This window comes from Leclercia sp. Marseille-Q4284 (assembly GCF_916618945.1).
Classification (GTDB): Bacteria; Pseudomonadota; Gammaproteobacteria; order Enterobacterales; family Enterobacteriaceae; genus Enterobacter; species Enterobacter tamurae.
The window spans coordinates 633,078-690,748 of record NZ_CAKAKG010000001.1; the positions used below are offsets into that span (position 1 = coordinate 633,078).

The 57,671-nt window shown below is 56.1% G+C and carries 49 protein-coding genes (2 of these 49 cut by a window edge); 32 read left to right on the forward strand and 17 right to left on the reverse strand.

The window, feature by feature from the left end:
• From pbpC to LG383_RS02995, 12 genes are all read left to right on the forward strand, one after another.
• Positions 1-1,911: the 3' portion of a peptidoglycan glycosyltransferase PbpC gene (pbpC, locus tag LG383_RS02940; protein ID WP_106994603.1), read on the forward strand. The gene continues 414 nt to the left of window position 1, outside the view; 1,911 of the gene's 2,325 nt are visible here — the last part of the coding sequence; the start codon falls outside the window, past its left edge; its stop codon occupies positions 1,909-1,911.
• A gap of 155 nt (positions 1,912-2,066) precedes the next feature.
• Complete coding sequence (gene ndk / locus LG383_RS02945) at positions 2,067-2,498, forward strand: nucleoside-diphosphate kinase (protein WP_106994604.1); 432 nt, start codon at positions 2,067-2,069, stop codon at positions 2,496-2,498.
• A 169-nt stretch (positions 2,499-2,667) separates the two neighbouring features.
• Entirely contained in the window at positions 2,668-3,834 is a 1,167-nt protein-coding gene (locus LG383_RS02950) for a bifunctional tRNA (adenosine(37)-C2)-methyltransferase TrmG/ribosomal RNA large subunit methyltransferase RlmN (protein WP_106994605.1), read from the forward strand.
• Between the two features lie 292 nt (positions 3,835-4,126).
• Positions 4,127-5,125, forward strand: coding sequence for a cytoskeleton protein RodZ (gene rodZ, locus LG383_RS02955; RefSeq protein WP_225758290.1), 999 nt, complete (start codon positions 4,127-4,129; stop codon positions 5,123-5,125).
• 30 nt (positions 5,126-5,155) lie between these two features.
• Entirely contained in the window at positions 5,156-6,274 is a 1,119-nt protein-coding gene (gene ispG, locus LG383_RS02960; protein ID WP_225758291.1) for a flavodoxin-dependent (E)-4-hydroxy-3-methylbut-2-enyl-diphosphate synthase, read from the forward strand.
• Between the two features lie 91 nt (positions 6,275-6,365).
• Positions 6,366-7,640 carry a histidine--tRNA ligase gene (hisS, locus tag LG383_RS02965; protein WP_225758292.1) on the forward strand — a complete coding sequence of 425 codons (1,275 nt, stop codon included), beginning with the start codon at positions 6,366-6,368 and terminating at the stop codon, positions 7,638-7,640.
• A gap of 13 nt (positions 7,641-7,653) precedes the next feature.
• Positions 7,654-8,274 (forward strand): YfgM family protein, encoded by a 621-nt coding sequence (locus LG383_RS02970; protein ID WP_225758293.1) that lies wholly within the window; start codon positions 7,654-7,656, stop codon positions 8,272-8,274.
• A gap of 10 nt (positions 8,275-8,284) precedes the next feature.
• The gene (bamB, locus tag LG383_RS02975; protein ID WP_225758294.1) at positions 8,285-9,463 is read left to right on the forward strand and encodes an outer membrane protein assembly factor BamB; all 1,179 of its coding nucleotides are present in this window, start codon (positions 8,285-8,287) and stop codon (positions 9,461-9,463) included.
• A 110-nt stretch (positions 9,464-9,573) separates the two neighbouring features.
• Entirely contained in the window at positions 9,574-11,046 is a 1,473-nt protein-coding gene (gene der, locus LG383_RS02980; RefSeq protein ID WP_166183342.1) for a ribosome biogenesis GTPase Der, read from the forward strand.
• Positions 11,047-11,346: 300 nt separating this feature from the next.
• Entirely contained in the window at positions 11,347-12,900 is a 1,554-nt protein-coding gene (locus LG383_RS02985) for a peptide MFS transporter (protein WP_106994612.1), read from the forward strand.
• Between the two features lie 62 nt (positions 12,901-12,962).
• Entirely contained in the window at positions 12,963-13,997 is a 1,035-nt protein-coding gene (locus tag LG383_RS02990) for a Gfo/Idh/MocA family oxidoreductase (RefSeq protein ID WP_225758295.1), read from the forward strand.
• 52 nt (positions 13,998-14,049) lie between these two features.
• Positions 14,050-14,271: a zinc ribbon domain-containing protein gene (locus tag LG383_RS02995; RefSeq protein ID WP_106994614.1), complete on the forward strand. Its 222-nt coding sequence runs from the start codon at positions 14,050-14,052 to the stop codon at positions 14,269-14,271.
• Here LG383_RS02995 and LG383_RS03000 read toward each other — a convergent pair.
• From LG383_RS03000 to xseA, 3 genes are all read right to left on the reverse strand, one after another.
• Positions 14,268-14,618 carry a protealysin inhibitor emfourin gene (locus LG383_RS03000; RefSeq protein WP_142486688.1) on the reverse strand — a complete coding sequence of 117 codons (351 nt, stop codon included), beginning with the start codon at positions 14,616-14,618 and terminating at the stop codon, positions 14,268-14,270. The two genes, LG383_RS02995 and LG383_RS03000, sit on opposite strands and share 4 nt — an antisense overlap.
• Entirely contained in the window at positions 14,619-15,638 is a 1,020-nt protein-coding gene (locus tag LG383_RS03005; protein ID WP_225758296.1) for a M4 family metallopeptidase, read from the reverse strand.
• A gap of 134 nt (positions 15,639-15,772) precedes the next feature.
• Positions 15,773-17,146 (reverse strand): exodeoxyribonuclease VII large subunit, encoded by a 1,374-nt coding sequence (gene xseA / locus LG383_RS03010; protein ID WP_106994616.1) that lies wholly within the window; start codon positions 17,144-17,146, stop codon positions 15,773-15,775.
• Positions 17,147-17,305: 159 nt separating this feature from the next.
• Here xseA and guaB point away from each other — a divergent pair, with 159 nt between their 5' ends.
• From guaB to LG383_RS03045, 7 genes are all read left to right on the forward strand, one after another.
• Complete coding sequence (gene guaB, locus LG383_RS03015; RefSeq protein ID WP_106994617.1) at positions 17,306-18,772, forward strand: IMP dehydrogenase; 1,467 nt, start codon at positions 17,306-17,308, stop codon at positions 18,770-18,772.
• Positions 18,773-18,835: 63 nt separating this feature from the next.
• Positions 18,836-20,413, forward strand: coding sequence for a glutamine-hydrolyzing GMP synthase (guaA, locus tag LG383_RS03020; protein WP_106994618.1), 1,578 nt, complete (start codon positions 18,836-18,838; stop codon positions 20,411-20,413).
• 684 nt (positions 20,414-21,097) lie between these two features.
• Complete coding sequence (locus LG383_RS03025; protein WP_370635156.1) at positions 21,098-21,655, forward strand: fimbrial protein; 558 nt, start codon at positions 21,098-21,100, stop codon at positions 21,653-21,655.
• 76 nt (positions 21,656-21,731) lie between these two features.
• Positions 21,732-22,442, forward strand: a complete 711-nt coding sequence (locus LG383_RS03030; protein ID WP_106994620.1) for a molecular chaperone — start codon at positions 21,732-21,734, stop codon at positions 22,440-22,442.
• A 59-nt stretch (positions 22,443-22,501) separates the two neighbouring features.
• Positions 22,502-25,021 carry a fimbria/pilus outer membrane usher protein gene (locus LG383_RS03035; RefSeq protein ID WP_225759498.1) on the forward strand — a complete coding sequence of 840 codons (2,520 nt, stop codon included), beginning with the start codon at positions 22,502-22,504 and terminating at the stop codon, positions 25,019-25,021.
• A gap of 15 nt (positions 25,022-25,036) precedes the next feature.
• Positions 25,037-26,356 carry a fimbrial protein gene (locus tag LG383_RS03040; protein WP_225758297.1) on the forward strand — a complete coding sequence of 440 codons (1,320 nt, stop codon included), beginning with the start codon at positions 25,037-25,039 and terminating at the stop codon, positions 26,354-26,356.
• 59 nt (positions 26,357-26,415) lie between these two features.
• Positions 26,416-27,078, forward strand: coding sequence for a molecular chaperone (locus LG383_RS03045; RefSeq protein ID WP_225759499.1), 663 nt, complete (start codon positions 26,416-26,418; stop codon positions 27,076-27,078).
• Between the two features lie 65 nt (positions 27,079-27,143).
• Here LG383_RS03045 and LG383_RS03050 read toward each other — a convergent pair whose 3' ends face one another.
• Complete coding sequence (locus LG383_RS03050) at positions 27,144-27,332, reverse strand: YfgG family protein (protein WP_106994624.1); 189 nt, start codon at positions 27,330-27,332, stop codon at positions 27,144-27,146.
• A gap of 346 nt (positions 27,333-27,678) precedes the next feature.
• Here LG383_RS03050 and LG383_RS03055 point away from each other — a divergent pair, with 346 nt between their 5' ends.
• Complete coding sequence (locus tag LG383_RS03055) at positions 27,679-29,919, forward strand: EAL domain-containing protein (RefSeq protein WP_225759500.1); 2,241 nt, start codon at positions 27,679-27,681, stop codon at positions 29,917-29,919.
• A 7-nt stretch (positions 29,920-29,926) separates the two neighbouring features.
• Here LG383_RS03055 and ppx read toward each other — a convergent pair whose 3' ends face one another.
• The 4 genes from ppx to purM form a co-directional block, all read right to left on the reverse strand.
• On the reverse strand, positions 29,927-31,468 hold the full coding sequence (gene ppx, locus LG383_RS03060) for an exopolyphosphatase (RefSeq protein WP_166183319.1): 1,542 nt from the start codon (positions 31,466-31,468) through the stop codon (positions 29,927-29,929).
• A 3-nt stretch (positions 31,469-31,471) separates the two neighbouring features.
• Positions 31,472-33,532, reverse strand: coding sequence for a polyphosphate kinase 1 (gene ppk1, locus LG383_RS03065; protein ID WP_106994627.1), 2,061 nt, complete (start codon positions 33,530-33,532; stop codon positions 31,472-31,474).
• 201 nt (positions 33,533-33,733) lie between these two features.
• Positions 33,734-34,375 carry a phosphoribosylglycinamide formyltransferase gene (gene purN, locus LG383_RS03070; RefSeq protein ID WP_225758298.1) on the reverse strand — a complete coding sequence of 214 codons (642 nt, stop codon included), beginning with the start codon at positions 34,373-34,375 and terminating at the stop codon, positions 33,734-33,736.
• Positions 34,372-35,409, reverse strand: a complete 1,038-nt coding sequence (gene purM, locus LG383_RS03075; RefSeq protein WP_106994629.1) for a phosphoribosylformylglycinamidine cyclo-ligase — start codon at positions 35,407-35,409, stop codon at positions 34,372-34,374. Before purM ends, purN begins: the two co-directional genes overlap by 4 nt.
• A gap of 279 nt (positions 35,410-35,688) precedes the next feature.
• Between purM and LG383_RS03080 the strand changes: the two genes are divergently transcribed.
• From LG383_RS03080 to LG383_RS03095, 4 genes are all read left to right on the forward strand, one after another.
• Positions 35,689-37,119, forward strand: a complete 1,431-nt coding sequence (locus LG383_RS03080) for a 6-phospho-beta-glucosidase (protein WP_225758299.1) — start codon at positions 35,689-35,691, stop codon at positions 37,117-37,119.
• Between the two features lie 247 nt (positions 37,120-37,366).
• Positions 37,367-37,993, forward strand: coding sequence for a uracil phosphoribosyltransferase (upp, locus tag LG383_RS03085; protein WP_106994631.1), 627 nt, complete (start codon positions 37,367-37,369; stop codon positions 37,991-37,993).
• Between the two features lie 94 nt (positions 37,994-38,087).
• A complete protein-coding gene (gene uraA / locus LG383_RS03090) occupies positions 38,088-39,377 on the forward strand; it encodes a uracil permease (protein WP_106994632.1) in 1,290 nt (429 codons plus the stop codon).
• A 95-nt stretch (positions 39,378-39,472) separates the two neighbouring features.
• Complete coding sequence (locus LG383_RS03095; protein ID WP_207630125.1) at positions 39,473-40,174, forward strand: DnaA inactivator Hda; 702 nt, start codon at positions 39,473-39,475, stop codon at positions 40,172-40,174.
• A gap of 33 nt (positions 40,175-40,207) precedes the next feature.
• Here the strand turns inward: LG383_RS03095 and arsC are convergent, their stop codons facing one another.
• Positions 40,208-40,567, reverse strand: a complete 360-nt coding sequence (arsC, locus tag LG383_RS03100; protein WP_106994634.1) for an arsenate reductase (glutaredoxin) — start codon at positions 40,565-40,567, stop codon at positions 40,208-40,210.
• 10 nt (positions 40,568-40,577) lie between these two features.
• Positions 40,578-42,041, reverse strand: a complete 1,464-nt coding sequence (gene bepA / locus LG383_RS03105; RefSeq protein WP_225758300.1) for a beta-barrel assembly-enhancing protease — start codon at positions 42,039-42,041, stop codon at positions 40,578-40,580.
• Positions 42,042-42,262: 221 nt separating this feature from the next.
• Between bepA and LG383_RS03110 the strand changes: the two genes are divergently transcribed.
• Positions 42,263-43,324 (forward strand): AI-2E family transporter, encoded by a 1,062-nt coding sequence (locus tag LG383_RS03110; protein ID WP_106994636.1) that lies wholly within the window; start codon positions 42,263-42,265, stop codon positions 43,322-43,324.
• A 138-nt stretch (positions 43,325-43,462) separates the two neighbouring features.
• Here LG383_RS03110 and bcp read toward each other — a convergent pair whose 3' ends face one another.
• Positions 43,463-43,933: a thioredoxin-dependent thiol peroxidase gene (gene bcp / locus LG383_RS03115; RefSeq protein ID WP_166183306.1), complete on the reverse strand. Its 471-nt coding sequence runs from the start codon at positions 43,931-43,933 to the stop codon at positions 43,463-43,465.
• Entirely contained in the window at positions 43,933-44,502 is a 570-nt protein-coding gene (locus LG383_RS03120; protein ID WP_207630081.1) for a glycine cleavage system transcriptional repressor, read from the reverse strand. The genes bcp and LG383_RS03120 overlap by 1 nt, the downstream gene beginning before the upstream one ends.
• 145 nt (positions 44,503-44,647) lie before the next feature.
• Here LG383_RS03120 and dapA point away from each other — a divergent pair, with 145 nt between their 5' ends.
• The 6 genes from dapA (at position 44,648) to ypfH (ending at position 51,171) form a co-directional block, all read left to right on the forward strand.
• The gene (gene dapA, locus LG383_RS03125) at positions 44,648-45,526 is read left to right on the forward strand and encodes a 4-hydroxy-tetrahydrodipicolinate synthase (protein ID WP_166183304.1); all 879 of its coding nucleotides are present in this window, start codon (positions 44,648-44,650) and stop codon (positions 45,524-45,526) included.
• Positions 45,527-45,542: 16 nt separating this feature from the next.
• The gene (gene bamC, locus LG383_RS03130) at positions 45,543-46,577 is read left to right on the forward strand and encodes an outer membrane protein assembly factor BamC (RefSeq protein ID WP_106994640.1); all 1,035 of its coding nucleotides are present in this window, start codon (positions 45,543-45,545) and stop codon (positions 46,575-46,577) included.
• A 109-nt stretch (positions 46,578-46,686) separates the two neighbouring features.
• A complete protein-coding gene (purC, locus tag LG383_RS03135) occupies positions 46,687-47,400 on the forward strand; it encodes a phosphoribosylaminoimidazolesuccinocarboxamide synthase (RefSeq protein ID WP_032613044.1) in 714 nt (237 codons plus the stop codon).
• 122 nt (positions 47,401-47,522) lie between these two features.
• Positions 47,523-48,386, forward strand: a complete 864-nt coding sequence (locus tag LG383_RS03140) for a neutral zinc metallopeptidase (protein ID WP_106994641.1) — start codon at positions 47,523-47,525, stop codon at positions 48,384-48,386.
• A 15-nt stretch (positions 48,387-48,401) separates the two neighbouring features.
• Complete coding sequence (locus LG383_RS03145; RefSeq protein ID WP_370635157.1) at positions 48,402-50,402, forward strand: tRNA(Met) cytidine acetyltransferase TmcA; 2,001 nt, start codon at positions 48,402-48,404, stop codon at positions 50,400-50,402.
• Between the two features lie 73 nt (positions 50,403-50,475).
• Positions 50,476-51,171, forward strand: coding sequence for an esterase (gene ypfH, locus LG383_RS03150; protein ID WP_225758302.1), 696 nt, complete (start codon positions 50,476-50,478; stop codon positions 51,169-51,171).
• A gap of 37 nt (positions 51,172-51,208) precedes the next feature.
• Here ypfH and LG383_RS03155 read toward each other — a convergent pair whose 3' ends face one another.
• From LG383_RS03155 to LG383_RS03165, 3 genes are read right to left on the reverse strand one after another with little or no spacing between them, the layout of a single operon-like run.
• Positions 51,209-51,406, reverse strand: coding sequence for a YpfN family protein (locus tag LG383_RS03155; RefSeq protein WP_095453344.1), 198 nt, complete (start codon positions 51,404-51,406; stop codon positions 51,209-51,211).
• Between the two features lie 26 nt (positions 51,407-51,432).
• Positions 51,433-52,560: a succinyl-diaminopimelate desuccinylase gene (dapE, locus tag LG383_RS03160; protein WP_106994644.1), complete on the reverse strand. Its 1,128-nt coding sequence runs from the start codon at positions 52,558-52,560 to the stop codon at positions 51,433-51,435.
• 3 nt (positions 52,561-52,563) lie between these two features.
• Positions 52,564-52,920, reverse strand: coding sequence for an ArsC family reductase (locus LG383_RS03165; protein WP_106994645.1), 357 nt, complete (start codon positions 52,918-52,920; stop codon positions 52,564-52,566).
• Between the two features lie 388 nt (positions 52,921-53,308).
• Between LG383_RS03165 and ypfM the strand changes: the two genes are divergently transcribed.
• The gene (gene ypfM / locus LG383_RS03170) at positions 53,309-53,368 is read left to right on the forward strand and encodes a protein YpfM (RefSeq protein ID WP_015572204.1); all 60 of its coding nucleotides are present in this window, start codon (positions 53,309-53,311) and stop codon (positions 53,366-53,368) included.
• Between the two features lie 107 nt (positions 53,369-53,475).
• On the opposite strand, the gene acrD is transcribed toward ypfM, so the two are convergent.
• Both acrD and narQ read right to left on the reverse strand, forming a co-directional pair.
• Positions 53,476-56,589 carry a multidrug efflux RND transporter permease AcrD gene (acrD, locus tag LG383_RS03175; protein ID WP_225758303.1) on the reverse strand — a complete coding sequence of 1,038 codons (3,114 nt, stop codon included), beginning with the start codon at positions 56,587-56,589 and terminating at the stop codon, positions 53,476-53,478.
• Positions 56,590-56,785: 196 nt separating this feature from the next.
• Positions 56,786-57,671: the 3' portion of a nitrate/nitrite two-component system sensor histidine kinase NarQ gene (narQ, locus tag LG383_RS03180; RefSeq protein ID WP_225758304.1), read on the reverse strand. The gene runs 809 nt beyond the window's last position; only the last 886 of its 1,695 coding nucleotides appear in the window; its start codon lies beyond the right edge, outside the window; its stop codon occupies positions 56,786-56,788.

The following is a 57,671-nucleotide window of genomic DNA, read 5'->3' on the forward strand; positions in this document are numbered from 1 at the left end:
CGTCAACTCTGGCGCGCGCTCCAGCTCGAGTGGCATCTCTCTAAACGTGAGATCCTGACCCTCTATCTGAACCGTGCCCCCTTTGGCGGCACGCTGCAGGGGGTGGGGGCCGCCAGCTGGGCTTACCTGGGGAAAGCCCCTGCGCAGTTGAGCTACTCCGAAGCTGCGCTGCTTGCCGTCCTGCCGCAGGCCCCGAGCCGTTTGCGTCCGGACCGCTGGCCGGAGCGTGCTGAGGCGGCACGCAATAAAGTTCTCAGGCGCATGGCCTCTCAGGGCGTCTGGCCCCCGCGTCAGGTGAGCGAATCGCAGGAGGAGCCAGTATGGCTGGCCCCCCGGCAGATGCCGCAGCTGGCACCCTTGTTCTCGCGCATGATGCTCAGCAAAAGCCGTGATACCAAAGTGGTGACAACCCTCGATGCCACACTCCAGCGCCAGCTGGAGGAGCTGGCGCTGAACTGGAAATCCCGGCTGCCGCCCCGCAGTTCACTGGCGATGATCGTGGTCGATCATACCGATATGAAGGTGCGCGGCTGGGTCGGATCGGTGGACATCAACGACGACAGTCGTTTCAGCCATGTGGATATGATCCAGGCGATCCGATCCCCGGGATCGGTGCTCAAGCCCTTTGTCTATGGCCTGGCGATGGATGACGGGCTGATCCACCCGGCCTCGCTGCTGCAGGATGTCCCGCGCCGCACCGGCGATTACCGTCCGGGGAATTTTGACAGCGGTTTTCATGGCCCAATCAGCATGAGCGAGGCGCTGGTGCGATCCCTGAACCTGCCCGCCGTGCAGGTGCTGGAAGCTTACGGCCCGAAAAAGTTTGCCGGGATGCTGCGTAACGCCGGACTGCCGCTGTTGCTGCCCGCAGGCGCTCAGCCGAACCTCTCCCTGATCCTCGGCGGTGCCGGGGCGCGTCTGGAAGATATCGCTGCGGCTTACAGTGCTTTTGCCCGTCAGGGTCGGGCAGGGAAGCTGCGCCTGCAGCCGGACGACCCTCTGCTCGAGCGGCCACTGCTCTCGCCCGGGGCGGCGTGGATCGTCCGCCGCATTCTGGCCAACGAGGCGCAGCCGCTGCCGGACAGCGCCCTTGCTCAGGTAGTACCCCTGGCGATAAAAACCGGTACCAGCTATGGCTACCGTGACGCCTGGGCGATAGGGCTGAATGCACGCTACGTGATCGGAATCTGGACCGGCAGACCGGATGGTACGCCGGTGGCAGGGCAATTTGGTTTTGCCAGCGCGGTGCCGGTGTTAAATCAGGTCAACAACCTGCTGCAGTCGCGTTCGGCGCTGGATGAGGCGCGCCTGCCGCGCGACCCGCGTCCGGCCTCGGTGAGCCGGGGCGTGATCTGCTGGCCGGGTGGACAGTCTCTGCCTGAAGGGGATAGCAACTGTCGTCGTCGCCTCGCGACCTGGCTGCTTGAGGGAAGCCAGCCGCCGACGCTGCTACTGCCGGAGCAGGAGGGCATCCGTGGGATTCGTTTCCCTGTCTGGCTGGATAACAGCGGCAAACGCGTGGCGGCGGACTGCCCGCAGGCCCAGGAACACAGCGTCGACGTCTGGCCTCTGCCGCTGGAGCCCTGGCTACCGCAGGCGGAACGACGGGCTGTGCGCATCCCGCCTGCATCTGCAACCTGCCCGCCGCTCGGCCAGGCTTTCCCGGCGCCGCTGCTCCTCTCCGGTATTCGCCAGGGAGCGGTGATTAAGCGCCTGCCGGGTGAGGCGCGCGTGTCATTGCCTCTGCTGGCCAGCGGCAGTAACGGTGCCCGCTGGTGGTTTCTTAATGGCGAACCGCTAAATGCGCAGGGGCGGGCGTATACGTTGCATCTTGAAAATGCCGGAGAGTATCAACTGTTGGTGATGGATGAGGCGGGGCAGGTGGCGACCGCTGATTTTACGTTGCAATAGATAAAACAGGTTTTAGCCCCGATCTGTTGTTAAAACTCGTCTTATTTTAAAAAAATGTTACATCCATCCATAGGCAATGGCGTGAATGCTCATTATAATCCGCGCCATATATTTCGCATGAATGCAAAACAACAGAACAAATCACAGAGGTAATCATGGCTATTGAACGTACTTTTTCCATCATCAAACCAAACGCGGTGGCAAAAAACGTTATTGGCAGCATCTTTGCTCGCTTTGAAGCGGCAGGGTTCAAAATCGTTGGCACCAAAATGCTGCATCTGACCGTTGAGCAGGCTCGCGGTTTCTATGCTGAGCACGAAGGTCGCCCATTCTTCGACGGTCTGGTTGAGTTCATGACCTCTGGCCCAATCGTGGTTTCCGTGCTGGAAGGCGAAAATGCCGTTCAGCGTCACCGCGATCTGCTGGGTGCAACCAACCCGGACAACGCGCTGGCCGGTACCCTGCGCGCAGATTACGCTGACAGCTTCACCGAGAACGGCACCCACGGTTCCGACTCCGTAGAATCTGCTGCACGCGAAATCGCTTTCTTCTTTGCAGAAGGCGAAGTGTGCTCACGTACCCGTTAATTTAACGGTTTCGTTTATACATTATTTTCGTAAATGCCGCGTGCAAACGTGGCATCCCTGCGTCAGACTTTGTACAATGCAACGCCCCGGATGAGCAGACTGCTTTCCGGGGCGTTTCTTTTCAACCCTCCACGGGCCATAACGTGTAACAACGAGGCCGGAATATATTATGTCTGAATTAGTTAATACCTCCGAAGTCGCCATTCCTGCGGTTCCAAATAAAAATGGAAAAATCAACCTGCTGGACCTGAACCGTCAGCAGATGCGCGAGTTCTTCAAAGAGATGGGCGAGAAGCCGTTTCGTGCCGACCAGGTCATGAAGTGGATGTATCACTATTGCAGCGACGACTTTGATGACATGACTGACATCAACAAAGTGCTGCGCAACAAGCTGAAAGAGGTCGCGGAAATCCGCGCCCCGGAAGTGGTGGAAGAGCAGCGTTCAGCTGACGGCACCATCAAATGGGCGATAGCCGTAGGCGATCAGCGCGTTGAAACGGTCTATATCCCGGAAGAAGATCGCGCCACGCTGTGTGTCTCTTCCCAGGTCGGTTGTGCGCTGGAGTGTAAGTTCTGCTCCACGGCGCAGCAGGGCTTTAACCGCAACCTGCGTGTGTCGGAAATCATCGGCCAGGTCTGGCGTGCGGCGAAGATCGTCGGCGCGGCAAAAGTAACCGGCACCCGTCCGATCACCAACGTGGTGATGATGGGGATGGGCGAGCCGCTGCTGAACCTGACTAACGTGGTTCCGGCCATGGAAATCATGCTCGATGACTTCGGTTTTGGCCTGTCCAAACGTCGCGTGACGCTCTCTACATCAGGTGTTGTGCCTGCGCTGGATAAGCTCGGCGATATGATTGACGTTGCGCTGGCGATTTCGCTGCATGCGCCGAACGATACCATCCGTGATGAGATCGTCCCCATCAACAAAAAGTACAATATCGAGACCTTCCTGAACTCGGTGCGGGGCTACATTTCGAAGTCCAACGCTAACCAGGGACGCGTCACCATTGAGTACGTCATGCTGGATCACATCAACGACGGCACCGAGCATGCGCACGAGCTGGCCGCGCTGCTGAAAGATACGCCGTGCAAGATTAACCTGATCCCATGGAACCCGTTCCCGGGCGCGCCGTATGGCCGTAGCTCGAACAGCCGTATCGACCGTTTCTCCAAAGTGCTGATGGAGTATGGTTTTACCACTATCGTGCGTAAAACCCGCGGCGATGATATTGATGCCGCCTGTGGTCAGCTGGCCGGTGAAGTTATCGACCGCACCAAGCGTACGCTGCGTAAACGTATGCAGGGCGAAGCGATCGACATCAAGGCCGTGTAATTATTATGCAGTCACGGCGCATTATCTGCGCCGTGGCAGCGTAAGATGCGAATAAACAGTCATTGCACCGGTGTATTGATAATAATTACGGTGCGTTTTATATGACTTTAAGGCAGTATGTAACGACGCAACAACAGTTTAGCCTCACTGACAAGCCGCTTCTGTCAACGAAAACCTGACAGTGTTGTGCTGTCTTACTAAGGTTAACTGACCAGAAGTTTCGCGGTGCGGGTGGCATTGTGACTCACCGGCGCCAGAATCCTCAATTTTCACGTACCAGTAGTTGTAGCGAATGAATACTGAAGCCACTCACGACCAAAATGCAGCACTTTCCACTGGCGTTCGTCTTCGCAACGCCCGTGAACAACTCGGACTAAGCCAGCAAGCCGTTGCGGAACGCTTATGCCTGAAGGTTTCCACGGTCCGCGATATTGAAGAAGATAAGGCACCTGCCGAACTTGCTTCAACGTTTCTGCGTGGTTATATCCGCTCTTATGCGAAACTGGTGCATATTCCAGAAGAAGAACTGCTGCCGATGATGGAAAAACAGGCACCGGTCAGAGCGGCGAAAGTCGCGCCGATGCAGAGTTTTTCGCTGGGCAAACGTCGTAAAAAGCGTGATGGCTGGCTGATGAGCTTTACCTGGCTGGTACTGTTTGTGGTTATCGGCCTGACGGGCGCCTGGTGGTGGCAGAACCACAAAGCGCAGCAGGAAGAGATCACCACCATGGCCGACCAATCCTCCGCCGAGCTTAACGGCTCGGCAGGTGAGGGCGCGCAGAGCATCCCCCTGAATACCGACGCCTCAGCAACCGCCAGCGAACCGCAGGCGGTTACTGCCGGTACGGCGAATACGGCAACGGCGCAGACTGCTGCGCCAGTCGTTGATCAAACTGCCCAGGCTCCGGCTGACAACGCCGTGGTTTCGCCTTCACAGGCAGACGTCGGGACGGCACCGGCAGCCACCGCGGATAACGCGGTTCAGCCTCTGCCATCCGATCCGGCGGGCGTGACCGCTGCAGCGGCCGACCCGAACGCGCTGGTCATGAACTTCAGCGCCGATTGCTGGCTGGAAGTGACCGACGCGACCGGCAAAAAGCTGTTCAGCGGTCTGCAGCGTAAGGACGGAACGTTAAATCTGGCAGGCCAGGCGCCTTATAAGCTCAAGATTGGTGCTCCGGCAGCGGTCCAGATCCAGTTCCAGGGTAAACCTGTCGATCTGAGCCGTTTTATCAGAACTAACCAGGTTGCGCGTCTGACCCTCAATGCCGAACAATCAGCAGCACAGTAAGTAACAGACAGGCAACGCGGGAGATTTTCCATGCATAACCAGGCTCCTATTCCACGTAGAAAATCGAAACGTATTTACGTCGGGAATGTGCCAATTGGCGATGGTGCTCCCATCGCCGTTCAGTCGATGACCAATACTCGCACCACTGACGTGGCAGCGACGGTCAATCAGATCAAAGCGTTAGAACGTGTAGGCGCAGACATAGTCCGCGTTTCCGTACCGACAATGGATGCGGCAGAAGCGTTCAAACTTATCAAACAGCAGGTCTCCGTTCCGCTGGTTGCCGATATTCACTTCGATTACCGTATCGCGCTGAAAGTCGCGGAATACGGCGTTGATTGCCTGCGTATCAACCCTGGCAACATCGGCAGCGAAGAGCGTATCCGCGCGGTGGTCGATTGCGCCCGCGACAAAAACATTCCCATCCGTATCGGCGTAAACGCCGGTTCGCTGGAGAAAGATCTGCAGGAAAAGTATGGCGAACCGACTCCGCAGGCGCTGCTCGAATCGGCCATGCGTCATGTGGATCATCTCGATCGTCTGAACTTCGACCAGTTCAAAGTCAGCGTTAAAGCGTCGGACGTTTTCCTTGCCGTTGAATCCTATCGTCTGCTGGCGAAGCAGATCGATCAGCCCCTGCACCTCGGGATCACCGAAGCAGGCGGCGCGCGCAGCGGTGCGGTGAAATCAGCGATTGGCCTCGGCCTGCTGCTGAATGAAGGCATCGGCGACACGCTGCGTGTCTCACTGGCCGCCGATCCGGTGGAAGAGATCAAAGTCGGTTTCGATATCCTGAAATCGCTGCGTATTCGCTCCCGTGGCATCAACTTTATCGCCTGCCCGACCTGTTCACGTCAGGAGTTCGACGTCATCGGTACGGTTAATGCGCTGGAGCAGCGTCTGGAAGACATCATCACCCCGATGGACGTTTCGATTATCGGCTGTGTGGTGAACGGTCCGGGTGAGGCCCTGGTGTCGACCCTGGGCGTTACGGGTGGCAATAAGAAAAGTGGTCTCTATGAAGATGGCGTCCGCAAAGATCGTCTGGATAATAACGACATGATCGATCAGCTTGAAGCCCGCATTCGCGCCAAAGCCACCATGCTGGATGAAGCGCAGCGCATCAGCGTGCTACATGTAGAAAAATAACGTGATGGGAAGCGGTTCGCTTCCTGTGTATGATTGAACCCTTCGGTTATGAACCCCAGGGTTCATTTTTGTCTATAGAAAGAGAACAAACGTGGCAAAGAACATTCAAGCCATTCGCGGCATGAACGATTATCTGCCTGCCGAGACCGCCATCTGGCAGCGCATTGAAGGCACCCTCAAGCAGGTGCTCGGCAGCTACGGTTACAGCGAAATCCGTTTGCCGATTGTAGAGCAGACCCCGTTATTCAAACGCGCTATCGGTGAAGTCACCGACGTGGTTGAAAAAGAGATGTATACCTTTGAGGATCGTAATGGCGACAGCCTGACCTTACGTCCGGAAGGTACGGCGGGATGTGTACGCGCCGGCATCGAGCATGGTCTCCTGTACAATCAGGAGCAGCGCCTGTGGTATATCGGCCCAATGTTCCGTCACGAACGCCCTCAGAAAGGCCGCTACCGCCAGTTTAACCAGTTGGGTGTCGAAGCCTTCGGTCTGCAAGGCCCGGATATTGACGCAGAGCTGATTATGCTGACCGCCCGCTGGTGGCGCGCGCTGGGTATCGCTGACCACGTCTCCCTGGAGCTTAACTCCATTGGTTCTCTTGAAGCGCGTGCAAATTATCGTGATGCGCTGGTGGCCTTCCTCGAGCAGCATAAAGAGAAGCTGGACGAAGACTGCAAGCGTCGTATGTACAGCAACCCGCTGCGCGTGCTGGATTCCAAGAACCCGGACGTGCAGGCCCTGTTGAACGACGCGCCTTCCCTGGGCGATTATCTGGATGAAGATTCCCGCGAACACTTTGCTGGTCTGTGCAAACTGCTGGAAGCTGCGGGTATTGCTTATACCGTCAATCAGCGCCTGGTACGTGGTCTGGACTACTACAACCGCACCGTGTTTGAGTGGGTGACCACCAGCCTCGGCTCACAGGGAACAGTCTGCGCGGGTGGTCGTTATGACGGCCTGGTAGAGCAGTTAGGCGGCCGCGCGGCACCGGCAGTCGGTTTCGCTATGGGCCTCGAGCGACTTGTTTTGTTAGTTCAGGCAGTTAATCCGGAATTTAAAGCCGATCCTGTTGTCGATATATACCTGGTGGCCTCAGGCGCGGAAACGCAGTCTGCGGCAATGCAGCTTGCCGAACGTATGCGCGATGCGCTGCCAGCAGCTAAGCTGATGACCAACCACGGCGGCGGCAACTTTAAGAAACAGTTCGCCCGTGCCGACAAGTGGGGCGCGCGTATCGCACTGGTGCTTGGCGAGTCAGAAGTGGCGAGCGGTGAAGTAGTAGTGAAGGATCTGCGCTCTGGTGAGCAAACAACGGTAACGCAGGACGGCGTTGCGGCGCACTTGCGCACTCTACTGGGCTAAGGAGAAGGACTGCGTGGAAATGTACGAGAACGAAAACGACCAGGTTGATGCGATTAAACGCTTCTTTGCTGAAAACGGCAAAGCACTGGCTGTTGGGGTCATTTTAGGTGTTGGCGCCCTGGTGGGCTGGCGTTACTGGAACAGTCATCAGGTCGATTCCGCGCGTGGCTCCTCCTTACAGTATGAAAATACCGTGAGCGCCATTAAGGCCGATCAGCCCCAAACCCTGGCGGCGGCAGAGAAATTTGCCGCAGACAACAAAAACACCTATGGTGCCCTGACATCGCTGGAAGTGGCTCAGCAGTTCGTTGATAAAGGCGAGCTGGATAAAGCGGCAGCCCAGCTGCAGCAGGGTCTGGCAGCCGCAGGCAACGACAACCTGAAAGCGCTCATCAATCTGCGTCTTGCCCGTATTCAGGTGCAGCAGAAGAAACCAGACGAAGCGTTGAAAACCCTGGACTCTGTCAAAGGTGAAGGCTTTGCCTCAATCGTTGCCGACCTGCGTGGCGAAGCACTGCTGAGCAAGGGTGACAAACAAGGCGCGCGCAGCGCATGGGAAGCGGGTGTTAAAAGCAACGCCTCACCCGCGCTGAGCGAAATGATGCAGATGAAAATAAATAATTTGTCCGTCTGAGAGGGACCCGATGCAATTGCGTAAATTACTTCTGCCAGGACTGCTTTCCGTTACGTTATTGAGCGGCTGTTCACTGTTCAGCGGCGAAGAAGATGTTGTCACCATGTCTCCACTGCCGACGGTTGAAAACCAGTTTGCACCGTCTACTGCCTGGAGCACCTCCGTTGGTGACGGCATTGGCGACTTCTACTCCAACCTGCATCCGGCTTCTGCGGACGGCGTGGTCTATGCGGCTGACCGCAAAGGCACGGTAAAAGCCGTAAACGCGGATGACGGCAAAGAGGTGTGGTCGATTAATCTGGCTGAAAAAAGCGGCTGGCTGTCACGCACCCCGGCTCTGCTTTCAGGTGGGGTAACGGTAGCTGGTGGCCATGTCTATATCGGCAGCGAGAAGGCACAGGTCTATGCCCTTAACGCCAGCGACGGTTCCATTGCCTGGCAAACCCGCGTTGCCGGCGAAGCACTCTCCCGTCCGGTCGTCAGCGATGGCATGGTGCTGGTGCATACCGCTAACGGTCAGCTGCAGGCGTTGAATGAAACTGACGGTGCGGTGAAGTGGACCGTTAACCTGGATATGCCTGCGCTCTCCCTGCGCGGTGAATCTGCTCCAGCCACTGCCTTTGGTGCAGCCATTGTTGGCGGCGATAACGGTCGCGTTAACGCCGTATTGATGCAGCAGGGTCAGCTGATCTGGCAGCAGCGTATCTCTCAGGCAACCGGTCCGACCGAAATCGACCGTCTGAGCGATGTGGATACCACCCCGGTTATCGTCAATGGCGTTGTCTACGCGCTGGCTTATAACGGCAATCTGACCGCGATGGATCTGCGTAGCGGCCAGGTGATGTGGAAACGCGAGCTGGGCTCGGTGAACGATTTTGTGGTGGACGGCAGCCGCATCTATCTGGTGGATCAGAACGATCGCCTGCTGGCGCTGAGCACCGATGGCGGCGTGACGCTGTGGACGCAGAGCGATCTGCTGCACCGTCTGCTGACCGCACCGGCGCTGTATAACGGCAGCCTGGTGGTAGGTGATAGCGAAGGTTACATGCACTGGATTGACCCGAGCAACGGCCGTTTTGTCGCTCAGGAGAAAGTCGACGGTTCCGGTTTCCTGACCGAGCCGGTAGTGGCTGATGGCAAACTGCTGATCCAGGCAAAAGACGGTACGCTGTACGCGATCACGCGTTAATCACCGCGGTTGTAGTATACTCAACGGCTCCTGTTGCTTCAGGGGCCGTTTTGATTTTTTAAAAAACGCCGCAAACGCGACGTGATATCGAATTTTATGAGGCTTTAAACATGGTACCTGTGGTCGCGCTTGTCGGGCGCCCGAATGTTGGAAAATCCACTCTTTTTAACCGTTTAACACGCACCCGTGATGCGCTGGTTGCGGATTTCCCGGGGCTCACGCGTGACCGTAAGTACGGTCGTGCAGAAGTGGAAGGTCGTGAGTTTATCTGTATCGATACCGGCGGTATCGACGGGACAGAAGACGGCGTTGAAACCCGCATGGCGGAACAATCCCTGCTGGCGATCGAAGAAGCGGATATCGTGCTGTTTATGGTAGATGCGCGCGCGGGCCTGATGCCTGCCGACGTTGCCATCGCCAAGCACCTGCGCTCACGTGAAAAATCCACCTTCCTGGTGGCGAACAAAACGGACGGTATCGATCCCGATCAGGCGATGGCCGATTTCTGGTCGTTAGGCCTGGGCGATATCTACCCAATCGCCGCCTCTCACGGTCGTGGCGTTACCAGCCTGCTTGAAACCGCGCTGCTGCCGTACGTTGACGAGATCAACCCGCCGGAAGAGGTCGACGAAGACGCCGAATACTGGGCGCAGTTCGAAGAAGGCGAAGAGGGTGAAGAGGAGCCGGAAGACGACTTCAACCCGCAGGATCTGCCGATCAAGCTGGCCATCGTCGGTCGTCCAAACGTCGGTAAGTCAACGCTTACTAACCGTATTCTCGGTGAAGACCGCGTGGTGGTATACGACATGCCGGGCACCACACGCGACAGCATCTACATCCCGATGCAGCGTGACGAGCGTGAATACGTACTGATCGACACCGCGGGCGTGCGTAAGCGCGGTAAAATTACCGATGTGGTTGAGAAATTCTCGGTAATCAAAACCCTGCAGGCGATTGAAGACGCCAACGTGGTGATGCTGGTTATCGATGCCCGTGAAGGTATCTCCGATCAGGATCTCTCCCTGCTCGGCTTTATCCTCAATAGTGGGCGCTCACTGGTTATCGTCGTCAACAAGTGGGACGGCCTGAGCAACGAAGTGCGTGAGCAGGTCAAAGAGATGCTGGACTTCCGTCTGGGCTTTATCGACTTTGCCCGCGTTCACTTCATCTCTGCCCTGCACGGCAGCGGCGTGGGTAATCTGTTTGAGTCCGTACGCGAAGCCTACGACTGTTCAACGCGTCGTGTCGGTACCGCGATGCTGACCCGTATCATGACCATGGCGGCAGAAGACCATCAGCCACCGCTGGTGCGTGGTCGTCGCGTGAAGCTGAAATATGCCCACGCCGGCGGTTATAACCCGCCTATCGTGGTGATCCACGGTAATCAGGTGAAGGATCTGCCAGATTCTTACAAACGCTATCTGATGAACTACTTCCGTAAATCGCTGGAAGTGATGGGTACACCGATCCGTATCCAGTTCAAAGAAGGGGATAACCCGTTTGCTAACAAACGTAACACCCTGACGCCGAACCAGATGCGTAAGCGTAAGCGTTTGATTAAACACATTAAGAAAAGCAAATAATCGTTGCTGTTCTGCTGAAAAACCCGCGCCCGTCGCGGGTTTTTTTATGCCCGAAAGGAACGAATAATTATTGATGTGATGTCAATCACTATTCATGTTTATCCAACATAAAATCTAAGAAATAAGACGATTGTCGAACTTTCGTCTTTTGAGGGTGCTCCGGGGGCTGGACAAAAGTTGCCTTAGGTTATCAAATGGTTAAATAACATTTCGCCGGATGTAAAAAAGCTACCTAATCGCTAACCGGGTGGCTGGCTTCCGGTGTTAACAAGCAACACGACACATCGTCTCAGGAGAATTATGCAATCCTCTGTTAATAAAAACGAAAGCCGAACTTTCTTCGGCCATCCTTATCCGCTCGGCGCGCTGTTCTTCACGGAGATGTGGGAGCGCTTCTCGTTTTACGGTATTCGTCCGCTACTGATCCTGTTTATGGCGGCAACCGTCTATGACGGCGGCATGGGGCTGGCGCGTGAAAATGCCTCTGCTATTGTCGGCATCTTCGCCGGGACCATGTATCTGGCCGCGCTGCCGGGCGGCTGGCTGGCGGATAACTGGCTCGGCCAGCAGAAAGCGGTCTGGTACGGCTCAATTCTGATTGCCCTCGGCCACCTGTCGATTGCGCTCTCTGCGGTGATGGGAAACAACCTGTTCTTTATCGGCCTGATGTTTATCGTTCTCGGCTCGGGCCTGTTCAAAACCTGTATCTCGGTGATGGTGGGCACGCTGTATAAGAAAGGCGATGCGCGTCGTGACGGCGGCTTCTCACTGTTCTACATGGGCATCAACATGGGGTCATTTATCGCGCCGCTGATCTCCGGCTGGCTGATTAAATCCCACGGCTGGCACTGGGGCTTTGGTATCGGTGGCATCGGGATGCTGGTGGCGCTGGTTATCTTCCGCCTCTTTGCCGTGCCGTCGATGAAGCGCTACGACAGCGAAGTAGGGCTGGATTCTACCTGGAACAGCCCGGTGGCGAAGAAAAAAGGCGTTGGCGGCTGGTTACTGGCCCTGGCGGCGGGTATTGCGTTTATCGTGACCCTGATTGCCCAGGGTGTGATTGTCATTAACCCGGTTGCCGTGGCCAGCGTGCTGGTGTACGTCATTGCCGCCTCGGTGGCGCTCTACTTTATCTGGCTGTTCATGTTTGCCGGTCTGAACCGTAAAGAGCGCGCCAGGCTGCTGGTCTGCTTTATCCTGCTGGTGTCGGCGGCCTTCTTCTGGTCTGCGTTTGAACAAAAGCCGACCTCGTTTAACCTTTTCGCCAACGACTACACCAACCGCATGATCGGTGATTTTGAAATTCCCGCGGTGTGGTTCCAGTCGATTAATGCCCTGTTTATTATCCTGCTGGCGCCAGTCTTTAGCTGGGCCTGGCCGAAGCTGGCGAGCAACAACATTCGCCCGAGCAGCATCACCAAATTTGTGATCGGCATTCTGTGTGCGGCAGGGGGCTTTGGCCTGATGATGCTGGCGGCGCAGAACGTTCTCAGTAACGGTGGGGCGGGCGTATCGCCGTTCTGGCTGGTGGGCAGTATCCTGATGCTGACCCTCGGTGAACTGTGCCTGAGCCCGATTGGTCTGGCGACCATGACCCTGCTGGCCCCGGAGAGAATGCGCGGCCAGATGATGGGCCTGTGGTTCTGTGCCAGCGCCCTGGGCAACCTGGCGGCGGGCCTGATTGGCGGTCATGTGAAGGCCGATCAGCTGGATATGCTGCCGGATCTCTTCGCGCGCTGCTCCATCGCACTGCTGATTTGTGCCGCTGTCCTGATGGTGCTCATTGTTCCGGTGCGTCGTATGCTGGAAAATACGCAGACGAAAAACGAGCCGAAGCCCGTAACTAACGCCTGATATCTGCCCGACCTGGCCGGGGCGTGCGTTACGCTCCGGCCTTGCCAAAACAGAGGTGATACATGCAGATAGGGTTTGTTGGACTTGGCGCGGTGGTTGAAACCGCCTACTTACCCGCACTACAAAACACCTTTGGTACCTCCCTCCGCTGTCTGGGGTTTGATATCCAGACAGACAGGACCCTTGATGGCGTCACCCGCTGTCCTTCGCTTGCCGACCTGCTTGCTCGTCCTCTCGATACGCTGTTTATCACTACCGCATCGCTGCAGCACCTTGAGGTGCTTGAGCAGGCCCTGGCGTCCTCCATCCCGCGCATTGTGGTCGAAAAGCCGATTGTCGCCACCCTTGCTCAAATCGACAGAGTGAAAACGCTGTTGGCGAGACCGGAAGCGGCCTCCAGGGTGCTGGCCCTCGATCACTGGATGGCGCGCATTAACCTGGTGCAGCTGGGATTGGTCAGGGACTTGTCGGACATCGCCAAAATCGACGGTTTTTTACAGGAGCCGAGCGGGTTTAACGCGGCGGGGGAACCCATCGCGCTCAACTTTGCCACCGGGGAACCGGACACCCGCACGCTGCGCCATCCTGACGGGGTGATTCTGGATATTGGTACGCACGTGCTGGCGATGATACGGGAAACGGTGCGTTACCTCGGCGGCGACGGCGATATCGCCCTGCAGGTTGTCACCGCCAGAGATCGTCTGGGATGCGATATCGCCAGAGGCGATCTAACCACCGCGGAAGGCGAGGCGCATCTTCAGGGGCAGGTCAGCGGCGTGCCGGTGGAGATCTGGCTCAATAAATATGCCGGGCCGTCCGGAGGACAAAAAGGGCTGCGGCTGCATCTGCGGGATGGACGCGTGATGAGCCACGACCGGCGCGGGGCAGAAGATGTGCTTGAGCTGATCGAGGGCGACAAGGTTCAGTCCTGGCGTTTTGGTGGCACGATCTATGAGCGCTGTCTGGCGGAGCATATTCTGGGGGAGCACAGTCTGTTTGCACGCGCCCCGGCCGAAGTAAGCCGCACGACGCAGCGCAGACTGGAAGAGGTGGAGCTGCTGCTGACATTACAGCAGCAGCTGCGTGGCCCTCAGTGAACGCATCGTGTTAACATCAGTGCAGAACTGAATGTCCTTCAAAGGAGTCATCATGTCGATTACCTGCCCGGATTGTCATGCAGAGCTGGAGCCGCAAAACGGCGTGGCGCACTGCGAGCGTTGCAACAAAGATATCGCCCTGGAAGCGCGCTGCCCGGAGTGCCATCAGCCACTCCAGGTATTAAAAGCCTGTGGTGCGGTGGATTATTTCTGCCAGAACGGCCACGGTCTGATCTCGAAAAAGCGCGTGGAGTTCGTCAGGGCTGACGCTTAATCGCAGACGCAGCCTTCGCCTTTCTGCCAGAGTTCGACCAGCGACTCTGGCGCTTCCTGCTCGGGAACCAGCACAATGATGTCGGTGTATTGCGCCTGATTGTGCCGGGTCCAGATGATCTGAATGCGAAAATAGCGCTGGTCGCCGCCGCCGGGTGACGACCGCTGGCCAGGCGGCTCTCCCCGTGGAATAGCCTGCTCCAGTATGTTTACCACGCGCTGGCGCTGCGCGCTGTTAAGCGTCGAGAGCGCGATGCGCCGCAACCCGCTGAGATGGGGGATATAGGCCACACCACCTTCACGCGCCAGCTCGACCACCGCGTCATCCGTCAGTTCCGGAACCTGCATTTACAACACTCCCACCTGTTTCCAGGCTTGCTCAATGGCTGCGGCGACGTCACCACCCGATCGCTTTTCACCGTGTGCCACCGTTAGTTTCGCAAAGGCGTCAAAATCTGCATCTTGCGCCAGCTGTCGATCGCAAACCGTGTCATACCAGGCATAACCGGCTTTCTCCCAGGCATGGCCGCCAATGGCCGTCGCGGCAAGATAAAACGCGCGATTAGGAATGCCTGAATTAAGATGCACGCCGCCGTTATCTTCGCGCGTTTTGATAAAGTCTTTCATATGCGCGGGCTGCGGATCTTTGCCGAGCAGGGGATCGTCATAGGCGGTTCCAGGTTCTGACATCGATCGCAGCCCTTTGCCATTAATCCCCTCGGCCAGCAGGCCTTCGCCAATCAGCCAGTCTGCCTCATTGGCGGTTTGCTTAAGGTGATATTGCTTCACCAGCGCGCCGAACACGTCTGATAACGACTCGTTCAGCGCGCCGGACTGTTCAAAGTAGATAAGCCCGGCTTCCGTCTCTGTAACGCCGTGGCTTAGCTCATGGGCAACTATGTCTATGGCGATGGTAAAGCGGTTAAAAATATCGCCGTCCCCGTCGCCAAATACCATCTGCTGCCCGTTCCAGAAGGCGTTCTGGTACTCCCGGCCATAATGCACGGTCCCGGTGAGGATCAGCCCTTTGTTATCGAGGGAGTCGCGCTGATAGTTTTTCCAGAAAAAATCATGGGTGATGCCCAGATAATCGTAGGCTTCGTCCACCGCCACGTCGCCGTTAGAGCGCTGCCCCTCATAGCGTACCTGGGTGCCCGGCAGCTCCTGGGTCTGCCTGGCGTCGTAAATGTCCCGCTCCCGCTGTCCGGCCTTATTAACGTGCGGCGCAGCGGGTTTTCCCGGCATGTGGGCCATCAACGTCTGGACATGGGTCAGGGTCTGGCGGGCGCAGCGCTGCTGCGGCTCAGAGCCACTCTCAATAATACGGCGAAGAATATAGGGCGGGATCACGCTAAAGGTTCGGGTCATGCGTCTCTCCTGTTATGGCAATGCCGAAAAAAGCAACAGCTTAAGTGTATGCCATAGTGGCGAAACGGCAGGCAAGTCGGACAAATCGCGGGATGAAAGTGCGCAGGATTTAAGTTATAACGACCTGACGCGTGTCAGGCCTTTTTGCGCGCGCGGGTTTTCTTCACCGGCGTCACGCCTTTCACTTCGCTTTCCACCCAGCCGTCAGACAGCCGGGTGGTGAGCAGATCCCCGGCTTTGACCTGTTTGGTTTGCTTCAGCACGTTGCCGTCGGTCACGGTAGTCACGCTGTAACCGCGCGCCAGCGTCGAGAGCGGGCTGACGGCCTCCAGATGGGTGACCGCATTACCAAAACGCTCGCGGGTACTGCTCAGGCGCGCGCGCAGGTTATCCGCGAGGCGGTACTCCAGCTGTTGAATACGCGTTTGCGCCCGATAAATGCGCGGCTGCGGGTTTTGCTGATTCAGGCGTTGAGTGGTGCGCTGCTGGCGCTGGACCGCCCGTTTAAGCTGATTATCCACTGCGAGGTTCATCCGCTGGCGCAGACGTTCCAGCACGGTTTGCTGACGTGCCAGACGCAGCTGCGGATGCTGCTGCTGCAGGCGGTGATGAAGCTGGGTAAAGCGACGGGTGCGGTTGGCGAGGAAATAGTCCATCGCCATCTCCAGCCGCTGCTGGCCGTTCTGCATCTGGCGCAGCAGTTCGAGCTGATTACGGCTCACCATTTCAGCTGCGGCAGAGGGCGTGGGTGCCCGCAGGTCGGCAACAAAATCGGCGATAGTGACGTCAGTTTCATGCCCGACGGCGCTGACCACCGGGATCTGGCTGGCAAAAATCGCCCGTGCCACGCGTTCGTCGTTAAAGCTCCAGAGATCTTCCAGCGAACCACCCCCGCGCCCGACGATTAGCACATCACACTCCTGACGGGCGTTGGCAAGCTGAATGGCGCGGACAATCTGCCCGGGCGCATCGTCACCCTGCACGGCGGTCGGGTAGATGATCACCGGCAGGGAAGGGTCGCGGCGTTTCAGGACGTGCAGAATGTCATGCAGCGCGGCGCCGGTTTTCGAGGTGATCACCCCTACGCAGTGGGCAGGGGAGGGGAGCGGCTTTTTGTACTGCTGATCGAACAGCCCTTCTGCCGACAGGGCGGCTTTCAGCTGCTCATATTTTTGCTGCAGAAGACCTTCACCCGCTGGCTGCATGCTCTCAACGATAATCTGATAATCACCGCGCGGTTCGTACAGGGTGATACTGGCGCGAACCAGAACCTGTTGCCCGTGCTGCGGCCTGAACGTCACCCGACGGTTGCTGTTGCGGAACATCGCGCAGCGCACCTGAGCGGTGTTGTCTTTCAGGGTGAAGTACCAGTGACCGGATGCCGGCTGGGTGAAATTAGAAATTTCTCCGCTGATCCACACCTGGCCGATTTCCTGCTCAAGCAGCAAACGGACCGTCTGGTTAAGGCGGCTGACGGTATAAATTGAGGGGGATTGAGAGGATAACATGTGAGCGGGATCAAATTCTAAATCAGCAAGTTATTCAGTCGATAGTAACCTGATAAGAGGCAATCGCAAGCATTTTTTATAAAAAAGTGTAGATGCAATCGGTTACGCTCTGTATAATGCCACGGCAATATTTAACCACCCAGGTCAGAGATATTGCCCATGCTACGTATTGCTAAAGAAGCACTGACGTTTGACGACGTCCTCCTCGTTCCCGCTCACTCCACCGTTCTGCCGAATACTGCCGACCTCAGCACGCAGTTGACTAAAACCATTCGCCTGAACATTCCTATGCTCTCCGCGGCAATGGACACCGTGACTGAAGCGCGCCTGGCTATTGCCCTGGCTCAGGAAGGCGGCATTGGCTTTATTCATAAAAACATGTCTATCGAGCGCCAGGCAGAAGAAGTTCGCCGCGTGAAGAAACATGAATCTGGCATCGTTACCGACCCACAGACCGTTCTGCCAACCACTACTCTGCACGAAGTGAAAGCCCTGACCGAGCGTAACGGCTTTGCAGGCTATCCGATTGTGACTGCTGATAACGAGCTGGTGGGCATTATCACTGGCCGTGACGTGCGTTTCGTCACCGACCTGAACCAGCCGGTCAGCGTCTACATGACCCCGAAAGAGCGTCTGGTCACCGTGCGTGAAGGCGAATCCCGCGACGTGGTGCTGGCAAAAATGCACGAAAAACGCGTTGAGAAAGCGCTGGTTGTGGATGACAGCTTCCACCTGCGCGGCATGATCACCGTTAAAGACTTCCAGAAAGCAGAACGTAAACCGAACGCCTGTAAAGACGAGCATGGCCGTCTGCGCGTGGGCGCTGCGGTTGGCGCTGGCGCAGGCAACGAAGAGCGCGTTGATGCGCTGGTTGCTGCGGGCGTTGACGTCCTGCTGATTGACTCCTCTCACGGCCACTCCGAAGGCGTGCTGCAGCGTATTCGTGAGACCCGTGCAAAATACCCTGATCTGCAGATCATCGGCGGTAACGTGGCAACTGGCGCAGGCGCTCGCGCCCTGGCTGAAGCGGGTTGCAGCGCGGTGAAAGTGGGTATCGGTCCTGGCTCCATCTGTACTACCCGTATCGTGACCGGCGTGGGCGTTCCGCAGATCACTGCGGTATCCGATGCGGTAGAAGCGCTGGAAGGCACCGGTATTCCGGTTATTGCTGACGGCGGGATCCGTTTCTCTGGCGACATCGCCAAAGCCATCGCGGCCGGTGCCGCAGCGGTAATGGTCGGTTCCATGCTGGCCGGTACCGAAGAGTCCCCGGGCGAGATCGAACTGTTCCAGGGCCGTTCTTATAAGTCGTACCGTGGGATGGGTTCTCTGGGCGCGATGTCCAAAGGCTCTTCTGACCGTTACTTCCAGACCGACAACGCTGCCGACAAACTGGTGCCGGAAGGTATCGAAGGCCGCGTGGCCTATAAAGGCTACCTGAAAGAGATCATTCACCAGCAGATGGGCGGCCTGCGCTCCTGTATGGGTCTGACCGGCTGTGGTACCATCGACCTGCTGCGGACTAAAGCGGAATTCGTGCGTATCAGCGGCGCGGGTATTCAGGAAAGTCACGTTCACGACGTGACCATCACCAAAGAGTCCCCGAACTACCGTATGGGCTCCTGATAAGTTTCCACGCCCGGCTATATGCCGGGCGATTTTGTTTCACTTGCCTCGGAATTAGCGTCAATGACGGAAAATATTCATAAACATCGCATTCTCATTCTGGATTTCGGTTCGCAATACACTCAGCTGGTCGCTCGTCGCGTCCGTGAGCTGGGCGTTTACTGTGAGCTGTGGGCGTGGGATGTCACGGAAGCACAGATTCGCGAATTCAATCCAAGCGGTATCATCCTCTCCGGCGGCCCGGAAAGCACCACCGAAGATAACAGCCCGCGCGCGCCACAGTATGTATTCGAAGCTGGCGTGCCGGTGTTCGGCGTCTGCTACGGCATGCAGACTATGGCGATGCAGTTGGGTGGCCACGTTGAAGGGTCTAACGAACGTGAGTTCGGCTACGCGCAGGTTGAAGTTCAGACTGAGAGTGCCCTGATCCGCGGTATCGAAGACTCCCTGACCGCCGACGGCAAAGCGCTGCTGGACGTGTGGATGAGCCACGGCGACAAAGTCACCGCCATCCCGTCTGACTTCGTGACCGTCGCCAGCACCGAAAGCTGCCCGTTCGCCATCATGGCTAACGAAGAGAAACGCTTCTACGGCGTGCAGTTCCACCCGGAAGTGACTCATACCCGTCAGGGTCTACGCATGCTGGAGCGTTTTGTCATCGACATTTGCCAGTGTGAAGCCCTGTGGACGCCAGCAAAAATCATCGACGATGCGGTTGAGCGTATTCGCCAGCAGGTCGGTGACGACAAAGTGATCCTCGGCCTCTCCGGCGGGGTTGACTCCTCCGTGACCGCGATGCTGCTGCACCGCGCCATCGGTAAAAACCTGACCTGCGTGTTCGTGGACAACGGTCTGCTGCGCCTGAACGAAGCTCAGCAGGTGATGGACATGTTTGGCGACCACTTCGGCCTGAACATCGTTCACGTTGAAGGCGAAGAGCGTTTCCTGACCGCGCTGGCGGGTGAAAACGATCCGGAAGCGAAACGTAAAATCATCGGTCGCGTGTTCGTGGAAGTGTTCGACGAACAGGCCTTGCGTCTGGAAGACGTGAAGTGGCTGGCCCAGGGCACCATCTACCCTGACGTGATCGAATCTGCGGCATCCGCAACCGGTAAAGCACACGTCATCAAATCTCACCACAACGTGGGCGGCCTGCCGAAAGAGATGAAGATGGGTCTGGTTGAGCCGCTGCGCGAGCTGTTCAAAGACGAAGTGCGTAAGATTGGTCTGGAGCTGGGTCTGCCGTACGACATGCTCTACCGTCACCCGTTCCCGGGCCCGGGTCTGGGCGTACGCGTGCTGGGCGAAGTGAAGAAAGAGTACTGCGACCTGCTGCGTCGTGCGGACGCGATCTTCATTGAAGAGCTGCACAAAGCTGACCTGTACAACAAAGTCAGCCAGGCGTTCACCGTATTCCTGCCGGTTCGTTCTGTGGGTGTAATGGGCGATGGCCGCAAGTACGACTGGGTTGTCTCCCTGCGTGCGGTTGAGACCATCGACTTTATGACTGCCCACTGGGCGCACCTGCCGTATGACTTCTTAGGCCGCGTCTCTAACCGCATCATCAACGAAGTAAATGGCATTTCGCGGGTAGTGTATGACATCAGCGGGAAGCCACCTGCGACGATTGAGTGGGAATAATCTGCTAATCGTGCCGGGTTGTTTATAACCTGAAGAACGCATAAAAGCCCTCTAATACAGAGGGCTTTTTTATTTTTTGTGAACATTTTCTGCACAATGCGTTCTGTTAATGGCAAAAATATTATGAAGTAAATAAATATAGAGAACTTAATTACTCTAAAAAACGCTTTAATTTAATATCATTATGTGGGTTTTTGATTTCAAATTATTTAATTTGTGAATAAGCCAATCATTTATATATCTATTATCCATTGATGGTTTTTTTCTTTATAAATAGTTTAAATAACTGATGGGTGTAAGTAGATTGGTTGTTTATCCTGTCCGCCAGATGGTTTTGTAGGGCTTATGCTTTGGCTTTAATAAGCAACGACTAAAATGACTTTTATTATTCTGGCGATATTTTTAACGTTGTGTTTTTTAACTTGATGAAATGGAACGTATTATATGTTCGTGATTGTTTTTTGAACGGATTAGGTGGGTTGTTTTAAATTTTGGAATTTATTAAGCTTATTACTCCAGCAGCTAATAACACTGCATCTGCATTCGTATTGCTTTCACTACGTGTGCATATAGTTAGTGTTAATAATGGTGGGAAAAATGGCGTTAGATTTATTTAAAATTGCTTTCTGAATAATTACATCTCCATTGGAATGAAGATGTGTTTGCCTACTTAAATAAGGATATATTATGACTGGTTTAAAAAAAATTGCCTTAGCATTTACCGTAGTTGCTCTTCCATATTCTGCACTGGCTGCGCCGACGGTAACATTTGAAGGTGAAGTAACCGATCAAACCTGTTCCGTAAATATTAACGGACAAACCAGCTCTGTGGTCATGCTGCCAACAGTAGCTGCAACGGAATTTGGTGAAACTCTGACTAACGGTCAAACTGCAGGCCTGACGCCGTTCACCATCTCCCTGAGTGGTTGTAAGTCTTCGACCTCAAGCACCAATATCACCACCAAATTCCTGGGTTACGATGTTGATAGCACCACCGGAACGCTGGGTAACCGCGCCACTACGGATGCGGCTACAGGCTATGGTATTCAGTTGACCACCTCCGGTACAGGCGGCACCGCAGTACAACTGTCTGGTGTAACCAGCGTACCAGGTCTGGTGCTGGCGGCTAATGCCACCACAGCAAGCTACGAGTTTGGTGCTCAATACTATGTTGTTGATGCGGCTACTGCTGCTCCAGGTAAAATCAGCGCTGTTGCGGAATACACAGTAAGCTACCTGTAATTAGGTACATTCTGGCCTGGCGGAGATCGCCGGGCCAGAATGTATATTCAGCTGTAAAAGGCGTGGAGTTCGAGGGATGTACAAGTTTTTCATTTTTCTGATTATTTTTATTGTATCAGGCATAAACACCGCGTCTGCCAGTGTCGTAATGACAGGGACCCGCGTCATTTTCCCTGAGCAAGCAAAAGAAAAAACAGTTCAATTAAGAAATCCTGATAACAAAGCTTATCTTCTTCAGATGCAGATTGACGATCATGAGGAAATTAAAGAAAAAGCTGACAGCTCATCATCGTTTATAGTTACGCCACAAATATTTCGTATGGAGCCCAATTCGGGGCAATCAATCAGAATAAAGTATATTGGCGATAACTTACCACAGGACCGCGAGACTATTTTTTATTTCAGCTTTAGCCAGCTGCCTTTACTGAAAAAAAACGAACAGGCCGCGAATCAACTGGTTCTTGCTGTGACTTCACGAGTGAAAATTTTCTATCGTCCTAAAGGTATTGCTGGTGCTCCTGCCGATGCTGTGAAGGCTTTACGCTTTAGCCTGGATGGCAAGCGTATTAAGGTAAGCAATCCAACGGGGTATCATGTCGTTGTAAGAAAAGCGAGTTTATTGGTTAATGGTAGAGAAATTACCCTGGCCGATTCGACCCTGGTTGCACCGAAAAAAGAGACCGAATGGACGCCTTCTGCATCCGTATCCCGCCTGGCAGGAAGCCAGTTACGTTTAGTGGTCGTCAATGATTACGGCGTTGATAACGTGAATACCATTAACCTCTAAAGAGAATTTTATTCAATTCTTTGCTGTATGTTAAATCATTTGGGATGGATACCAAATCAATGAAATATCCTGCAATGCTATGCTTGATATTGGCATCGGTTTCTGCCGCGCAAGCTGCCTCTGAAAACGAGCACGTAAGTACAAATAATTCGACATCGGACAATGATTACGTGTTTGATAAGGATTTATTCCGCGGGGGGCGATTTAGCGAGGAATTATTAGGGCGTTTAACCAGGCCAAACAGTATTCTGGCTGGCCAATATAAAATGGATGTTTATATTAATAGCCAGTTTTCTGAGCAATATAATATCGATTTTATTGAACAACCCGATGGTTCAGTGAAACCCTGCCTAACGCCTGAGATGCTGACAGCAATAGGCCTGAAGAATGTGGAGAATGCCGAGGGTACCTGCAAACTGATCGAGCAGGTTGCCAAAGGGAGCAGCACCTATGTTGATGCTTCCCGTTTTCGGCTGGATTTTACTATCCCTCAGATGCTGTTGAATAAAGTGCCGCGTGGCTATGTCAATCCGCGGGAACTGGATACCGGCAGTTCGCTGGGGTTTGCCAACTATATTGCTAACTATTATCACGTCTCCTATTCAGATAATGAAATGAGGGACAGAGATTCCGTGTGGGCATCGCTGAACGGTGGGCTTAATCTCGGAAGCTGGCAGTATCGTCAATTATCCAACATCAACTGGGATAAAGAGGGCGGGAGTAAATGGAATAATATCCGCAGCTATGTGCAGCGGCCCTTACCCCTTATCCAGAGCCAGCTGATGATGGGAGAATTGATCACCAACGGGCGCTTTTTTTCCGGCCTGGATTATAACGGCGTGAGCCTGTCGAGCGATGAAAGGATGCTCCCGGATTCAATGCGGGGTTATGCCCCGACGATCCGCGGCGTGGCGACGTCGAATGCGAAAGTTTCCGTGACGCAAAACGGTACGGAAATTTATCAGACCACCGTCGTTCCCGGTGCCTTTGAAATTAACGATCTGTATCCCACCAGCTATAGCGGGGATCTTATCGTGACCATTACCGAGGCCGACGGTTCTGTCAGCCATTTTAGCGTGCCGTTTTCGGCTGTTCCTGAATCCATGCGCCCGGGCATCTCGCGCTACAGTGTTGAAATAGGTAAAACGCGGGATAGCGGGGAAGAGGCAGCGTTCAGCGATCTGATTTGGCAGCGCGGGATAACCAATAGCATCACGGCGAATACGGGGCTGCGTATTTCTGATGGCTATCAGTCAGCGTTAATAGGCGGGGTGTACGGCAGTTATCTGGGGTCGTTTGGCGTGGATGCCACCTACTCCCGGGCTGATTTACCCGACGAGGGCTACACCGAGGGCTGGATGGCACACCTTGCATGGAGCAAAACGTTCCAGCCAACAAGCACAACGGTTTCCCTTGCAGGTTATCGCTATTCCACTGATGGCTATCGCGATTTCAGCGATGTACTCGGTTTACGTGAGGCATGGAAGCACGGCGAGGCGGATGACTGGCAGTCCAGCACCTATCGTCAGCTTGCGCGCTTTGATGTGTCAGTCAGTCAGAGTCTGCAGAGCTACGGCAATATTTTCCTGACCGGTTCGGCGCAAAGCTACCGCGGCGATCGGAATAAGGATATGCAGCTGCAGTTTGGCTACAGCAACACTTTCGCGTATGGCATCGCCATGAACCTGTCCGTGGGTCGACAGCGGACGGGAAGTTATAACGATGATGAAGGAAGTATGCAGACCATGACGTCCTTATCATTTTCGATTCCGTTTGGTTCAGGTCCGCGTGCGGCAGATCTGACAAACTCCTGGACCCACTCTTCTGACGGCGGCGATCAGTATCAGACCGCTGTTTCGGGGATGGTGGATGAAGCCATGACCACAAACTACAACCTGAACGTGACCCGCGATCAGGAAAACAAACAGACCACCGTCGGTGGCAACCTGCAGAAACGAACGACGTTTGCCACGCTGGGCGTCAATGCCTCGCAGGGGAAAGGGTACTGGCAGGCATCGGGTAATGCGCAGGGGGCATTTGTTGCCCATTCCGGCGGCCTGACGATGGGGCCGTATCTGGGCGATACCTTTGCGCTGGTCGAGGCGAAGGGCGCCACAGGGGCAAAAATCTTTAGCTCGCAGCAGGTGGTGATCGACAGCAATGGGTATGCGTTGGTTCCGGCAGTGACGCCTTATCGCTACAACCGAATTTCCCTGGACCCTCAGGGGATGGAAGGCGATGCGGAACTGGTGGACAGTGAGAAGCAGATCGCCCCGGTGGCAGGTGCTGGCGTCAAAGTGGTGTTCCGTACCCGTACCGGTACCGCGCTGCTGATCCGTACCCGCTTTAAGGATGGTCAACCGGTGCCGTTGGGGGCGGATGTGCTGGACGAAAAGGGCGATATCGTCGGGATGGCGGGTCAGGGCGGACAAATCTATGTGCGGGCTGAAAAGACCGAGGGCGAGTTAGTGGTTCGCTGGGGTGATGACGCTGAAGATAAGTGTCGTATGCCCTATAAATTTCCTGCGGCTAAACAGGGAAATGCCTTACTTAAGCTCGACGCTGTATGTGTCAATTGATTGCATGGAGGACAAATGAACAAAAGGAATACGCTGCTAGTGAAGTTATGTGCAGCACTGTTGCTGCTCGGGGTGGCACTGCCATCATGGGCGACATGTAATAAAAAGAGTACTTCCTTGCAGGCAGATAGCGGGTACAGCGCGATTATCCCCTTTGGAAAAATCAATCTGCCGGACCCCTATTTTGTTCCGGTAGGAAGCCTGCTCGCGAGCACCGTTGTACCCTCGACAAACTATACAACCCTTGGCGCGACAGGGAGTACCGTCTTTTGGGAATGTGACCAGGCCGATCTACCGAACATTTATTACCTGATCGCCACCAACGGTGACGATCGGGTTGGCGGCAATGTCGATATCGGCGCGCAAGACGGTCTTGATGGTGTCTACGCAACCTGGTTTGCCTATGTGGGCTTACGCCAAACTATGTCTGGTGTCGTGGTCTCTCGCTACTGGAAAAAAGTGCCTATTACCACATACGGTACCGAGGGCGGAAAGATCCAAATTCGCTTGCAGGATATTCCCCCGTTGCAGGCAGAGCTGTACCGGGTGAGTACGCTTCCCCCTGCCGGGGTCGCCTCTTTTTGTGCGGGGATCACCTATGCCAGCTCAGCAGGAAAAATGTATACCTGTACCGAGCCTAACGCCTACATTCAGCTGTCAGGCGATGACAACGTCTCTTTCAGTTTTGGCCATGACAAACCCGGCGATGACTGTGCAACGAAATATGCCTTTTGGGGATCTGATAATGGCTTTGGCTATGGTATGCGTACCGCCAATAAACTCTATTCCAACCCCACTTGTGTGGCACGTAACGTGACGCCGTTTGTCCTGTTTCCAACGATTACGGCCAATGCACTGGAAGAAGGGCAGGAGGTAACCGGGAATTTCTCTGTCCGGGTGGAGTGCAGTGACGCAGTGACGTCGGGGATTAATGATACCCAGACCGCGCTGGGCTTACAGGTCTCGGATGGTGCCTACAGTGCAGCCTCAACGCTGGGGCTTGTCAACGGCAGCGGCGGGGTCAGCGCGCTGGTTTCGGATAACTATTTTGATAGCAGCATGGCCAAGGGCGTGGGTATAACCGTGGCAAACAGCAAAGAACCTGCAAAGGCGCTGACGTTTGTAGGGCAACCCGGCATCGCGACGCTAACACCGGGTGGCAACGCCGCAGGCTGGTATCCCGTCCTGCAAGGTGCAACCAAAGACGGTAGTTCTATGGCCGGATACTCCTGGTACACTTACGATTTTATTGCCACATTGAAAAAGTTAAATGGACAGACGGTCACGCCGGGTAAAGTTCATGCCACTGCCTATGTACTGGTGAAGATGCAATGATCCGTTATATGGCTGCGCTCCTGGCCTGGCTCCTCATAATACCTGCCCAGGCAGGTGTTATGGCCTCCTCAACGCGGGTGGTTTATCAGGCTACCGATCGGGAAAAATCGCTGATGCTGGTTAATACCAATGATTATCCCGTCATTGTGCAAAGCTGGGTGGACGATGGCACAGGCGATCCAGATTCCGCTCATGCCCCGTTTGTGATACTCCCTCCGGTACTGCGCGTGGCACCGAAAGGGATCCAGTCGCTGCGTATTCTTTATAATCAGGAGCCGCTTCCGACAGATCGTGAATCGGTTTTCTGGTTGAATTTATATGAAATTCCATCTGCGATTGGCAAGGTTAAAGACGAGCGGAAACTCGCGTTGGCGATGAATACCCAGCAAAAGATCTTTTACCGTCCGAAAGGGATCTCTCTGTCGTTAAAGGATGCTGTTTCCCGGTTGAGTTTTCACCTTAAGCATGACGGCGCGCAGTGGTTTATCGAATGCGTAAACCCAACACCGCTGCACATCTCATTTACCTCTATCACCTTACTGAACGGCTCCTCGGAAAGCGCGGTTCAGCAGCAGCCAGACATGATGACAGCCCCTTTTAGCACCAAAAACTATGCGCTTAAGGACGTAAGCAATTTAACAAATAAGGGGATAATACGGTTTCGTTATTTGGATGATGCCGGGGAACAGCACTCTGTAGAGGGCAAATTAACATCTGGTTAGAGTGTCGGTCAGGACTAAGGATATCCTGAGCGGGACACTCCTCACGTCAACATGCACTGGAACACTTAGCGGTCAGGCGCTTCGACTGACAGGCTGGATTGCTGTGCCTGCTTTTTTTCCTGATGATGATGCCAGGCGCCAATAGAGGAATAAATAAAACGGCCAAGGAAAAAGGATAAACTGATTAGCAGTATGATTCGCGTCATCCGAGTGTTAAACCGATGTCGTTTTCGCATACGTGTAGCCTGACTCACTGTCGTGTTCCTGAAAATACCCTGAGGGCGATGTGCCATTAAGGCATACGGAAGCCACAGGGGTCAATTATTCGGTTTGTAAAATTCCGTCAACGATTAATTCACCTGTTGTTATGTATATTATTAATTTATTTACACCATTGATAATTCGCACAAAATTATCGTTAAAAAACGTGAATATTCTTATTCGGCAATAATATTTTTGATTTAAGTCAAATCTCGCTCGCCATGGCTTACTAAAATCTTTCCTCCTTTCGTGTTTGCGTTATTTCGTCTGCACGACAACGTCGTCAGGTTGGATGCCTGTCTGAACTGCCCCTGGATGAGTGGGTTAACTATGGCATCTATGACTATCTTTTCATTATACAAAAAATACAAAGACCGCTGGTGGGCATTGCCCCTAATCCTGCCGATCGTTCTGCTGCCCATTGCACGACTTGCCACGACCTACACCCAGGTTCAGGGAAATATCGTGGTGCTCTATTACATGCCATTGGCGTTTTTATTGTCGATGATGCTGTTTTACGGCATGGCGGCGGTGCCAGGCATTGTGATTGCGCTTTTTGTACACTATTACCCTTTGGTGGGCGGTTACGAGACCACCGTAGCGATTGGCCATTATTTGATTCCGATAACCCTCAGCTGGGGTGGATACCGGGTTTTTGTTCCCCGCCGCAATAATGTCTCCTATGGTGACGCCCGGCTGATGGCGCAACGGATGTTCTGGCAGATGCTCTGCCCGGCCACGATTTTTCTGCTGCTGTTTCAGTTCGCCGTCTTCCTTGGGGTCTACAAAACCCGGTTTGACCTGGCGGGGATCAGCACCCCCGGGATCCGCTCGCTGATTAACTACCAGGGCTTACTGGTCGGGTGCCTGACGGGCGTGCCGTTCTGCTATCTCATCATCCGCATTCTCCGCCATCCCCGCTATCTGCGAAGCCTGCTGTCGCAGATCGTGGGCCAGGTCGATCGTAAAGTGACGGTGACGGAAGTGATTATCTGGACCGCGGCAACCGGCGCACTGCTGGCCTTGCTCCTGTGGCCGATCAACGAAAACAGCACCATTTTCAGTACCAATTACACGCTCTCGCTGCTGATGCCAGTGATGCTATGGGGATCGATGCGCTTCGGTTATAAGCTGATGTCCCTGATCTGGACGCCGGTGCTGATTATCTCTATTCACTTTTTTGACAGCTACATTCCCCGGGCACAGGGTTACGACATTCAGCTCACCATCACCACCTCCAGCTATCTGGTCTTTACCTTCGTGGTGGTTTATATGGCGATGCTGGCGACGCGTCAGCGCACGATTAATATCCGCGCCAGACGGCTGGCATTTCTCGACCCAGTGGTGCACATACCAAATCTGCGGGCGCTCAACCGCGCGCTGGGGAAAAACCCCTGGTCGGTGCTCTGCTTCCTGCGCATCCCGGAGCTGGAGGTGCTGGGGCGTAACTACGGTGTTTTGCTGCGTATCCAGTACAAACAGAAACTGGCTGCGTGGATCCATGACTATCTGCAGCCGGATGAGTGCGTGTATCAGCTGTCCGGGCACGATCTGGTGTTGCGGCTGAATACCGAACTGCACCAGTCCCGTATTGACGAGCTGGATCTACATATCAAACGTTTTCGCTTCGTCTGGGATGGGATGCCGCTCCAGCCGCAGGTGGGGGTCAGCTACTGCTACGTGCGTTCCCCGGTGGTGCATCTTTATCTGCTGCTGGGGGAGCTGAGCACCATAGCGGATCTCTCCCTGGCGACCAATCACCCGGAAAACCTGCAGCAGCGGGGCGCCATCAATCTGCAACGCGGCCTGAAAGACAAAGTCGCGATGATGAATCGCCTGCAGCGCGCGCTGGAAAAAGATGAGTTTACCCTGCTGGCGCAGCCGGTGAAGGGGATCCGCGGCGATGACTATCATGAGGTGCTGCTCCGGCTGCAAAATGATGGTGCCGAGCTGATTGCCCCCGATGAGTTTCTGCCCGTCGCGCAGGAGTTTGGCCTCTCTTCGCGGATTGATCTGCTGGTGCTGGAGAAGACGCTGCAGTTTATGGCCGATAACCGGGAGAGTCTGCCGGGCCAGCGTTTTGCCATCAATCTGTCGCCATCATCCGTTTGCCGGGCACAGCTGCCGCTTGAGGTGAGCCGCATGCTGGAAACCTATGGCATTGAGAGCTGGCAGCTCATTTTTGAGATCACCGAGAGCAGCAGTTTTGGCAATGCCGGGCTGGCCATGCAGACGATGAACCAGTTGCAGCAGATGGGATGCCGGGTCGCCATTGATGATTTCGGCACCGGCTACGCCAGTTACGCCCGCTTAAAAAATGTCGATGCCGATATCCTGAAGATCGACGGCAGCTTTATTCGTAACATCGTCAGCAACAGTCTGGATTACCAGATTGTGGCCTCGATTTGCCATCTGGCGCGGATGAAGAAGATGCTGGTGGTGGCAGAATATGTCGAGAGCGAAGAGATCCGTTGCGCCGCGGAGGCGCTGGGGATTGATTACTTCCAGGGCTATTTAATAGGTAAACCCGTCAGGCTGGAGTCTTTGCTGCCGCAACAGGCGCTCGCAACGAGCGCCTGAAGGGCAATCAGGCGGCGACGTTCGGAGAGTGCTCTTCTTCAATCTTCAGACACCAGCCGGTAACGGCGCTCCAGTACTGCTGCTCTCTTTCCAGATCCAGCAGCACCAGCGCGTTCTGGCTGAACCAGTCGTGCGGGAAGCTCAGCGTCCAGTGGTTGTCGTCCGTAGTGAGCGTCAGGGTTGGCGGCGTGGTGGTCGCCTGACGCTGGTTGTTGAGCAGCACGCCCAGACGTAACAGCTGGATCAGCGGCAGGAACTGTTTTTTCTTGAACAGCGTAAAGCGCGGCAACTCGTCCAGCTTAACGGCTTTGCGATGATAGCGTACCAGCGAGGCCATCATGGTCTGCTGCTCCTGATTGAAGCCAGGCAGGTCGCTGTTTTGCAGAATGTAGGCCGAATGGCGGTGCATCCCGCTGTGATTGATGTTCAATCCGACTTCGTGCAGCATCGCCGCCCACTTCAGCAGGGCCGCCAGCTGCGGATGCGCCAGTTTCGGGTTCTGGGTTTCCCACTGCTCATACATATGGGTGGTAGTTTCCAGGACCCGCTTCGCCTGCTCACGATCGATGTTGTACTGATTCGCCAGGCTCTGCGCGGTACGGCTGCGAATATCCTGGTGACGGAATCGGCCTTCCATCTCGTAGAGTACGCCTTCGCGCAGCGCGCCGTCAGACAGGCGCAGCTCACGAATGGCCAGCGCATCGAACACGCCGCACAGGATCGCCAGACCCGGCACAAACACCGCCTTGCGCTCTTCGGACAGGCCAGGCAGGCTCAGGGCATCAAAGCTCTTATGCTTGATCACCTCTTCCATCAGCATCGACAGACGCTCCGGGGTGATAAAACCGTCTTTTTCGCCCATCTCCACCAGCACTTCATGTGCGGCTTTAATCGTACCCGAGGCGCCGAGCGCCACGTTCCAGCCCTGCAGTCGGTACTGCCAGGCGAGCGACTCCAGCTTCTGCACCGCGGCCATGCGGGCACGCTGGAAGTTTTCCCGGCTGATGGTCCCACCCGGGAAGTAGAGTTGTGCAAAACTGACGCAGCCCATCCGGCGGCTTTCCACCAGATGTGGCTCAAAGTTTTCGCCAATCACCAGCTCGGTGGAGCCACCGCCGATATCGATCACCAGCTTGCGGCCTTTTTCTGGCTGAGTATGTTCCACACCCATGAAAATCAGTCGGGCTTCTTCATTCCCCGAAATGATCTCGATAGGGTAGGGGATCACCTGCTCCGCACGCTTTAAAAATTCGGTGGCGTTCGACGCCTGGCGGAGGGTGTGGGTCCCGACAATGCAGACGCTCGATGGGGTGAAACCCTGCAGGCGTTCGGCAAACAGCGACAGGCAGTTCAGCCCGCGCTCCATCGCCTCTTCGCTGAGCATGTTGTCCGGCCCCAGGCCGTCAGCCAGGTGGACGCGCTGTTTCAGCCGACCGATGATCTGCATTGCACCATCGACTTCACGGGCAATGACCATGTGGAAGCTGTTAGAGCCAAGGTCGACCGCAGCAAACTCCTGCGGTCGTGGGGTCTTATCGTTTATCGGCATAGGTTAATCGGATTGCTCGAGTGATTTGATATAGTCGTAAATCGCCAGCTGTGCCCGCACTTTACGGCGATTGCCGCGCGGCACATAGCGGTTACTCAGTTCTTTATCGATATAACGTGCTTTTACAGTATCGCTTAACAATAAGTCAATGATATCAAGAATTTGTTGCTTCAGCCGCGGGTCAAGCAGCGGCGCCGCCACTTCAATGCGGTAATCGATGTTACGCGTCATCCAGTCGGCAGAGGAGAGGTAGACGCGTTTATCGCCACCGTTCTCAAAAATATAGATGCGATCGTGTTCAAGGTAGCGGTCGACGATGCTCGTAACGCGAATATTTTCACTGATTCCCTCAAGTTCAGGGATAAGCGAGCACATGCCGCGGATCAGCAGATTGACCTGAACCCCGGAACCGGAAGCCGCATACAGGCGATCCACCAGCCCTTTATCGACCAGGTTGTTGAGCTTCAGCGTAATGCCAGCCGGCAGGCCATTCTGGGCATTGGCGATCTCTTTGTCGATCATGTCATACAGCAGGCGACGGGAGTTCTGCGGCGACACCAGCAGATAGTCGAAGCTGACCGGGCGATACGGGTTCTCAATGAAGTTAAAGACCCGGCGCACCTCGTTGGTGATGCGCGCATCGGCGGTGAGCAGCGAGTAGTCGGTATAAATTCGTGCGGTCTTCTCGTTAAAGTTGCCGGTACCGATGTGGGCGTAACGCACCACGTCCTCCCCCTCTTTACGGGAGATGAGGAACAGCTTGGCGTGGATCTTCAGCCCCGGGGCCGAGAAGATGACGTGTACGCCCGCTTCGGTCAGGCGGCGGGCCCAGTGGATGTTGGCCTCTTCATCGAAGCGTGCCTGCAGCTCCACCACCACGGTCACTTTCTTGCCGTTGTGGGCGGCGTGGATCATCGCATCGATAATGCGGGAGTCTTTCGCCACGCGGTAGATGTTGATTTTGATCGCCAGCACGTTGGGATCGAACGATGCCTGACGCATCAGCTCCAGCACGTGCTCAAAGGTGTGGTACGGATAGTAGAGCAGTACGTCGCGCTCGCGAATGGCGTCGAAGCCGTTGCGGAACTTATCGAACCAAATATGGCGCAGGCGCGGCAGCGGCTTGTTCACCAGATTGGCTTTGCCGACATTCGGGAAGCCGATAAAGTCTTTAAAGTTGTGATAGCGGCCACCCGGGACGATGGAGTCGTAGCGGGAGATGGTCAGCTTTTCACGCAGCATCTCGACCATCGCGTCCGGCATATCGCGCTGATAGACGAAGCGCACCGGCTCCGCGGTCAGACGCTGCTTGAGGCTGGAGGACATCAGCTCCATCAGGCTGGCTTCCATCTCGTGCACCAGATCGTACTCGGCGTCACGGGTCATCTTCATCGAATAGGCGTTCAGGGCGTCGTAATCGAAGAAGCCCTTAAAGATGTCGTCCAGACAGTAGCGCAGGATGTTATCCAGCAGGATCATCGGTTTGCGGCGGCGCGGGGTTTCCGGCGGCAGGTTGACGAAGCGCGGCACTTTATCTGACGGGATCTCCAGCAGCGCATAACGGATGCTGTCGCCACGAATAATCTCCACCGCCAGATAGGTGTAATCATCCTTCAGGAACTGCACCAGATCGGTTTCGCGGTTAATCAGAATGGGGGTGATGTGCTGGCGCAGATAATGTTTGAAATAGTGACGCAGCCAGCTCTGCTGGTTGACCGAGAGCTGTCGCTCGTTAATCAGGAAGATTTGATTGCGTGCCATCTCCAGCAGCAACTCGTTATACAGACTGTCAAATTCCTGATCGGCTTTCAGAACCCGGGACTGGATCTTGCCCAGCAGATGACGCGAATTGGAATTTAAACCCTGCTCTTCGCTAATGATGATTCGGCGTTTCAGCTCAGCAAAGCGAACTTTGTAGAACTCATCCAGGTTATTGGAGTAAATCCCCAGAAAACGCATGCGCTCAATCAGCGGGTTAGTTTTATCCGCTGCTTCCTGAAGCACGCGCTCATTGAAGGCTAACCAGCTTAGCTCTTTCTCGATGTATAACTTTTCCTGACCCATTACTACTCACACTCCAGTTCAATCACAGGACGTGGTAAATCCGTCTCGCCTTTATTATGGCGAGCATTTCCACTATATGTCCAACTGTGTCAGAAAAGTATGACAGTTAAATTTTTTATTGAGGGATAATAACGAGTTGCCGGGCAGACGGGGCAAAGGGTGTTGTAGGCCGGGTAAGCGATAGCGCCACCCGGCAAAAGACTACTCTTCGGCCGCGTGGCCTTGCGGGGGTAACGGCGCGCCATCCAGCCAGGCGGCACCGTCGCGCATTTCAAGGCGGCCATCAACAAACCAGCTGACCACCAGCGGATAGATGGCATGCTCCTGGGCCTGAACCCGGGCGGTGACATCCTCTTCGCTGTCGCCTGCAAACACCGGCACTTTCGCCTGCAGGATCACCGGGCCACCGTCCAATTCGTCAGTGACAAAATGGACCGAGGTGCCGTGCTCCTCGTCGCCATTATCCAGCACCTGACGGTGGGTGTGCAGGCCGGGATATTTTGGCAGCAGGGAAGGGTGGATGTTCAGCAGTCGCCCGGCATAGTGCGCCACAAAGGCCGGACTGAGGATCCGCATGTAGCCCGCCAGCACCACCACGTCCGGGGCGTAGGCGTCGATCTCCTGCACCAGCTCACGATCAAAGGCTTCGCGGCTGGCAAACTGCGAGGCACCGAGCGCATGGGCGGCAATGCCTGCGTCGCGGGCGCGCTCAAGGCCGAACGCGTCGGCCTTGTTACTGAATACTGCGCGAATGGTGCCGTTGATCTTCTTCTGTTCGCAGGCATCGATGATAGCCTGCAAATTACTTCCGTTACCGGAAATGAGCACCACTATGTTTTTCATTCAATGACCACACGCTGTTCGGAATCAGATGCTTTGATGATACCGATTTTCCACGCGTTTTCACCTTTGGCCTGCAGCAGCGCCAGGGCATTGTCCACTTCGCTGGCTGGCAGAGCGATCAGCATCCCCACGCCGCAGTTGAAGGTGCGATACATTTCATGATCGCTGACGTTACCGGCATCCTGCAGCCAGTTGAACACTGCCGGCCACTGCCATGAGGATTCGTCGATTACCGCCTGGGTGTTGTCCGGCAGTACGCGCGGAATATTTTCCCAGAAGCCGCCGCCGGTGAGGTGGGCGATGGCGTGAACATCCACGTTCTCGATCAGCTCCAGAATGGATTTCACGTAGATGCGGGTTGGTTCGAGCAGGTGATCGGCCAGCGGTTTGCCTTCCAGCTCGGTGGTCAGCGGATCGCAGCCACTCACTTCAACAATTTTACGCACCAGAGAGTAACCGTTGGAGTGCGGACCGCTGGAGCCCAGCGCAATCAGCACGTCGCCGTCGGTCACTTTGCTGCCGTCAATGATTTCTGATTTTTCGACAACGCCCACGCAGAAGCCGGCTACGTCGTAATCTTCGCCGTGGTACATCCCCGGCATTTCAGCGGTTTCACCGCCGACCAGCGCACAGCCAGACTGCAGACAGCCTTCAGCGATACCGCTGATCACGCTGGCTGCGGTGTCGACGTCCAGCTTGCCGGTGGCGTAGTAGTCGAGGAAGAACAGCGGCTCAGCGCCCTGAACCACCAGGTCATTCACGCACATGGCAACCAGGTCAACACCGATGGTGTCGTGGCGTTTCAGATCCATCGCCAGGCGCAGCTTGGTGCCGACGCCGTCAGTGCCCGAGACCAGAACCGGTTCGCGATATTTTTGCGGCAGCGCGCACAGTGCGCCGAATCCTCCCAGCCCACCCATCACTTCCGGGCGACGGGTTTTTTTAACGACCCCTTTGATACGGTCAACCAGCGCATTACCTGCGTCAATATCTACACCGGCATCTTTGTAGCTGAGAGAAGTTTTGTTGGTCACGGCTCAAGTCCCCACGCGATTGCATTGCGATTGTAAGAAAAATCGGCGCAATTCTAACAGTCCAGGCAAACGTTTGCGAGCCCATTCTGCAACAGAAAAAAGGGGCCCTGAAAATCCAGCAAAAATCGCGTGCTGACACGCAAACTTGAACCCGTTCACGAAAATGAAACCGGGTACATTCTTATACTTGCAACCCCTTCGCTGAATGCACATCATTTCACTGAAACCGGTTTCTGTACTCTTTTTTGCCGATAATTAACGCTGAATGAGGGATATCGCATGTCAGGATTCAAAGAGGGTTTTCTGTGGGGCGGCGCGGTGGCGGCGCATCAACTTGAAGGCGGCTGGCAGGAGGGCGGGAAGGGCCCGAGCGTCGCAGACGTAATGACCGCAGGCGCGCACGGCGTCCCGCGCGAGATCACCGACGGCGTGCTGCCGGGCAAAAACTACCCCAACCATGAAGCCATCGATTTCTATCACCGTTACAAAGAGGACATCCAACTCTTTGCAGAAATGGGCTTTAAATGCTTCCGCACCTCGATTGCCTGGACGCGTATTTTCCCCAAAGGCGACGAACAGCAGCCCAACGAGGCGGGCCTGCAGTTTTACGACGATCTCTTTGATGAGTGCCTGAAGCACGGCATCGAGCCGGTGATTACCCTCTCGCATTTCGAAATGCCTTATCACCTGGTGAGCGAATACGGCGGCTGGCGTAACCGTAAACTGATCGACTTCTTTGTGCGCTTTGCCAGCGTGGTGTTTACGCGTTATCAGCACAAAGTGAAGTACTGGATGACCTTCAACGAGATCAACAACCAGGCCAACTTCCACGAAGATTTCGCTCCGTTCACCAACTCCGGCCTGCACTATCAGCCGGGTGAAGATCGCGAGCCGGTGATGTTCCAGGCGGCGCACTACGAGCTGGTGGCCAGCGCCCTGGCGGTAAAGGCCGGACGTGAAATCAACCCGTCCCTGCGTATCGGCTGCATGATCGCCATGTGTCCGATTTATCCGCTGACCTGCGCCCCGGACGACATGATGATGGCGATGAATGCTATGCATCGCCGCTACTGGTTCACCGACGTGCACGTGCGCGGCGCCTATCCGCAGCATCTGCTCAACTATTTTGCCCGTCGCGGTTTCGAGCTTGATATCACCGAAGAGGACAAAGCAGCGCTGAAGCAGGGCTGTGTGGATTACATCGGCTTCAGCTACTACATGTCGTTTGCCACCAAGGCGACGGCGGATAACCCGCAGCTGGATTACGACGAGAGCAAAAGTCTGGTCTCCAACCCCTACGTGCAGAAATCGGACTGGGGCTGGCAGATTGACCCGGTGGGGCTGCGCTACTCCCTGAACTGGTTCTGGGATCACTACCAGCTGCCGCTGTTTATCGTCGAAAACGGTTTTGGTGCCATCGACGTGCTGGAGAGCGACGGCACGGTGAACGATCAGTACCGCATTGACTATCTCAGCGCCCATATCCGCGAGATGAAAAAAGCGGTGGTGGAAGATGGCGTGGATCTGATGGGCTATACCCCGTGGGGCTGTATCGATCTGGTCTCAGCCGGCACCGGTGAAATGAAAAAACGCTATGGCTTTATCTACGTCGATAAAGACAACGAAGGCAACGGCACGCTGAATCGCAGCAAGAAAAAATCCTTCGACTGGTATCAGAAGGTGATTGCCAGCAACGGCGAGTCGCTTTAATTCTGCATTGCCGGGTGGCGGCTTCGCCTTACCCGGCCTACAACCCCTGTAGGCCCGTGCAAGCGCAGCGCCGCCGGGCATAAAAACTGCCGCTTAGCCCTCCGGTTTTTTTTGTCTCTTTTATACTCTCTGCAGCCCGTTATTCACTTTGGTTGATCCCGGTCAAGCAAGATGGGTATGGCGTAGTCCGCAAAAAGCGGTATAATCCGGCGATTTTTTTGTGGCTGCCACCCGAAGGAGAAAGAGAATGAAGATTGTGGAAGTGAAACACCCACTCGTTAAACACAAGCTGGGCCTGATGCGTGAGCATGACATCAGCACTAAGCGCTTTCGTGAACTGGCCTCTGAAGTTGGCAGCTTACTGACCTATGAAGCAACCTCCGATCTGGAAACTGAAACTGTCACCATTGAAGGCTGGAACGGCCCGGTACAGGTTGAGCAGATCAAAGGTAAAAAAATTACCGTTGTGCCAATCCTGCGTGCGGGTCTGGGCATGATGGAAGGCGTGCTGGAGCACGTCCCGAGCGCGCGTATCAGCGTGGTCGGTATTTATCGCGACGAAGAGACGCTGGAGCCGGTTCCGTATTTCCAGAAGCTGGTTTCCAACATCGACGAGCGTATGGCGCTGGTTGTTGACCCGATGCTGGCGACCGGTGGTTCAATGATCGCCACTATCGACCTGCTGAAAAACGCGGGCTGCAGCAGCATCAAGGTACTGGTACTGGTTGCCGCGCCGGAAGGCATCGCCGCGCTGGAAAAAGCGCACCCGGACGTGGAGCTGTACACCGCCTCTGTCGATCAGGGTCTGAACGAGCACGGTTACATTATCCCGGGTCTCGGTGATGCCGGTGATAAGATTTTTGGTACCAAATAAGTGAACAACGAAAAAGAAGCCGACTTTGATAGTCGGCTTTTTTTTGAATAAAAAAACCAACCGCTAAAAACAAACAACACTTGAGGAAAACACTATGACGCGCCGTGCTATCGGGGTGAGTGAAAGACCGCCGCTTTTACAGACAATCCCGCTTAGTTTGCAGCACCTGTTTGCGATGTTTGGCGCAACCGTGCTGGTGCCAATCCTGTTCCACATTAACCCGGCTACCGTGCTGCTGTTTAACGGTATCGGGACGCTGCTGTACCTCTTCATCTGTAAAGGGAAAATCCCGGCCTATCTGGGTTCAAGCTTTGCCTTTATCTCCCCGGTACTGTTGCTGCTGCCGTTGGGCTACGAAGTGGCGCTGGGCGGCTTTATCATGTGCGGCGTGCTGTTCTGTCTGGTGGCTTTCATTGTGAAAAAAGCCGGTACCGGCTGGCTGGACGTGATGTTCCCACCTGCGGCAATGGGCGCCATTGTTGCCGTCATCGGGCTGGAGTTAGCCGGTGTCGCGGCGAACATGGCGGGCCTGCTGCCTGCCGACGGTCAGGCGCCGGATACCAAAACCATTATCATCTCGCTGGTGACCCTGGGCGTGACAATCTTTGGCTCCGTGCTGTTCCGTGGCTTTATGGCGATTATCCCGATCCTGATTGGCGTGCTGGCGGGCTATGCGCTCTCCTTCGCCATGGGCGTGGTGGATACTACGCCGATCGCCCAGGCCCACTGGTTCGCGCTGCCAACCTTCTACACCCCGCGCTTTGAGTGGTTTGCCATCTTCACCATTCTGCCTGCCGCGCTGGTGGTGATTGCCGAGCACGTCGGCCACCTGGTGGTCACGGCAAACATCGTCAAGCGCGACCTGATCCGCGACCCGGGCCTGCACCGCTCGATGTTTGCCAACGGCTTCTCGACCATTATCTCCGGTTTCTTCGGCTCAACGCCAAACACCACCTACGGTGAGAACATTGGTGTGATGGCCATTACCCGCGTGTACAGCACCTGGGTTATCGGCGGCGCGGCGATTATCGCTATCCTGCTCTCCTGCGTGGGTAAACTGGCGGCAGCCATCCAGATCATCCCGGTCCCGGTGATGGGCGGCGTTTCGCTGCTGCTGTACGGGGTAATCGGTGCCTCCGGTATCCGTGTCCTGATCGAATCGAAAGTGGATTACAGCAAAGCGCAGAACCTGATCCTGACCTCGGTGATCCTGATCATTGGCGTCAGCGGTGCCAAGGTGCACATTGGCGCGGCCGAGCTGAAAGGCATGGCGCTGGCAACCATCGTTGGTATTGCCCTGGCTCTGATCTTCAAACTGATCTCCGTTCTGCGCCCGGAAGAAGTGGTCCTGGACGCGGAAGAGACAGAAAAAGTCTCCCATTGATCCTCTAACCGGGCGGCCGATCCGCCCGGTTCTCTCCCCGCTTGTTCCGTGTTAAACTCTGGGCCGATTCCGAGTAAGACCTGGTTGAGGTATTTCTGAACGCACCGGCACAGCTCTCTTTGCCACTTTATCTTCCCGACGACGAAACTTTCGCGAGTTTCTGGCCGGGTGATAACCCCTCTTTACTGGCTGCACTGCAAAACGTGTTGCGCCAGGAGCACAGCGGTTACATCTATATCTGGTCACGCGAAGGCGCGGGGCGCAGCCATCTGCTGCATGCCGCCTGTGCCGAACTCTCGCAGCGCGGGGATGCGGTCGGCTATGTGCCGCTGGATAAGCGCACCTGGTTTGTGCCGGAAGTGCTCGATGGGATGGAACAGCTGTCGCTGGTCTGCATCGACAATATCGAATGCGTGGCGGGGGATGAGCTGTGGGAGATGGCGATTTTTGATCTCTACAATCGCATTCTGGAGTCCGGGAAAACCCGGCTGCTGATCACCGGCGATCGTCCACCGCGTCAGTTGAACCTGGGGCTGGCCGATCTCGCCTCCCGCCTCGACTGGGGGCAGATCTACAAATTACAGCCGCTCTCCGATGAAGATAAATTGCAGGCGTTGCAGCTGCGGGCGCGGTTGCGGGGGTTTGAACTGCCGGAAGACGTGGGACGTTTTCTGTTAAAACGGCTGGATCGCGAGATGCGTACGCTGTTTGTGACCCTCGATCAGCTGGATCGGGCATCTATCACCGCTCAGCGAAAGCTCACCATTCCCTTTGTGAAAGATATCCTCAATCTGTAGGCCCGGCGCACGCAGGCTACCGGGCCATTTTACTTACTTCACAATCTCCAGCACCTGTTCAGGTGGGCGGCCAATACGTGCTTTACCGTTTGCCACCACAATCGGGCGCTCGATCAGCTTCGGATTATCCACCATCGCCTGAATTAACGCCTCTTCAGTGAGCGCGCTGTCAGCGAGGCCCAACGCTTTGTAAAGCTCCTCTTTCTGGCGCATTAACGCTCTGGCACTGCTCATGCCCAGCTGGCTTAACAGCGTGCGCAGGGTGTCCGCATCCGGCGGCGTCTCCAGATAGAGCACCACCTGCGGCTCAACGCCGTTGGATTTCAGCAGGGCTAGTGTTTCGCGGCTCTTTGAGCAGCGAGGGTTGTGGTAGATCGTAACCGCGTCAGACATCTCTTCTCCTTTACATCTTTTCATACGGACGGTAGCGCTGCTGCAGCTGGCGCAACTGATCGATGCGGGCATCGTAACGGGCCTGTTGCAGGCTACCGAGTTTCACCTGCGAGCTGGCGCTGCTCAGCAGGGAGATGGCCTGATCCAGGCGTCCGACCAGGGCGTAAGCTTCGGCGCGGGCCGCCAGCTCCTGATCGCGATGGCCAAGGGCGCCTTCCGCCTGGGCCAGCAGATCCCAACCGTTAGGATCGTCTTTATTACTGAAGGTGTAGCGGTTGAGGAGGGGCGCGGCTTGCTGCGGCTGTCCGCCCTGTAAATAAGCATTCGCCAGGTTGAGTTGCAGGACCGGATTAGTGCGTATTTCCCGCGCGCCTTTTAGTCGGTTAATCGCATCCTGGGCTTTTTTCTGCCCTAAATCGATGTCGGTGGCCAGATCGAGATACCAGGCATTGTTGGCCTCTGCGGTCAGCAGCGGCTGCAGGTTCTTGCGGGCCTCATCATAGTTGCTGGCCTCCATCGCCTGTAACGCCCGACCGTACTGGGCCGCGCGCTGTTCACGCACGTTGCCTTTCGCCAGCGCGTCCAGCAGATCGTTGGTCAGCTGGTTACGCCCGGAGTTGTACATGCCGAGGCTTCTGACCTTCGCCATGTAGAAATCTTCCGAGGACTGCACCACTACCGGACGCATCTGGTTGGCACGGTTACGCGCATCCGACAGACGGCTTTCTGGCAGAGGGTGGGTCAGCAAAATTTCCGGTGGACGCGAGGAGTAGCGCGCCCGATCGAGTAACTTTTCAAGGAAATTCGGCATCGCCTGCGGGTCAAACCCGGAGCGCTGCAGCACCTGTATACCGATGCGGTCAGCTTCCTGTTCATTCTGCTGGGTAAAACTGATCATTCCCTGACGCGTACCCGCCAGCGTACCGGTCAGCGCCGCCATCCCCGCCTGCGGGCTGGCCATCGCCAGCAGAATGGAGCCCAGCGCGCCCACCCAGGTGAGCGGGGCGCTGCGCTTCTGATCTTCCATGGCGCGTGCCAGATGGCGCTGGGTGACGTGGGAAATTTCGTGCGCCATCACCGAGGCCAGCTGGCTTTCGTTATCGGCGTAGCGGAATAACGCCGAGTGCAACACCACATTGCCGCCGAAGAAGGCGAAGGCGTTGATCTCATCGTTATTGATTAAATAGAAGTGGAAAGGGGTTTTCACCGAATCCGCATGGGAGACAAGGCGCATTCCCAGGGAATTGATGTACTGCACCAGCAGCGGATCGTTAATCAGCGGCGCACTGCCGCGCAGCTGGCGCACGTAATAGTCGCCCATTTGCAGCTCCTGACCAATGGAGAGCGTGCTGCCTGCCGAGGTGCCCATGTCCGGCAATGATTCTGCAGAGTCAGCGAACGCAGGCACCATCTGGCCGGCGGCCAGCACAGCGATGAGCGTCGCAACCAACGTTTTTTTCAACTGCCTGAACATAACCTCTGTCCTGTCTGGTGGGTGTGCTAATTTGACCGAATAACCCGCATATCGTTCACCTGCGGCTGCTCTGCGAGTGTAGCCGCGTCAGGGCGATAAGAAAATCCCTCTTTTCAGGCTTTTGCGTTTTGTGACAGAGCAAGAAAAAGCGAAAGTCTTTTCATTGACTCTCCGATACAATTCACCTTTTACGTCCAGCCATCATCTTCAGGGAAGGTTGCATGCTCGAGTTATTAATGCAGTGGTACCGCCGACGCTTTAGCGATCCGGAGGCCATTGCGCTGCTGGTTATTCTGGTTGCCGGATTTGGCATCCTCTTCTTCTTTAGCGGGCTGCTGGCCCCGCTGCTGGTGGCGATTGTGCTCGCCTATTTGCTGGAGTGGCCGACGGTCCGGCTGGAAAATATCGGCTGCTCCCGCCGCTGGGCCAGCATCATCGTACTGGTCTTTTTTGTCGGTATCCTGCTGGTGATGTCCTTTGTGGTGCTGCCGATTGCCTGGCAGCAGGGGATCAACCTGATTCGCGATATGCCTGGCATGCTCAGCAAGCTCTCGGATTTTGCCGCCACCCTGCCGCGTCGTTATCCGGCTCTGATGGATGCGGGCATTATTGATGCGATGGCTGAAAACATGCGTACCCGCATCATGACGATGGGGGACACGGTGGTGAAATTCTCCCTCGCGTCGCTGGTGGGCCTGCTGACGCTGGCGGTCTATCTGGTGCTGGTGCCGCTGATGGTCTTCTTCCTGGTTAAAGATAAAGAGCAGATGCTTAACGCGGTGCGCCGCGTGCTGCCGCGTAACCGTGGCCTGGCAGGGCAGGTATGGAAGGAGATGAACCAGCAGATCACCAACTACATCCGCGGCAAAGTGCTGGAGATGATCGTTGTCGGTATAGCCACCTGGATTGGCTTCTTCATCTTTGGTCTTAACTATTCGCTGCTGCTGGCGGTGCTGGTGGGCTTCTCGGTGCTGATCCCGTATATCGGGGCTTTCGTGGTCACCATTCCGGTCGTGGGCGTGGCGCTGTTCCAGTTTGGTCTGGGCACCGAGTTCTGGAGCTGTTTCGCAGTCTATCTGATTATTCAGGGCCTGGACGGTAACCTGCTGGTGCCGGTGCTGTTCTCGGAAGCGGTCAACCTGCACCCGTTAGTCATTATTCTCTCGGTGGTGATTTTTGGCGGGTTATGGGGATTCTGGGGGGTGTTCTTTGCCATCCCATTGGCAACGCTGATTAAAGCGGTGGTTCATGCCTGGCCGGATGTGCCGGCGGTTGAGGAGTAGTCTGTTGCCCGGCGGCGCTAACGCTTGCACGGGCCTGCGGGTTTTGTGCGGACTGATGCCCTCACCCCAACCCTCTCCCACGGGGAGAGGGCGCAAACACTAAAAACGGCAACTCAGGTTGCCGTTTTGCGTTTACCTTCAGGCGTTCTCTTTCACCCAGTTCAATACCACGTCGTGGTGATTGCTGGTTTTGAAGTCATCAAACACATGCTCAACCTTACCTTCGGCATCGATCAGGAAACTGATGCGGTGGATACCGTCGTAGGTTTTGCCCATAAAGGTTTTCTCACCCCAGATGCCAAACTCACCGCAGACCTGATGGTCTTCATCGGAGAGCAGCGTGAAGTTCAGCAACTCTTTTTCGGCAAAACGAGACAGCTTTTCAGGCTTATCGGTACTGATACCCAGCACTTCCACGCCCGCGCTCTTCAACTCATCCATGTTGTCACGTAGACCGCACGCTTGTACGGTACAGCCTGGCGTCATGGCTTTTGGGTAGAAGTAGACCAGAACACGCTGTCCCTGGAAGTCGGTTAAATTTACTTGCTCGCCGTCTTGATCGGGCAGGCTAAATTTCGGTGCGATGTCACCGGCTTTCAGTGGATTCATTACTCAACTCCGTCTTGTTCATGCTGGGAATAATTGACGACGTTTATACTGCCTTGCGCATTTAATTCTGTACAGAGGGCTTTGAACGCTTGCTCTATATTTGATGCATCCTGAGAGGCCGGGCTGTGCGCGGTGATCTGGATAAACAGTTTAGGAATAGTGTGGCCTTCACCTGGCTGGGTACGGGAGACCAGCTCGGCAATGTTCATCTGATGGCTATCAAACAGGGCGGTAAAGCGTTCGATTAAGTGCGGGGAGTCAGTCACTTCCACCTGGACCCAGACGGTTGCCGGCAACGCTGGCTGCGGACGTGCGGTGGTGCGCTTCATCACGATTAACAGATCCAGCTCTGCGCCTTTTAACGGCAGGGTCGATTCAATTAAGGTGATGGCATTCCACGATCCGGAAAGCAGCATGATGAAGGTGAACTCTTCCCCCAGCATCGCCAGACGACTGTCTTCAATGTTGCAGCCGCAGCTACTGACGTGGCGAGTAATGGTGTTTACGATCCCCGGCCTGTCAGCACCCAGCGCAGTGATAACCAGGTAATGTTGTGATGATGTTGTCAAACCGGTTCTTCCTTTGCATGGTTTAGTCTTTCTAAGGAAAGCATAAAAAAAACCGGCATACAATAACCTGGAGGCCTCATGTCCCTTGCTTTTATTACAGCACCAAACGTACCATTGAGGCTCTTGCACGCACAGAGGATGGCCCATGTTCACGGGAAGTATTGTTGCGCTTGTTACACCGATGGATGAGAAAGGTAATGTCTGCCGGTCAAGCCTGAAGAAACTGATTGATTATCATGTCGCCAGCGGAACCTCGGCGATTGTTTCGGTAGGGACTACCGGTGAATCTGCAACGCTGAGCCATGAAGAGCATGGCGAAGTGGTCATGATGACCCTCGAACTGGCTGACGGGCGTATCCCGGTTATCGCCGGTACGGGCGCCAACGCGACCGCTGAAGCCATCAGCCTGACCCAGCGCTTCAACGACTCGGGTGTGGTCGGTTGCCTGACGGTAACGCCATACTACAACCGTCCGACCCAGGAAGGTCTGTTCCAGCATTTCAAAGCCATCGCTGAACATACTGACTTGCCACAAATCCTGTATAATGTGCCGTCGCGTACTGGCTGCGATATGCTGCCAGAAACGGTTGGCCGTCTCGCGAAAGTAAAAAATATTATCGGTATTAAAGAGGCGACCGGGAACTTAAGCCGTGTTCATCAGATCAAAGAGCTGGTTTCAGACGACTTTATTCTGCTGAGCGGTGATGATGCGACCTCGCTGGACTTTATGCAGCTCGGCGGCCACGGGGTAATTTCCGTGACCTCCAACATTGCAGCCCGCGATATGGCTGAAATGTGTAAACTGGCGGCTGCCGGTCATTTCCAGGAAGCCCGCGTGATTAACCAGCGTCTGATGCCGCTGCACAACAAATTATTTGTCGAACCCAATCCGATCCCAGTGAAATGGGCATGTAAGGAGTTGGGACTTGTAGCGACCGATACGCTGCGCCTGCCGATGACCCCGATTACCGACCACGGTCGCGAAACGGTCACTGGCGCGCTGAAGCATGCCGGTCTGCTGTAAAGTTTAGGGAGATTTGATGGCTTACTCAGTACAGAAGTCGCGCCTGGTGAAGGTTGCGGGTGTTTCGCTTGTTATGCTGCTCGCGGCCTGTAGCTCAGATTCACGCTACAAGCGCCAGGTGAGCGGTGACGAATCCTATCTGGATGCTGCGCCGCTTGCTGAACTTCATGCGCCCGCTGGCATGATCCTGCCCGTTCAAAATGGCGACTATAACATTCCGGTCACCAATGGGAGCGGCGCGGTAGGCAAAGCGCTTGATATCCGTCCGCCAGCACAGCCTCTGGCGCTGGTAAGCGGGGCGCGTACTCAGTTCACCGGCGATACCGCGACGCTGCAGGTTGAGAGCGCGCGTAATGCCGCGCTGTGGCCGCAGGTTGTCAGCGTGATTCAGTCGAAGAACTACACAATCACGCAACGCGATGACGCCAGCCAGACGCTGTCGACAGACTGGATCGAATGGTCCCGTCTGGATGAAGATCAACAGTACCGTGGACGTTATCAAGTCTCTGTTAAACCTCAGGGTTATCAGCAGGCGGTCGTGGTTAAGTTGCTGAACCTCGAGCAGGCAGGCAAGCCCGTCTCCGATGCCGCTTCCCTGCAGCGCTACAGCACCGAGATGCTTAACACCATCGCTGCGGGCCTCGACAAAAACGCAACCGACGCTGCCAATGCTGCCCAGAGCCGCAATGGCGCAACCTTCGACGTGCAGAGCGCTGCCGACGAAACCGGTCTGCCAATGCTTGTCGTACGTGGTCCGTTCAACCAGGTCTGGCAGCGTCTGCCTGCCACGCTTGAGCGCGTCGGCATGAAAGTGACCGACAGCACCCGCTCGACCGGCAGCATGGCGGTGACCTACAAGCCGCTGTCTGACAGCAGCTGGGAAGCGCTGGGCGCACGCGATCCGGGTCTGGCTTCCGGCGACTACAAGCTTCAGGTCGGCGATCTGGACAACCGTAGCAGCCTGCAGTTTATCGATCCGAAAGGTCACACTCTGACCCAGTCGCAGAACGATGCGCTGGTCGCTGTCTTCCAGGCGGCATTCAGCAAATAAAAAAGAGGGCTGGTGAATCCAGCCCTTTTTATTTTCGTGCTACGCAAACGTGTGCGTGGCATAATATCTCCAGTTTTGAACACAAATCATCACACCAGGAGTAATGAAGATGCAGAAGCAAGCTGAGTTGTATCGTGGCAAAGCGAAAACCGTATACAGCACGGAGAACCCGGATCTGTTGGTGCTCGAGTTCCGCAATGATACGTCAGCAGGAGATGGCGCGCGCATTGAACAGTTTGACCGTAAAGGGATGGTGAACAACAAGTTCAACCACTTCATTATGAGCAAGCTGGAAGAAGCGGGCATCCCTACGCAAATGGAAGCGTTGCTGTCCGATACCGAATGTCTGGTGAAAAAGCTGGATATGGTACCGGTGGAATGTGTCGTCCGTAACCGCGCCGCAGGCTCCCTGGTGAAGCGTCTGGGTATTGAAGAGGGCATCGAGCTCAACCCGCCGCTGTTCGACCTGTTCCTGAAAAACGACGCCATGCACGATCCGATGGTTAACGAATCTTACTGCGAAACCTTTGGCTGGGTGAGCAAAGAGAACCTGGCGCGCATGCAGGAGCTGACTTTCAAAGCCAACGACGTGCTGAAGAAGCTGTTTGATGACGCCGGCCTGATCCTGGTCGACTTCAAACTGGAATTCGGATTGTATAAAGGCGAGGTGGTTCTGGGTGATGAATTCTCCCCGGACGGCAGCCGCCTGTGGGACAAAGAGACGCTGGATAAAATGGACAAAGACCGCTTCCGCCAAAGCCTGGGCGGTGTGATTGAAGCGTACGAAGCCGTTGCCCACCGTCTGGGTGTTAAACTCGACTAATCCCGTCCTGTCGCCAGGGGAACCTCTGTTCCTCTGGCATCTCACCTTTGTTTCCAGTGGTAATCTTGCCCCGAACCGCCTACGATCATATTTATTATTAAGATGATAATTTCGAGGTGGTTATGCGCTGGCAAGGGCGTCGTGGAAGCGACAATGTAGATGACAGACGTAGTAGCGGTGGTCCGTCAATGGGTGGGCCGGGCTTCCGGCTGCCGGGCGGAAAGGGCGGTATCATTATTCTGCTGGTGGTCGTGGTAGCAGGTTACTACGGGGTCGACCTGAGCGGGTTACTCACCGGGCAACCGATGCCGCAGCAGCAGCAGGCGACGCGCTCCATCAGTCCAAATGAAGATGAAGCGGCAAAATTTACCTCGGTGATCCTGGCCACCACGGAAGATACCTGGGGTCAGCTGTTCGACAAAATGGGTCGCACCTACCAGCAGCCGAAGCTGGTGATGTACCGCGGTGCCACGCGTACCGGCTGTGGGACCGGGCAATCGGTGATGGGGCCGTTCTACTGTCCTGCCGATGCCACCGTCTATATCGATCTCTCCTTCTACGATGACATGAAACGCAAGCTGGGTGCCGACGGCGACTTTGCCCAGGGCTACGTCATCGCCCATGAAGTGGGCCATCACGTGCAGAAACTGCTAGGCATTGAGCCAAAGGTTCGCCAGCTTCAGCAGAATGCCAGCGAGAGCGAAGTGAATGCGCTGTCGGTGCGTATGGAGCTGCAGGCTGACTGCTTTGCCGGGGTCTGGGGCCACAATATGCAGCAGGAGGGCGTGCTGGAGGCGGGAGACCTGGAAGAGGCGCTTAACGCCGCGCAGGCGATTGGCGACGATCGTTTGCAGCAGCAGAGCCAGGGACACGTGGTGCCGGACAGCTTTACTCACGGGACGTCAGAACAGCGTTACAGCTGGTTCAAAAAAGGCTTTGACGGCGGCGATCCTGCCCAGTGCAATACCTTCGGTAAGGCCATGTAATTCTCAATGTCAGGGATGAATTTATCCGGGTTACCGGAACAACTGGCGCGGGAGGGGCACCGGCGATTACTGGTGCTGAGCGGGGATGACACATGGACGCAGCAGCAGGCGCTGCTGCTGAAAGAAGAACATCCCGGAGACTGGCTGTGGGTTGGCGACAACGCCCCCCAGCTCCCGTCCTGTTCACCCCAGGCGCTGAATCAGCTGTTGGGCCGTGAATTTCTCCACGCCATCTTCGATGCCCGCCAGGGCTTCGATGTCTCGGCCTTTGCGGCCGTCGGCGGCACGCTGCGGGCCGGAAGTATACTGGTTTTACTCACCCCAGCCCTTGCACGTTGGCCGGAGCTGGCCGACCAGGATTCGCTGCGCTGGAGCGACAGGCCAGAGCCAATCCCCACTCCTCGCTTTACTGAACATTTCTGCCGACATATCACGCGCGACCCGCAGGTTTTACTCTGGCAGCAGGGCGCCTCTTTTCCCCGATTGCAAACCCTGCCTGCCCCCGACTGGCATCCGGCCAGCGGTGAGCCGCAGCGGGAGCAGGCCGCGATCCTCGCCTGGTTGACGACGATGCCCGCAGGGGTCGCCGCCGTGACCGCCGCGCGCGGTCGCGGAAAGTCGGCGCTGGCAGGCATGCTGCTGCAACGCATTGCAGGCCACGCCATTGTCACGGCACCCGCCAGAGCGGCGACGGAAGTTATCGCCCGCTTCGGTGGCGACCGCTATCACTTTATGGCCCCGGACGCGCTGCTGGCTTCGGACGAGCGCGCCGACTGGCTGATCGTTGATGAGGCGGCGGCGATCCCCGGCCCGCTGCTGGCGCGGCTGGTGACGCGCTTCCCCCGGGTGCTGCTAACCACCACGGTGCAGGGTTATGAGGGTACCGGCAGGGGATTCCTGCTGAAATTCTGCGCCCGCTTTGCCGGGCTGCGTTACTTCACCCTGAGTGAACCGGTGCGCTGGGCCGCGGGCTGCCCGCTGGAGCGTATTATCGCCGAGGTGTTGCTGTTTGATGACGAACCCGACGAGCGTCTCCCGCAGGGGGAGATCGTCTGTGCGCCGCTGGAGCAGGAGGCCTGGAGCCGTGATCCTGACCTTCCGGCGGCGGTCTATAAATTGCTCTGTGCCGCGCACTACCGGACCTCACCGCTTGATCTGCGGCGGATGATGGATGCCCCGGGGCAGCATTTTGCCGTCGCCCGAACGGCTGATGACGTCTGCGGCGCGCTGTGGCTGGTGGAGGAGGGGGGGCTGAGCCCGGCGCTCAGCCAGGCGGTGTGGGCGGGCTACCGCCGTCCACGCGGCAACCTGGTGGCGCAGTCGCTGGCCGCTCATGGCGGCTCCCCGCAGGCCGCCACCCTTACCGCCCGGCGGGTAACGCGCGTTGCGGTCCATCCCGCTCGCCAGCGTGAGGGCATTGGCCGGGCGCTGATTGCCACCGCCCGCCAGCAGGAGAATATCGACTATCTGTCCGTCAGCTTCGGCTATACCGAGGAACTCTGGCGCTTCTGGCAGCACTGTGGCTTTGTGCTGGTGCGTATGGGCAGCCACCGCGAGGCCAGCAGCGGCTGCTATACGGCGATGGCGATGCTGCCGCTTAGCCCGGCGGGGCAGGCGCTGTGCCAGCGCGAGCAGCAGCGGCTCTGTCGCGATGCGCCAGTCATTGAACGCTGGAATGGTGAAAAGATCCCGGTAGCGCCCGCTGGTGAGGCTACCCTTAATGATGATGACTGGCTGGATCTGGCCGGGTTTGCCTTTGCGCACCGCCCCTTTACGGCGGCGGTGGCCAGCCTGACGCGACTGCTGCAGGCGACGGATCTGCCGCTGGCAGGCGTGCGGGGCAAAATCGAACAGGGGCTGGACGACAGCGACCTGAGTCGCGCGTTAGGCCTCAGCGGACGCAAAGCCCTGCTGAGCCAGCTGCGTATCGAGACGGGCCAGGCGCTGACGCAGCTGGACAGCGAACGCTGCCAGAAGCTGAAGCATACCGTTTTGCAATGGCAATTTTTTCAATGACTTCATCAGTAAACTGGCATGTTCATTCTGCCTGTCAGGCGTAGAATCCCGCTTATCAAATAAGGAGACTGCCATGAAACATGACCATTTTGTTGTCCAGAGCCCCGATCGTCCGGCTAAACAGCTACTGCTGCTGTTTCATGGCGTCGGCGATAACCCGGCCAATATGGCGCAGATTGGCAGCTGGTTTGCGCCGCTGTTTCCTGATGCTCTGGTGGTCAGCGTGGGCGGCGCAGAGCCGTGCGGCCCCGATGGTCGGCAGTGGTTTTCGGTGCAGGGCGTGACTGAAGAGAGCCGTCAGGAGCGGGTGGATGCGATCATGCCGACCTTTGTCGGGACGGTGCGTTACTGGCAGCAGCAAAGCGGTGTCGGCGCGAATGCCACCGCGCTGATCGGCTTTTCTCAAGGGGCGATCATGGCGCTGGAGAGTGTAAAAGCCGAGCCGGGGTTAGCCTCGCGGGTGATTGCGTTCAATGGCCGCTACGCGACCCTGCCGGAACGGGCGAATACGGCGACTACGATCCACCTGATCCACGGCGGGGAGGATCACGTCATTGAGCTGTCCCATGCGGTTGCCGGTCAGGAAGCGCTGATCCGCGCGGGCGGCGATGTGACGCTGGATATTGTTGACGATCTGGGACACGCCATTGACGATCGCAGTATGCAGTTTGCGCTGGATCACCTGCGTTTTACCGTGCCGAAACACTACTTCGATGAAGCACTCAGCGGCGGTAAGCCGAACGACGACGGCATTGTTGAGTTTCTCTGAGGGCTAACCCTCTCCCGCAGGGGAGAGGGTTAAGACATTACTTCTTCTGGTCCTTCTTCGGCCAGTCGTCTTCATCATCCCACTTGTCGTTAAAGTCACGATGTGGGGGGAGGTCAGGTTTGTTGGCGAGGAATTTCTTATGGTCAACGCGCTTGAGATCCTTGATCACGTTCAGCAGCACGCCTACCAGAAAAACCAGTACCAAAATCCACCAGTATTTAGCCAGCCAGTCCATTCGCTTATCCTTCTTCAGGGCAACCGTCAGGCGACGAGTTGCTCCATGATACGTTGATACATACGGGCCAGCAGCTGCAAATCAGCGGCATTCACGCATTCATTAATTTTATGAATGGTGGCATTCACCGGCCCAAGTTCGACCACCTGTGCACCCATACGGGCAATAAAGCGTCCGTCGGATGTGCCGCCCGTGGTCAGTAGTTGCGGTTTAATTTCATTATAGTGCGCGATAGCGTTAACCACCGCATCCACCAGCTTCCCGCGCCCGGTCAGGAACGGCTGACCGGAAATCCACCACTCCACGCTGAAGCGCAGCTGGTGTTTCTCCAGCAGGGCCGCAACGCGGGCTTTGATCATCTCGTCGGTCAGTTCGGTACTGAAGCGGAAGTTAAACTGTACAAACAGATCGCCGGGGATGACGTTGTTGCTGCCAGTGCCGGCCTGAATGTTGGCAATCTGCATGCTGGTCGGCGGGAAATAGTCGTTGCCCTTGTCCCACTCGATCCCCACCAGCTCGTTGAGCATCGGCGCGGCGCGGTGTACCGGGTTATCGGCCAGATGCGGATAGGCCACGTGCCCCTGCACGCCGTGAATGGTGAGGTTACAGGTCATCGAGCCGCGACGGCCATTTTTGACCACGTCACCCACCACTTCGGTGCTGGACGGCTCGCCCACCAGGCAGTAATCCAGACGTTCGTTGCGCGCCATCAGCGCTTCCACTACCTTCACGGTGCCGTTTTTGGCGCTGGCTTCTTCATCGGAAGTGATTAAAAACGCCAGACGGCCTTTATGGTTCGGGTATTGCGCCACGAAGCGTTCGGCGGCAACCACCATCGCCGCCAGGGAACCCTTCATGTCCGCCGCGCCGCGACCAAACAGCATGCCGTCGCGTATCGTTGGTTCGAAAGGGGGATTGATCCAGCGGTCAGCGTCACCGGCTGGCACCACATCAGTATGTCCGGCAAACGCCAGCGTTTCGCCCTGACCGCGCCAGGCCCAGAAATTTTGCGTATCGCCAAAATCCATAGGTTCGACGGTAAAACCAATCGCCCGCAGGCGTTCGATCATCAGCGCCTGACAACCCGCATCATCCGGGCTCAGGGAGGGGCGGCGAATAAGCTGCTGAGTCAGCTCAATGACCGGGCATGACATAGACTACACCTCAATAAAATAGGTTTGGTATTGCTTTTCGTTGAAACCCAGCAGCATAGGCTTACCGGGCGCCCAGAGCAATGGGCGTTTGATGATTGCTGGCATTTCAAGCATTAAGGCAGCGGCGCTGTCGGCATTATTGATACTGGCGCGGTGATTTTCTTCCAGCTTGCGCCAGGTGGTGCCGCGGGTGTTCAGCAGCGCTTCCCAGCCCAGCTCCGCGATGAATTTCTGCATTAAATCAGCATCCAGACCGTCGACGCGATAGTCATGAAAACGGTAATCGACGTGGTTATCGTCCAGCCAGCGGCGGGCTTTTTTGATGGTGTCGCAATTTTTGATGCCGTACAGGGTGATCATGGTGAATCCTTTTGTCTTAATCGTGGCCAGTTGCTCAGTATTTTCGAAGCTTCAATGATTGCGGAAATATAACACATTTGTTTTATGACATTATTTTATATCCATGCCTGGCATAAATAACGTTCAGGTTATGAATATTATTTCATCTTTATCGCATAGAAGTCCAGGCGCTAAAAAGTCGTGTAAGAACAGTCGCTAATTAATTTTTTCATCGTTAATCAAGGTTATTTCAAAATATTGCAGTTGGTCACATAAAATTTATCGGACTGGACCCATATTATCTACAAGCCAGTGGTACCAACGGGGGTAGAGCAGAAGAGCTGATTAAAAAGTCTTCACAATGATGATATATTCTCGTAGAATGGCCATAATAATAAGAGAGGTAGTTATGATTGAACGTGAACTGGGGAACTGGAAAGATTTTATCGAAGGCATGCTTCGTAAATGACATTCAGGAAGAAATGCAAGAGCACTTAATTAGCTAAATAACTATAGTGTGGAAATAAACACACAAAAAAGGCGGCCGGTAAGGACGCCTTTTTCATTTTCAACATCTTATTTCTGTCGTTCCTTTAACGGGAAACGCCGACGGACCAGCACAAAGAACAGCGGCACAAAGTAAATGGCGAGGATGGTCGCGGAGATCATCCCGCCCATTACCCCGGTTCCCACCGCGTGCTGGCTGCTCGATCCCGCGCCAGAGCTGGTAGCCATCGGCAGCACGCCAAAAACAAACGCCAGCGAGGTCATCAGGATCGGACGCAGGCGCTGGCGACAGGCATCAAGAGTCGCTGCCATCAGCTCCTGACCTTTCTCATTCATCTCGTTAGCAAACTCAACAATCAGAATGGCGTTCTTCGCGGACAGGCCAATAACCGTTAGCAGCCCGACCTGGAAGTAGACATCATTCTCCAGCCCGCGCATCCAGGTGGCGAGCAGGGCGCCAATCACCCCCAGCGGCACCACCAGCATCACCGAGAACGGCACCGACCAGCTCTCGTACAGGGCGGCCAGACAGAGGAACACCACCAGCAGCGACAGAGCATACAGCGCCGGCGCCTGGGCACCGGAGAGGCGCTCCTGATAGGACATCGCGGTCCACTCAAGACCAAAACCGGCAGGCAGCTGCTGGACCAGATTTTCCATCACGTCCATCGCCGTACCGGTACTCACGCCCGGCGCGGCCTCACCGACAATCTCTACCGCCGAATAGCCGTTGTAGCGCTCCATACGTGGGGACCCGGTCTCCCAGCGTGAGGTGGCGAAGGCCGAGAAGGGCACCATACCGCCGTCTTTGTTACGCACATACCACATGTTGATATCGTCCGGCAGCATGCGGTATTTAGCCGCCGCCTGCACGTAGACCTTTTTCACGCGGCCCCGATCCATAAAGTCGTTCACGTAGCTCGAGCCCCACGCGGTTTGCAGGGTGTCGTTGATATCGTCAATGTCCACGCCGAGCGCCTGCGCCTTACGCTGGTCGATATCAATCTGCAGCTGCGGGCTGTCATCCAGACCGTTATGACGCACGCGGGTAAGGGAAGGATCTTCCCCGGCCAACTCAAGCAGGCGGTCACGCGCGGCCATCAGCGCCACATGCCCGGCCCCGGCGTGATCCTGCAGCTCCATATCAAAACCTGCTGAACTGCCGAGCCCGCTGATCGCCGGTGGGCTGCTGGCGAAGACCCGCGCCTCTTTAATGTGGCTGAAGGCTTTAGTGGCGCGCTCGATAATGGCGAACGAGCTGCCGGTTTTGGCATCGCGCTCATCCCAGTCTTTCAGGCGCACGAACATACGCGCCACGTTCTGCCCGTTCCCGCCGGGGCCAGAGCCCACGGTGGCAAAGACCGACAGCACGCTATCCTTCTCTTTAGTGAAGAAGTACTGCTCGACCTGCTGGACTACCTTCAGGGTCTGCTGTTGGGTAGAGCCGCTGGGCAACTGCACTGAGGTGATGAACATACCCCGATCTTCCAGGGGCAGGAACGAGGTGGGCAGACGCAGGAACAGGAACACCATACCGCCCAGCAGCAGGACGTAGATCAGCACCCAGCGCAGGCTGCGATGCAATATCCGCCCGACGCCCGCCTCATAGCGCGCGGCGTTGCGGTTAAACATACGGTTGAACCAGCCAAAGAACCCTTTCTGGCCGTGCTGCTCGCCCTTGTGCAGCGGTTTAAGCAGGGTAGCGCACAGCGCTGGGGTAAGGATCATCGCCACCAGCACCGACAGCACCATCGCTGAGACGATGGTGATGGAGAACTGGCGGTAGATCGCGCCGGTGGTGCCGCCAAAGAAGGCCATCGGCACAAACACCGCCGACAGCACCATGGCAATCCCCACCAGCGCCCCCTGGATCTGCTTCATCGATTTTCGCGTCGCCTCGCGCGGGGAGAGCCCCTCTTCGCTCATGATACGTTCGACGTTTTCCACCACCACGATGGCGTCATCCACCAGCAGACCTATCGCCAGCACCATCGCAAACATGGTGAGGGTGTTGATGCTATAGCCAAAGGCGTACAGCACCGTGAAGGTGCCCATCAGCACCACCGGTACCGCGATGGTCGGGATCAGCGTGGCGCGGAAGTTTTGCAGGAACAGGTACATCACAAGGAACACCAGGGCGATGGCTTCCAGCAGGGTTTTCACCACATCTTCAATCGAAGCCTTCACAAAAGAGGTGGTTTCGTAGGCAATTTTGTATTCGAGCCCGTGGGGGAAATAGTGCGACAGCTCATCGAGGCGGCTGATGACCTGTTCAGCCGTGGCCATCTCGTTGGCCCCGGAGGCCAGCTTGACCCCCAGACCGGAGGCCTGCTTGCCGTTGAAGCGGCTCAGGTAATCGTACTTCTCCGCGCCCATCTCCACGGTGGCGACATCACCCAGCCGCACTTCCGAGCCATCCTGATTGACGCGCAAGGTGATATCGCGGAACTGCTGGGGAGTCTGCAACAGCGACTGGGAGTTGATGGTGGCGTTCAGCGCCTGCTTATCAATGGACGGCGTACCGCCCAACTGGCCGACCGCAATCTGCGCGTTTTGCGATTCGATGGCGTCGGTGACATCCTTCGCGGTCATCTGGAAACTGTTCAGCTTCGCCGGGTCGAGCCAGATGCGCATCGAGTATTGCGAGCCGTAGGCGTCGATATCCCCCACGCCGTTGATGCGGCTGAGCGGATCCTGAATATTACTGGCGACATAGTCGGCGATATCCTGCTTATCCATCGACCCGTCGGTGGAGACAAAGGCGATGGTCAGGATGTTGGTATCGCCGGTTTTACGCACCGTCACGCCCTGATTCTGCACCGCCTGCGGCAGCTTACGCAGCGCGGACTGGAGCTGGTTCTGCACCTGCTGCACCGCTTCATCCGGGTCAGCGCCCGCGGTAAAGCTCAGCGTGACCGTCGCCTGCCCGGTGGCGCTGCTCTGGGAGGACATGTACATCAGGTTGTCGAGGCCGGTCATGTTCTGCTCGATCACCTGGGTGACGGTATTCTCAAGGGTTTGTGCGGAGGCCCCCGGATAATTAGCCGTGATCCGCACGTTAGGCGGAGCCAGATCCGGATACTGCTCAACAGGAAGGGAAAAAATGGCCAGCGTGCCGGTCAGGCACAACAGAATTGCCAGCACCCAGGCAAAAATGGGGCGATCGATGAAAAAATTCGCCATTAAAATAAGACCTCGTTTTGCTGCGCGTCGTCATTGTACATTGCCCGCATCACTCTAGCGGCAAGGCGGATGCCAAACGTGGAGAAATAAAGGAGATAATGTAAATTATCATGCGCTTTATCCGCGCGATTATCCTGAAGCGGTGAGTATTGCCCATCCCCATGGCTGAGCGGTGACATTCCCCCTGATTTTACCGTTATTTACCCTCGGTACTGGCTGACGAGCGGAAACAGACGCTGACCTGCGTCCCTCCGCCGGGTGGCTGGGAGAAGTGCAGGGTGCCTCCGAGCCTGTCGGCGCGCTCGCGCATGATGTTCAGACCGTAGTGACCCGGCGGCTCGCTGGCGTCGCCAATTCCAATCCCGTCGTCGCGAATGTTCACCGTATGGCTGCCGTCCGGGGCGGTAACGCAGCTGACCTGAATATCGCTGGCCTGGGCGTGCTTGATGGCGTTCAGCACTGCCTCGCGCACAATCTGCAGCAGGTGAACCTGCATCTGGGCGTCCAGCGCCAGGGAGGAGAGGCGACAGTCGAGGCGCAGTGTTGCGCTGGTCTGCTTCTGCAGATCGTCCAGCGTCTCCTGCAGCGCGGCGGGGAGGTTGGCCTGATTCAGGGTCAGACGGAAGGTGGTCAGCAGCTCGCGCAGCTGGCGGTAAGCGGCATTCAGCGCCCGGGAGAAATCGGTAATGATCCCCTGCGCCGGCTCATTCTCCTCCGGCACCGCATGTTTGAGCAGCGTCAGCTGGATACGCAGATACGACAGCACCTGCGCCAGCGAGTCGTGCAGTTCCCGGGCGATGGTGGCGCGCTCCTCCATCAGCAGCAGCTGGTGATAGTGCTTCTGAGCCTGGTTGGAGAAGAGGCCACGCCCGAGCATGGTGGCGACGTTTTTCATCAGTGGGATCGGAACGGCGCGCTGCTCGCTTTGCCAGCGCAGCTCACCGAAGCGGGTCTCCAGCATAATGACCGGCAGCACCTGCGTCTCAAGGTGTTCAGCGGCCTCGCCCTCCTGCATTTTCCAGCCGTCGCTGGTATGCAGCGCCAGCCAGGTAATTCCGGTGTATTCGCGCACGGTTTGCAGG

Bases quoted from the DNA above. Each gene is read 5' to 3' on its own strand.
- LG383_RS03035 (WP_225759498.1), top strand. From the start codon at position 22,502: ATGAAATATCCTGCAATGCTATGCTTGATATTGGCATCGGTTTCTGCC.
- LG383_RS03040 (WP_225758297.1), top strand. From the start codon at position 25,037: ATGAACAAAAGGAATACGCTGCTAGTGAAGTTATGTGCAGCACTGTTG.
- LG383_RS02995 (WP_106994614.1), top strand. From the start codon at position 14,050: ATGTCGATTACCTGCCCGGATTGTCATGCAGAGCTGGAGCCGCAAAAC.
- ppx (WP_166183319.1), bottom strand. From the start codon at position 31,468: ATGCCGATAAACGATAAGACCCCACGACCGCAGGAGTTTGCTGCGGTC.
- LG383_RS03045 (WP_225759499.1), top strand. From the start codon at position 26,416: ATGGCCTCCTCAACGCGGGTGGTTTATCAGGCTACCGATCGGGAAAAA.
- guaB (WP_106994617.1), top strand. From the start codon at position 17,306: ATGCTACGTATTGCTAAAGAAGCACTGACGTTTGACGACGTCCTCCTC.
- LG383_RS03080 (WP_225758299.1), top strand. From the start codon at position 35,689: ATGTCAGGATTCAAAGAGGGTTTTCTGTGGGGCGGCGCGGTGGCGGCG.
- bcp (WP_166183306.1), bottom strand. From the start codon at position 43,933: ATGAATCCACTGAAAGCCGGTGACATCGCACCGAAATTTAGCCTGCCC.
- purN (WP_225758298.1), bottom strand. From the start codon at position 34,375: ATGAAAAACATAGTGGTGCTCATTTCCGGTAACGGAAGTAATTTGCAG.
- ndk (WP_106994604.1), top strand. From the start codon at position 2,067: ATGGCTATTGAACGTACTTTTTCCATCATCAAACCAAACGCGGTGGCA.
- guaA (WP_106994618.1), top strand. From the start codon at position 18,836: ATGACGGAAAATATTCATAAACATCGCATTCTCATTCTGGATTTCGGT.
- LG383_RS03145 (WP_370635157.1), top strand. From the start codon at position 48,402: ATGAATTTATCCGGGTTACCGGAACAACTGGCGCGGGAGGGGCACCGG.
- LG383_RS03110 (WP_106994636.1), top strand. From the start codon at position 42,263: ATGCTCGAGTTATTAATGCAGTGGTACCGCCGACGCTTTAGCGATCCG.
- ispG (WP_225758291.1), top strand. From the start codon at position 5,156: ATGCATAACCAGGCTCCTATTCCACGTAGAAAATCGAAACGTATTTAC.
- bamB (WP_225758294.1), top strand. From the start codon at position 8,285: ATGCAATTGCGTAAATTACTTCTGCCAGGACTGCTTTCCGTTACGTTA.
- rodZ (WP_225758290.1), top strand. From the start codon at position 4,127: ATGAATACTGAAGCCACTCACGACCAAAATGCAGCACTTTCCACTGGC.
- acrD (WP_225758303.1), bottom strand. From the start codon at position 56,589: ATGGCGAATTTTTTCATCGATCGCCCCATTTTTGCCTGGGTGCTGGCA.
- LG383_RS03030 (WP_106994620.1), top strand. From the start codon at position 21,732: ATGTACAAGTTTTTCATTTTTCTGATTATTTTTATTGTATCAGGCATA.
- LG383_RS03140 (WP_106994641.1), top strand. From the start codon at position 47,523: ATGCGCTGGCAAGGGCGTCGTGGAAGCGACAATGTAGATGACAGACGT.
- uraA (WP_106994632.1), top strand. From the start codon at position 38,088: ATGACGCGCCGTGCTATCGGGGTGAGTGAAAGACCGCCGCTTTTACAG.
- xseA (WP_106994616.1), bottom strand. From the start codon at position 17,146: ATGTTATCCTCTCAATCCCCCTCAATTTATACCGTCAGCCGCCTTAAC.
- ypfH (WP_225758302.1), top strand. From the start codon at position 50,476: ATGAAACATGACCATTTTGTTGTCCAGAGCCCCGATCGTCCGGCTAAA.
- ppk1 (WP_106994627.1), bottom strand. From the start codon at position 33,532: ATGGGTCAGGAAAAGTTATACATCGAGAAAGAGCTAAGCTGGTTAGCC.
- purC (WP_032613044.1), top strand. From the start codon at position 46,687: ATGCAGAAGCAAGCTGAGTTGTATCGTGGCAAAGCGAAAACCGTATAC.
- der (WP_166183342.1), top strand. From the start codon at position 9,574: ATGGTACCTGTGGTCGCGCTTGTCGGGCGCCCGAATGTTGGAAAATCC.
- dapA (WP_166183304.1), top strand. From the start codon at position 44,648: ATGTTCACGGGAAGTATTGTTGCGCTTGTTACACCGATGGATGAGAAA.
- LG383_RS02950 (WP_106994605.1), top strand. From the start codon at position 2,668: ATGTCTGAATTAGTTAATACCTCCGAAGTCGCCATTCCTGCGGTTCCA.
- LG383_RS03165 (WP_106994645.1), bottom strand. From the start codon at position 52,920: ATGATCACCCTGTACGGCATCAAAAATTGCGACACCATCAAAAAAGCC.
- LG383_RS02985 (WP_106994612.1), top strand. From the start codon at position 11,347: ATGCAATCCTCTGTTAATAAAAACGAAAGCCGAACTTTCTTCGGCCAT.
- upp (WP_106994631.1), top strand. From the start codon at position 37,367: ATGAAGATTGTGGAAGTGAAACACCCACTCGTTAAACACAAGCTGGGC.
- dapE (WP_106994644.1), bottom strand. From the start codon at position 52,560: ATGTCATGCCCGGTCATTGAGCTGACTCAGCAGCTTATTCGCCGCCCC.
- bepA (WP_225758300.1), bottom strand. From the start codon at position 42,041: ATGTTCAGGCAGTTGAAAAAAACGTTGGTTGCGACGCTCATCGCTGTG.
- LG383_RS03000 (WP_142486688.1), bottom strand. From the start codon at position 14,618: ATGCAGGTTCCGGAACTGACGGATGACGCGGTGGTCGAGCTGGCGCGT.
- LG383_RS03055 (WP_225759500.1), top strand. From the start codon at position 27,679: ATGACTATCTTTTCATTATACAAAAAATACAAAGACCGCTGGTGGGCA.
- arsC (WP_106994634.1), bottom strand. From the start codon at position 40,567: ATGTCTGACGCGGTTACGATCTACCACAACCCTCGCTGCTCAAAGAGC.
- LG383_RS02990 (WP_225758295.1), top strand. From the start codon at position 12,963: ATGCAGATAGGGTTTGTTGGACTTGGCGCGGTGGTTGAAACCGCCTAC.
- LG383_RS03155 (WP_095453344.1), bottom strand. From the start codon at position 51,406: ATGGACTGGCTGGCTAAATACTGGTGGATTTTGGTACTGGTTTTTCTG.
- LG383_RS03005 (WP_225758296.1), bottom strand. From the start codon at position 15,638: ATGACCCGAACCTTTAGCGTGATCCCGCCCTATATTCTTCGCCGTATT.
- bamC (WP_106994640.1), top strand. From the start codon at position 45,543: ATGGCTTACTCAGTACAGAAGTCGCGCCTGGTGAAGGTTGCGGGTGTT.